Below are 42886 nucleotides of genomic sequence, written 5' to 3'. Positions count from 1 at the left end.
GGGGCGCTGGAACAGGAGGTTCTCGCAGTTCTCCACCAGCTTGTAGGAACGCTCCGGGTCAAGCCCGATCTGGTGGCCGGGGACCACCGTCGAGGCAGTGATGTCGTCCTCGGTCTGCACCTTCACCGCCGGGCTGAAGTCATGCCGCAGCCCGAACAGCCGCCACGACCCGTCGGCCTCGAAACCCACCCGCAGCATGTTCACCACGATCTTGTCGCCATCGCGCCGCAGCGCGTTGCCGAGCCGGCCGTTGATCCGTCCGACGGTGAAGTGCGAGCGCCAGTCGTCGACCCACTCGGGTTGTTAGAACCGCTTCACCACGAAGACCAGTTCGGTGATGTGTGCCGGGATCGACTCCAGCCAGGCGTTGTAGTGGTCGTGGAACTCCGGCGACGGGGTGAGCAGCTTGATCACCGAGCCGATCGAGCGGGTGTCGGCCAGGATCGGACGGTGGTCGATGCCGTTGGCCGCCGGATCGGCGAACCGCTGCGAGAAGTCGCCCTTGATGATCTGTGCCACCTCGTCGAGGTCGTGCTCGATGTCGGGGGCATAGGCATTGCCAAAGATGAAGGCATCGGTGATCGCCTTGGAGATCTCCGACTTCCCGCCGCCGGACACCGTTGACGGCTTGTGGCAGCTGGTCGCGTACGGCACGGTGCCAGCCAGGCTCCACTGGGTGCGGTCGGCGGCCTGCTGCTTCATCTCGACGCGGTAGCCGTTGGGGCTGAGATAGGCGGTGCCGGCCCGCAGCGGGACGGACGCCTGCCCGCCCGCACCGTCGTCCCAGGACACGGTGAGGGTGCGCAGCGAGTAGTACGGGTTGGCCGGCACCAGCACCACGCCCGGCTGGCGGGTGTCCAGGGCGTGCCCCTCGGGCTGCAGCTGGAACCGCTCCGGATCGCGTTCGAGCACCTCCGCCAGGGTGTACTCGTCGGCGCAGGAGGTCTCGTGGTACTCCTGCCCCAGGTTGTAGGAGGCGTACACCAAGGCCCCGCCGGAGTGCTCCTCCTCGGCGTTGCCGAACAGGTTGGCCGAATAGGAGATCTGGGACTTGACCTCCTTCTTGCAGTAGCCGAAGTAATTGTCGGCGATCACGGTGACAATGACGCCGCGCTCATCACGCGCGCAGATCTTGAACGCCTGGCCGTTGTTGTAGCACTCGTCCTCGTGCTCCCAGGCGGCGCCGTCGCGCAGTTGGCGGGGCGTGGCCTGCGAGACGTGTGGCAGGCCGAGTTCCTTCTTGGTCACCTTCGTCAGGTGCGGGGCCAGCACCACCAGGCCGGTGTGCCCGGTCCAGGTCTGCGGCGCCAGCGAGGAGTCGTTCTCCGGCAGGTAGGGGTCGCCGCCGTTGCCGAAGATGCCCTCGACGAAGTCCAGGTTCGCCACCAGCCCGCCCGGCACGATGAACCGGGTCTCAAGCCGCTTCTCCCGCACCTGACCGGGCACCTCGGGGGACACCAGCGGACGCAGCAGCAGCGACACGAAGCAGGCCGCCGGGGCCGCCTGGTTGGCGGTGTAGGGCAGCACCTTGTCGACCTCGGGTGGGCTGAAGGCCAGCTCGAGCAGCCGGGCGAAGACCGGTTTGGGCACCGCGATCTTGTCGTCGGGAATCGGCAGGCCGCCTTCGGCGATGTGGAAGACCCCGGCGGTGGTGCGGCGGTCATTGGCCGGGTTGTGCAGCACCCCCTGGGCCAGCCGGTACGAGCTCAGCAGCGGGGAGGCGTAGGTGTCGCCGTCGAACGGCAGTGACAGTTCGCGGGCCAGGCCGGGCTCGTCCAGCACGAGGGTGCGGCGCGGCAGCCGGGGGGCCAGGCCGGTGTCGGCCAGGTAGTCGTCCAGCCAGTTCTGGATCCGCTGATCGGCCGCGCACAGCCGGTCGGCCAGCCGGCGGCTGAGCTCCCGTTGCCGGGCCAGGATGGGCGCGACCAGCCTCGCTTCCTCGGTCTGGGTGAAGCCGTCCAGCAGGGGAAGGCCCACCTGGGCCAGGCGGAGGTTGATCTCGGCGCTTTGGACTAAAGCCATACCGTCATTCTCGGCAACCGGGCAACCGATCACCAGTTCGTCTCGCGCACCAGCACGAACTCCCCGTCGTCCTGCGCCCCACCGCACCTCCGACCGCGCTCACCGAGTGTTCAGCAACGCAAGAACCTCGCCCAGAACCAACCAGACGTCCACCATCCGAGACGGATGGACACAATCTGGTATCGATTTGCACTTCGGCGAAGAAATGTAATGCGCGCGTAACGAGGGGTCGGGTGAACTGTCCCCCTCATGAATTTGATGCTTCGGACGCCGAACCACCGGCACCGAACAGAGAGGACATCCATGAAGGTCACCAAGGTTGCGCGAATCGCAGCCGTCGCCGCCGCGGCAGGGCTGGTGCTCACCGCCTGCGGTCGGGCCGACACTCCCGCACCGTCCGCCTCCTCGACCGGGGGCTCCACGGCGCCGTCCGGCGGCACCGCCGCGGCGGCTCCGATCATCGTCGGCACCACCGACAAGGTGCGCACCATCGACCCGGCCGGCTCCTACGACCATGGATCGCTGACCGTCGAAATTCAGGTGTACCAGTTCCTGTACGGCTTCGTCGGGGACGGGAACGCCCCCGTGCCGGACGCGGCGGAGTCCTGTGACTTCACCGAGCCGACCGTCTTCGAGTGCAAGCTGAAGGACGGCCTGACGTTCGCCAACGGCCACGCCCTGACCTCTTCGGACGTGAAGTTCTCCTACGACCGGATCCTCACGATCAACGATCCCAACGGTCCGGCCTCGCTGCTGGGCAACCTGGACTCGATCGTCACACCGGACGACCTGACCGTCCAGTTCAAGCTGAAGAGTGCGAACGACCAGACCTTCCTGCAGGTGCTGGCCACCAGCGCCGGCCCGATCGTGGACGAGGAGGTGCTCTCCCCCGACGCGCTCACCCCGGACGCCGACATCGTGGCCGCCAACGCCTTCTCGGGCCCGTACACCATCACGTCGTACAACATGAACGACACCCTCGAGTTCGCCCCGTACGCCGACTACAAGGGCTCCCAGCCCGCGCCGTCCAATACCGGCGTGACGCTGAAGACCTTCACCGATGCCACCAACCTGAAGCTGTCGATAAGCAACGGTGACATCGACGTCGCGTACCGCTCGCTCACCCCGACCGACATCGAGTCGCTGCAGTCCGACGACAAGGTGAAGGTGTGGCAGGCCAAGGGCGGCGAGATCCGCTACATCGTGTTCAACCTGAAGACCCAGCCGGGTGACAACGACGCGCAGAAGTTCGCCGTCCGCCAGGCGGTGGCCTCGCTGGTCGACCGCGATGCTCTGGCGAAGAACGTCTACAAGGACCAGTACACCCCGCTGTGCTCCTACATTCCGGACGGCTACGTTGGCGCCAACACGGCGGTCTGCGACACCTACCCGCTCGACAAGGACGCGGCCGCGAAGTACCTCTCCGATGCCGGCGTGAAGACCCCGGTGGAGCTCAATCTGCAGTACAACCCGGATCACTACGGCTCCAGCTCCGACCAGGAGTACGGCCTGATCAAGCAGCAGCTCGAGTCCTCGGGCCTGTTCACGGTGAACCTGCAGGCGACCGAGTGGGTCACCTACTCCAAGGAGCGGGTGGCCGACGCCTACCCGGCCTACCAGCTGGGCTGGTTCCCGGACTTCCCGGATGCCGACAACTACCTGAACCCGTTCTTCAACGCGAACAACTTCCTGGCCAACCACTTTGACGCCAAGGACATTCAGGAGGCGATCAACGCCGAGGTCACCGAGACCGACGCCGCAGCGCGCCAGGCCAAGATCGAGCAGATCCAGAAGACGATGGCGGAGAAGTACCTGTCCACACTGCCGCTGCTGCAGGGCTCGCAGTGGGCGTTCTCCGGGACCAACGTCTCGGGGATCTCACTGGGAGCGTCGGAGAACCTCTCCTTCGTGTCGATCGCCAAGGCGTGACCCACTGAAGCAACGTCCGCCCCCGGATCCACCATGGACCGGGGGCGGACGTGCCCCTCCGACAACAATTGAGAGCGAGTCCATGGCATCCACGCAGAGTTCGACGAAGGCGTTGCTGAAATACCTGGGGCTCCGACTGGTACTGATCATCCCCACGGTCTGGATCCTCGTCTCGGTGGTGTTCTTCCTGCTGCGGGTCACCGGCGACCCGATCACTGCCGCCCTCGGCGGACGCCTGCCACCCGACCAGATCGAGGCCCGCAAGCAGGCAGCGGGCTACAACGACCCGATTCTGGTCCAGTACTTCCGCTTCCTCGGCGACCTGCTGCAGGGGGACTTCGGCCGCACTGCCGACAACCGCACCATCAGCTCGATTCTGATCGAATACGGCCCCGCCACCCTCGAACTGGCCTTCTGGGCGCTGATCGTCGCCTTCGCGATCGGCATCCCGCTGGGACGGCTGGCGGCCCGCTACTACAACAAGCTTCCGGACGTGCTGATCCGCTCCTTCGCGGTGCTGTTCTACGCCGCCCCGGTGTTCTTCGTCGCTCTCGTCCTGAAGCTGGTGTTCTCGGTCTGGCTGGGCTGGCTGCCGATCTCCGGCCGCGCCTCCACCCAGGTCGCCTCAGTCTTGGAGAACGGGGTCCAGACCAACACCCACATCTACATCCTCAACGCCATCCAGTACGGCGAACCGGCCTACATCCTGGACGTCCTCAAGCACGCCGTCCTGCCCGGCCTGGCGCTCGGCCTGCTCACCGCCGGGGTGTTCATCCGGCTGGTGCGGATCAACCTGCTGCAGACCCTGCGGGCCGATTTCGTGACCGCCGCCCGGGCCCGCGGCGTCCCGGAGAAGGACGTCGTCAGCAAGCACGCCTTCCGCAATGCGCTGATCCCGGTGGTGACGGTGATGGGCATGCAGATCGCCATGCTGCTGGCCGGCGCGATCCTCACCGAGACCTCCTTCGAGTGGCAGGGGCTGGGCTACTGGCTGAGTCAGTTCCTGATCGCCCGCGACTTCGTGGCGGTGCAGGGCATCGTCACCGCGATCGCGGTGATCGTGGCGGTCGCGAGTTTCCTGATCGATCTGATCAACGCACTGGTCGACCCGAGGGTGAGGTACTGACATGGCACTGCCCACTCTCGAAGCACCGGTCTCGACCGTGCCGCCGGGCCGCCGCGGCTCAGGGATCCCCGGCCTGGCGCTGATCCGCTCCACCCACGGCCTGCAGCGCGGCATGCTGCTGACCGGTATCGGCATTGTCGCGGTCTTCCTGGTCGTCGCGGTGTTCGCGCCCTGGATCGCCCCTTACGGCTTCGCCGACATCTTCGCGCCGCAGCAGCCGCTGTCGGGCGAGCACCTGCTGGGCACCACCGTCGGCGGCTTCGACGTCTTCTCCCGGATCGTCTGGGGTGCCCGGACGGCGCTGGAGGTGATCCTGCTCGCGGTGGTGCTCTCCATCGTGATCGGGGTGCCACTCGGCCTGGTGTCGGGCTACCTGGGCTCCTGGCTGGACCGCGTCCTGGTGCTGGTGATGGACGCGCTGTACGCCTTCCCGTCGCTGCTGCTGGCGATCGTGGTGTCGATCATGATCTCGAGCAGCTCGAGCGCCTTCGGCGGGATCGCGTCGGCGGCGATCTCGATCACCGTGGTGTTCGTCCCGCAGTACTTCCGGGTCACCCGCAATGCCACCATGGCAGCCAAGGCCGAGCCCTACGTCGACGCCGCCCGGGTGGCCGGGGCGAACCCCGGCCGGATCATGTTCGGGCACATCATGCCGAACGTGTCGCAGTCGATCCCGGTGCTGATGACGCTGAACGCGTCCGAGGCGATCCTCACCCTGGCCGGCCTGGGCTTCCTCGGCTTCGGTATCGAGCCGAACTCCGCTGCCGAGTGGGGCTACGACCTGAACAAGGCCCGAGCCGATGTGGCCAACGGCATCTGGTGGACCGGCGTCTTCCCCGGCCTGGCGATCGTCCTGATCGTGGTCGGGATCACGCTGATCGGCGAGTCGCTGAACGACGTGCTCAACCCGCTGCTGCGGACCCGCGGCGGCAGCACCACTGCCGACGAGCAGGAGGTGGCCGCGTTCGCCGAGCAGGAGATGGCCACCGACGACGACCCCACGTCCCCGGCGGATCACGGTGACGGTTACGCCGGGCCAGGGGACGGTTCCGTGGCCCACCCCGAGCCCCCCGAACCCGACGGCCCACCGCCCTCCAGGCAGCCCACCGACACCGAGGGGGAAGCGCGATGACCGCCCAGACCGAACCCCAGGTGCTGCTGCGGGTGGAGAACCTGCACGTGTCGTTCCGGACCGACGGCGCCCCCGTCCGCGCGGTGCAGGGAATCAGCTACGACCTCGCGCCCGGCGAGACGCTGGCGATCGTCGGCGAGTCCGGGTCGGGCAAGACCGTCGGTTCCCGGGCCATGCTCGGGCTGCTGCCGGACTCGGCCCGGGTGGAAGGGTCGGCCACCCTTGACGACACCCAACTGGTCGGGCTGCGCGGCGAGCAGATCCGGCGGGTGCGTGGCGACCGGATCGCGATGATCTTCCAGGAGCCCTCCACCGCCCTCGACCCGGTGCGGACGGTGGGCTGGCAGCTCTGTGAGGCGCTGCAGATGCACCGCAGGCTGAGCCGGAAGGCGGCCCTCGCCCGGGCGGTGGAGTTGCTCGACCTGGTCGGCATCCCCGAGCCGGAGCACCGCGTCCACTCCTATCCGCACCAACTCTCCGGCGGCCAGAAGCAGCGGGTGATGATCGCGATGGCGATCAGTTGCGACCCGGAGGTGATCATCGCCGACGAACCCACCACCGCCCTCGACGTGACGGTGCAGGCGCAGATCCTCGACCTGCTGCGCGACCTGCAGGAGAAACTCGGTACCGCGATCATCCTGATCACTCACAACATGGGCGTGGTGGCCGACCTGGCCGACCGGGTGGCAGTGATGTACCGCGGCGAGATCGTCGAGGCCGGCACTGCCCGGGACATCTTCGAGCGCCCGCACCATCCCTACACCCAGCATCTGCTGGCCTCCGTGCCGCACTTGGGGGCACCGCGGCCGGAGTCCATGGACACCCCGCTGGTGGCCGAACCGTCCCGTGACGTGGTGATGAGCGTGCGGAGCGTGGACGTCGACTTCCCGGGCCGGTTCGGCTCCGGGCCGGTGCATGCCGTGGCCGATGTCTCGCTGGACGTCCATGCCCACGAGATCGTGGCGCTGGTCGGTGAGTCCGGCTCGGGCAAGACCACGCTGGGACGCTGCACTGTCGGTCTGCAGCCGGTGACCCGGGGCGAGATCGAGGTACTGGGGACGAACATCGTGACCGCGAACGCACGGGAACTGCGCGGGTTCCGGCGCCGGGTCGGCTTCGTCTTCCAGGATCCGGCGGCCTCTCTGAATCCGCGGATGACCGTCGGGGCCTGCATCGCCGAGCCGCTGCGGATCCACGGCATCGGGACGAAGGAGGAGCACTACGAGCGCGTCCGCAGGCTGCTGGAGGCGGTCGAGCTTCCGTCCGACTACGCCCAGCGGTATCCCCACGAGCTCTCCGGTGGGCAGCGACAGCGGGTCAGTCTGGCCCGCGCCCTGGTCACCGGGCCGGAGTTCGTGGTCGCTGACGAGCCCACCTCGGCGCTGGACGTGTCGGTGCAGGCCAAGGTGCTGGAGGTGTTCGTCCGGCTGCAGCACCGGATGGGCTTCGCCTGCCTGTTCGTCACCCACGACCTGGCGGTGGTGGACATGCTGGCCGACCGGATCGCGGTGATGCAGAACGGCAAGCTGGTCGAACTCGGCGACCGCGAGCAGGTGCTGCGCAGCCCGACCCAGCAGTACACCCGTGACCTGATCGCCGCGGTCCCGGTACCGGACGCGGCCGAGCAGACCAGACGCCGGGAGTTGCGCCGCGCGCTGCGCGCCGCCGGCTGAATCGTCGCTTGGGCACTCGTGCAGGTTGGCGTGCCTGAGCGCCCCGGACGGTTACCATCAGGTCATGTCTCCCGAGGTGTTGGTTCCCGCTGTCGTGATCGCCGCCGGGCTCGTGCTGTGCTTCTTCGGCTACGTCTCGATGCGCTGGATCCTGACCATCATCGGCGGTTTCGCCGGCTGGCGCCTGGGCGGCTACGTGAGTACCTATCTCGACCTGGGGCCGGAGTTCCGGACGGTCATCTACTGGGGGGCCGCGATCCTGATCGGACTGCTGCTGGCCACCTTGGCCTTCGCCTTCTACACCACCGGCGTGCTGATCTCCGTCGGGGCGATCGGGTACAGCATCGGCGTGGCCGTCGCCCCGATGTTCGGGTTCGCCGGCACACAGGTGCTGATCTGCGGCGGTTTCAGCGCGCTCGTGCTGGCGATCGTCGCCCTGGCCAGCAGGCTGCCCAAGGTGCTGCTGGTGGTGGTCACCTCGGTGGTCGGTGCCGCCGCCGTCGTGGTCGGCCTGCTCGGCCTGCTCGGGGCGGTGGACGTCACCGCGCTCACCTGGGACACCCTGCCGTCCCTGCTCACCGTCGGGTTGCCCTGGTTCCTGCTCTTCTTCGCCGTGCTGACCGCCGGCATCCTGGCCCAGCTGAAGGGGAAGTCCAAGCCGCGGCTGGCCGCCGCCTACGCCTGACGGTGGTGACACCTGGAAGAGATGAGGTCACACGATGTACGTTCCTGGTGCGGTAGCCGGATCGGCGGTTGCTCTTGTCCTTCTTGCTGGATGCGTGTTCGACGCGGGCAAGCCGGAAGTGGTCTTCGAGAACAACCTGAGCGTTGATGTTCAGGTGCATCTGGATGGTGTGGAGCATCCAGCAGTGATTCAAGTCTCGCGGGACGGCGGGACCAACTCACTGCCGGTTCGAGACTGCCGCGGAACGGGGATTGTCGTGGAGACCACCGACGGCGACCTGGTGGGTCGGGTGGACAAGCCCGCCTGCGTTGACTGGCGCTTGACTGTCAACGAGGACGGCAGCCTGACCTACCAGGAGCGGTAGTTGCGCACCTCGGTGGGGCCGGCTTCGGGCCACAGAGCCTGGGCCCAGCCCCGTGCTGGCGCGTCCTTCCGGGCGGGGTCACCAGGGACGGGTTCTGTCGAGCCACTCCCGAGGCTCAACGCACAGCCGGTGCCCCGGAGCGAGCGATCAGGCTGGCGAGCGGATGATCGTCCGGGACGGACGGCAGCGCGCGAGCGCCGGCCAGGCCGTCGCCCTGGGCAGGGTAGGCAGCAAAGCCGGGCCAGCGGCGGCGCAGCGCCGCCACGCAGGCAGCCCGGACGTGCTCGCTGGTGAAGACGCCGCCGACCAAGCAGATCAGCGGATTGTCCGTCTCGCCGATCCGCTCGGCAGCAGTGACGCAGGAGTGCGCCAACTGTTCGCCGGCACGCTCGCAGATCGCGGCGGCCACGACGTCGCCGGGGGCGAGTTCGCCCACCACCCGGGCAAAGGAGGCCACCACCCGCACCTGGTCGGGATCGGTCTGCAACTCGATGTAGGCATCCTCGAGATCGGGGAACCGGCGCTGCACCGCTTCGGTCAGCGCGGTGGCAGGCCCGCGTCCGTCATGCGCACGGAGCACCGCGTTGAGCGCCTCACGGCCGATCCAGAAGCCGGAGCCGGCGTCGCCGATGATGTGCCCCCAGCCGTCCACCCGGGCGACATCGTGGGCGCCGACACCAAAGGTGATCACCCCCGTCCCGGCAGCGCAGACCACGCCGCGGCGGTTCCCGACCGCCCCCAGGAAGGACGTCACTGAGTCGTGGGCGAGCAACACCCGGCGCAGCCCGTGGGGTGCGCACAACCGCAGCAGTTCGTCGGGGTCGTTCTCGGCGGCGGTCAGGCCCGTGGTGCCGATCGCCAACTCGTCGGCTCCAGTACCGGTGCGCGCCACCACCTGGCTGACCACGTCAGCCAACTGCGGCAGCAGACTGACGTTGGTACGCACCCCCGGGAAGCTGAACGTCTGATCGCCGAGTGCCACCTTGATGGCGGTCTGGCCGGAGTCGATCGCGAGCACAGCCATCGCGCGTGCGTCCCTTTCTGAAGCCGGGAGAACAAGGAGCGGTGGGGGCGCCGCCGGGCGGCGCACCCACCGGTAAGAGGGAACTACGTGCTGCGAACTACTTGCCGCAGACCTCGGCGGCAGCCTTCCCCGCAGCGGTGTCGGGCGCGTACTGGGTGCAGACGTTGTCCTTGGTCACGATGACCGGGGTCAGCAGGTAGGCCGGGACGACCTTCACACCGTTGTCGTAGGACTTGGTGTCATTGACCTCGACCGGCTCGCCCTTCTGGATCTGGCCGATGTACTCCACGACCTTGGTCACGAAGGTCTTGGTGTCCTTGTCGATGGTGGAGTACTGGGTACCCTCGAAGACCAGCTTGACCGACTCGACCTCGGAGTCCTGACCGGTGATCACCGGGTTGGCCTTGCCAGCCGACTTCACAGCGGTCAGCGCAGCCCGGGCAAGCGTGTCGTTCGGGGAGAGCACGCCGTCCAGGGAGACATCGCCCTGGTAGTTCGCCGACAGGATGGCGTCCATCCGCTTCTGGGCATTCTCAGCCTTCCAGCCCGCGGTCGCGGTCTGCTGCTGGGACACCTGACCCGAGAGCACCTTCAGGGTGCCGTCGTCGATCTTCGGCTGCAGCACGCTCATGCCACCCTCGAAGAACGGCTTGGAGTTCGCGTCGTCCGGCGAACCGGAGATCAGCTCGATGTTCCACGGGGAGGCCTTGCCGGACTTCTCCAGCCCCTCCAGCAGCGCGGTGCCCTGCAGCACGCCCACCTGGAAGTTGTCGTAGGCCATGTACAGGTCGACGGCATCGGTGTTGGTCAGCAGCCGGTCGTAGGCGATCACCGGGATGCCGGCTGCCTTGGCGGCCTCCAGCTGGCTGCCCAGCTGGGAACCGTCGACGGCACCGACGACCAGGAGCTTGACGCCCTGCTCGACCATGGCCGAGATCTGGTTCTGCTGCTCGGGAGCGCCACCGTTGGCGAACTGCACGATCGGATCGAAGCCGGCAGCCTTCAACTGGTCGGTGAACAGGCCCTCGGCGAGCACCCAGTTCTCGGAGGTCTTCTGCGGCAGCGAGATGCCGATCTTGGCACCGGCGTCGAAGCCGGAACCGAGCTGGATCATGTTGTCCGGCAGGGCGGTCTCGCTGGGGGCCGGGGCCTGGCTCGCGGACGAGGCGCCGGGTTCCGGAGCTGCGCTCGTCGGTGTGCGTTCGCTGCTACTGCAGCCGCTCAGCAGCAGCCCAGCGGAGGCACCCAGAGCGATAATCGCGGTTGCGATCTTCTTCATGTGTCTACCTTCTTTGTGGTTGGTGAATCGGATAACGACAGGGGGAAATCAGCTCAGCAGTCCGGTGGTCTGGGCGAGCGCGACGAACATCGCGATCACCCCGACGAAAGCACCGATGACCAGCGCTGCGATGACACCGTTGCGAGCCTGCTTGGCATTGTTCGGCTGGGTCTTGTTCCACAGTGCCCACAACACGATGCCGACCGGGAACACCAGGAAGCCGACCAGTGCCCAGATGGCGTTGCCGGCATCGCCGGTCTGAACGGCGCTGCCCTGCAGCTCGCGTTCGACGTTCTTGGGACTCAGCCCGCGGGTGAAGGCGCCGATGATGGACGGTTTGCCCTGCGACTTGCTGTACAGGTCGAACGCGACGGCGACCAGCAGGACGAAGCCCTTGATCATCTGGGTCATGTCGGAGCCGACGCCCATCAGGTACAGGCCGTTGTTCAGCACCGCCATCACCAGACCACCGATCAGGGAGCCGGTGACAGTGCCGATGCCGCCGGAGACCGCCGCGCCGCCGATGAACACAGCAGCGATGGCGTCCAGCTCCCAGCCGACACCGTCGGAGGGGCCGGTCGAGGTCGAGCGTCCGAAGAACATGATGCCCGCTACCGCCGACAGGAAAGCCATGTTGGTCATCGCAAGGAAGTAGACCCGCTTCACGCTGACGCCGGTCAGGGCGGCCGCAGCCTTGTTGCCACCGACCGCGTACACCCCGCGGCCGATCGTGGTGCGGTTGGCGATGAAGTTGTAGATCAGCCCCAGGACGACCAGGATCAGGCCTGTCACCGGGAACGACGTGCCGGGACGCCCGCTACCGAACAACCAGGTCAGGTAGCCCAGTGCGACACCGATCACCACAAGCCGCAGGACGGTTGCCCACAGCGGGGCTGCGGTGCCGCCGGCCTTCGCCACCCGGGCGCGACGGCGGAACTCCAGCAGGACGACGATCGCGAAGGCGACCACACCGAGCAGCAGCGTGGAGTTGTTCAAACCGGTGTTGGGGCCCCACTCAGGCAGGTAGCCGCCACCGATGAAGCGAATCTCGTCCGGCGCCGGGTTCGAGGAGGCCTTGCCGACGTACTGGTAGAGACCACGGAACAGCATCATGCCGGCCAGCGTCGTGATGAAGCCGGGTACTCCGACGAAGGCCAGCCAGGAGCCCTGCCACGCACCGATCAGGATGCCGACGAACAGGCCGAACAAGACGCCTGCCCACCACGGGAAGTTCCAGAAGTTGATGGAGAGTGCGGTACAGATCCCGACCACCGCCGCGACCGAGCCGACCGACAGGTCGATCTGGCCGGTGATGATCACGAACAACATGCCGATCGCCAGAATGAGCACGTAGGAGTTGCCGTTGAGGATGTTCTGCGCGTTTGACGGCGTGAGCATCTTGCCGCCGCTGGCGATCTGGAAGAACAGCGCCAACAGGATCAGTGCGCCCAGCATGCCGTACTGGCGCAGGTTGCTCCCCAGGAGCTGTCTGACCCCGTCGGCCAGTCCTCGGGCGGAACCCTTGGCGGGCTCAGTCTGGCCCGGTTCAGTGACAGTTGCGTTCGTTGCGGTCATCGTCGTGGTTTCCTGGCTAGTTCTGGACAGTGGAGACGGGCTGGTGTGAGGTGTCGGTCATCAGACGCATCAGGGATTCCTGGGTGGCGTCCTTCGCGTCCATCTCTCCTGTGATCCGACCCTCGAAGACTGTGTAGATCCGGTCGCAGACGCCCAGCAGTTCGGGCAGTTCCGACGAGATCATGACCACACCCTTGCCCTGGTCGGCCAGCCGGTTGATCAGCCCGTAGATCTCGTACTTGGCGCCCACGTCGATACCACGGGTGGGCTCATCGAGGATCGCCAGCGACGGCTCGGTGAACATCCACTTCGCCAGCACCACCTTCTGCTGGTTCCCACCCGACAGGGTGTTCACGCCGACCCGGATCGACGAGGCCTTGATGTTCATCGCCTTGCGGTACTCCTCGGCCGCCCGCACCTCCGCGTCGGGGTCGATCACGGTCCGCTTGGAGATCCGCTTGATCCCTGCCGAGACCACTGTGTCCTTGACGGTGTCGAGCAGGTTCAGGCCGAGCACCTTGCGGTCTTCGGGGACGTAGGCGATACCGTGCGCGATCGCCGAGGACACGCTCGGGATCGTGACCTCCTCGCCGTCGATCAGGATCTGGCCGCCCTGGTAGGTGCCGTAGGTGCGGCCGAAGATCGAGCGGGCCAGCTCGGTCCGTCCAGCGCCCATCAGGCCGGCGAAGCCGACGATCTCGCCGCGGCGAACGTAGAAGTTCGAATGCTTGCAGACCAGCCGTCCGGGCACCTGGGGATGCTCGACCGTCCAGTCGCGAACCTCGAAGAACTTCTCACCGATGGTGGAGGTGTGCTCGGGGAAGCGGGACTCGAGGGCCCGGCCGACCATGCCGCGAATGATCCGGTCCTCGTCGACATCCCCCTCGCTGACGTCCAGGGACTCGATCGTCCTGCCGTCGCGGATGATGGTGATCGAGTCGGCGATCTCGGCGATCTCGTTCAGCTTGTGGGAGATCATGATCGAGGTCAGGCCGTTGGCCTTGAGCTGCCGCAGGATGTTCAGCAGGTTCTCCGAATCCTCCTCGTTCAGCGCCGAGGTGGGCTCGTCCAGGATCAGCAGCTGGACGTCCTTCGACAGTGCCTTGGCGATCTCGACCAACTGCTGCTGGCCGACGCCGAGGTTCTTGATCGGGGTCTGGGGATCGACCTCAAGGCCGACCCGCTCCAGCAGCCCGGCGGCCAGCCGCCCGGCCTTCACCCAGTCGATCACACCGTGATTGGCGACCTCGTTGCCGAGGAAGATGTTCTCGGTCACCGACAGCTCGGGGATCAGCGCGAGTTCCTGGTGGATGATCACGATGCCGACGTGCTCGGACGACCTGATGCCGTTGAACTGCATCTCCTCGCCGTTGTAGACGATCCGGCCCTCGTAGGTCCCCGCCGGGTGCACTCCGGAGAGCACCTTCATCAGCGTGGACTTGCCGGCACCGTTCTCACCGCAGATCGCGTGGATCTCGCCACGTTTGACGGTCATGGTGACGTTGTCCAGCGCGCGAACTCCCGGAAACTCCTTCGTGATACCGATCATCTCCAGGATGATCGGGCTCCTGCCATCCGCTGCGTCGTCGGCGCGCGCAACGCCCGGCTGATCGTCCATGTAGTCCTCCTGCGTCGCAGGAGCGTGACTGGGCATCGTCGCGACCCTCCCGCTCCCGTACGTAATACTGCGCAGCAGGGCAAGCCACGCTGCTCTGAGCACATTAGGTCGGCCCACCGGAGCATGTCAACGATGTCAAGCACTCGCCCAGCCTGTTGAATCCATAAAAGGCTTGTTGGCAAGGACTTTTATGAAAGGTCACGATTTGAACACGATGGAGGTCTCCGCGTATGTCTCACGATGTCATGGAAATTCTGCTACGCTCGGCCGCGATTCTGGAGGAAAGATGCCTGCTGTGCAGCCCCGGCCGACGTTGGCCGACGTGGCCCGGCTCGCCGGTGTCAGCGCGAAGACCGTCTCGCGGGTCTACGCCGACCCCGACACCGTCTCCCCCCAGACCGCGGCGAAGGTCAGGGCGGCGGCCGAGCGGTTGAACTTCCGTCCCAACCTGCTGGCCCGCGATCTGCGCCGCGGGGGCGTCAGCCAGACCGTGGCCTTCGTCACGTCCGAGTTCGTCAACCCGTTCTACATCCAGGTCGCCGCCGGCATCGAACGGGAGTGCGCCCAGCACGGCTTCACCATGGTGCTGGCCTCCAGCGACGACGCCCGGCGCGAGCAGCAGGTGATCGACACCCTGGTCGCCCAGCGCGTCGGTGCGGTGTTGTTCGTCCCCCTCGGCGACGACCACTCCTACTTGGAGGGCGAGCGCCGGCTGGGCACCGCGATCGTGGCGATCGACGCCCCGGCCCGCAACCTGCTGGCCGACTCGGTGGTGCTGGCCAACCGGGAGGGCGCCTACCTGGCCACCAAGGCCCTGCTCGACCACGGCCACCGGCGGATCGGCTATGTCTGCAACCCGGTGAACGTCTACACCCAGGCCGAACGGCTGGAGGGTTACCGGCAGGCACTGGCTGAAGCCGGCCTGCCGGCCGACGACCGCCTGGTGCGCGCCACCGACGACCCGGGGGTGCCGCTGGACAACCTGGTGGATCACCTGCTCGACAGCTCCGAACCTCCCACCGCCCTGATCGGCGGCAACAACCGTGCCACCGTGGGGGCGGTCCGGGTGACGCGCCTGCGGAAGGCCGATGTCGCGCTGATCGGTTTCGACGACTTCGAGATGGCCGACATCTTCAACATCTCGGTGATCGCCCACGACCCGGTGGCGATGGGTCACGCCGCCGCCCGCCTGGCGCTGGACCGGCTGGACGACCCGACCGGCATCACCCACCACGTGGAGTTGCCGGTGCACTACGTCCCGCGGGGTTCAGCCGAGCGTCCTCCGGCCGTCCCTGTCTGAGCGAAAGTTCCCCGCCTGCCAGGCACTCGGTCTCGCGGCGCTTCGGGGTGAGCCATTCCACGGGGAAAGTCCCTCACCTGACCCGGCTCCACCGTGGACCGATGGTCCGGGTGGTTCGACGCAGTCGTCCCTCGTCGAACCACCCGGACCGGTCACGCTCCGGCGGGCCTCACTCACCCGGCAGGACGTCGCCCGAGGGCCAGGTCTGCCGGATGAAGTCGGCGACCTCCTTGCTGTGCAGCAGTTCCTCCAGCTTGGCCACCCCGGGGTTGGTGTTGTCCGTCCGCCAGACCAGGACGTTGGCGTTCGGGTTGCCCTCGACCTTCTCCACGGCGATCGCATCATCGGTGTTGAGCCCGGCACTCAGGATGAAGTTGCCGTTGACGAAGGCCACGTCGACGGCCGGGTCATCGATCTGCTGGACGATCACCTCGGGCTGGTTCTCGATGAACTTGAAGCCGCGCGGGTTCTGTTCGGCGGTCAGACTGACCACGGTGCTGTCGTCGGTGATGCCCTTCAACTGCCCGGCCTCCTGCAGCAGCCGCAGGCCGCGGATCTGGTTGGCGGCATCGTTGGTGATGGCGATCGTGGCACCGTCCGGCACCTCGGAGAAGGAGGTGTACTTCTTCGAGAATGCGGCGTACGGCTCGATGTGGATACCTGCACCGTGCTCGAACTTGTAGCCCTTGTCGGCGATCTCACGCTCCAGGTACGGGACGTGCTGGAAGTAGTTGGCGTCGATCTCGCCCGAGGCCAGCGCCTCGTTGGGCAGCACGTAGTCGTCGAACTGGGTGATCTCCAGGTCGATCCCGGCCGCCGGTGCCAGGTTCTCCTTGACGTACTCCAGGATCCTGGAGTGCGGGACGGGGCTCGCGCCCACCTTCACCACGGTGAGCTCAGCGGCCGGGGAGGCGTCCTGGGCCCCGGCGCCCTGCTCGGGTGCGGGCGTGCTGGCCGGGTTCGCCGCGCAAGCAGTCAGCATCATCGCGGCCGCGAGGCCGACGGTGATCGCTGACAGTCGCTTGCTGAGGGTTCCCATGATGGTGCTCCTTCACAGTTGTGGGCCGTGGCCCGGATTGGTGGTGTACTGACCGGCCGGAGCCGGCCCTCCCCCGCCCGCGGCGGGGAGTTCGGGGCACCCGTAGGTGCTGGTGGGGACGGTGACCGCCGCCCTGGGATAGCCGACGGACACTCGCCCGCCGGTCAGACCGCCCCAACGGGCGGCCGGGCAGCGGCGGAGGGCTTCTGTCGGTGCCGTCTGGAGCTCAGCGGTGGTCGACGCGCCGGACAAGGCGATCCCCCGTCCACTGCACGAGCTGCACCAGCAGCACCAGGACGATCAGGATGACGACCATCACCTCGCCCTGGTAGCGCTGGTAGCCGTAGTTGTAGGCGAGCCGGCCCAGGCCGCCACCGCCGATCAGGCCGGCCATCGCCGAGTAGCCGATCAGGGTGACCACCGTGGTGGTGATACTGGCCACCAGCGAGGGCAGCGACTCGGGCAGCAGCACCTTCCAGACCGTCTGCAGCCGGGTCGAGCCCATGGCGTGGGCCGCGTCCAGCTTGCCGGGGTGCACCTCCCGCAGCCCGGTCTCGACCAGCCGGGCGAAGAACGGGATGGCGGCGATGGACAGCGACACCGAGGCCCCGATCGGGCCGATCGACGTGCCCACCAGGATCCGGGTGACCGGGATCAGGGTCAGCATCAGGATGGCGTAGGGAATCGACCGGGTGATGTTGACGATCACCGCACCGAGGACAGCGTTGACCACCCGGCTCTCGGCCAGCCCGCCCGGCTGGGTGATGAACAGCACCACCCCGAGCGGCAGGCCGACCAGGACGGTGGCCAGGCCGGAGATGCCCACCATCACCACCGTCTCGAGAAAGGCCGGCCACAGCGCATTGGTGATCGCGGGATTGCTGACCAGCGCGGCGAAGAACTCGCTCATCGAACGGTCTCCTGTCCGGACAGGGACGCGGAGGCGCCAACCTCGGTGAGGAAGCCGACCACCTGGACGGGGTCGGTCCCGGACGGGACCCGCACCCGCGCACGGTGGAAGGTGGTGCCGGCCAGGTGCTCGATGGTGCCGGCAACCACCGGGAGGTCGATCCCGAAGTGGCGTTCGGCGGCGGTCAGCTTCGGCGGCGTGTCGGGGCTGGTGGTGTAGAGCACCTCGACCAGGCTGCCGCCGGCAGTCTCGGCGGGGTCGTGCGGCGGGAGCGCGAGCAGGGCGTCGCTGAGTCGGCTGCCGAACCGTCCGACGGTCTCCACCAGCGTGCCGGACTCCAGCACCCGTCCCTGGTCGAGCAGCGACACTGCATCGCAGATCCGCTTCACGACGTGCATCTCGTGGGTGATCACCAGCACCGCCAGCCCGAGCCGCGCCTTGATCGTGCCGATCAGGTCGAGGATCTCGTTCGTGGTGGCCGGGTCGAGGGCACTGGTGGGTTCGTCGCAGAGCAGCACGTCGGGATCGGTGGCCAGCGCCCGGGCGATGCCCACCCGCTGCCGTTGCCCGCCCGAGAGTTGGGACGGGTAGGCGTCCCCGGCGTCGCCCAGGCCGACCAGTCGCAGCAGTTCGGCCGCCTTCGCCGCCCGCTCGGCCGCCGGGACCCGGGCCAGTTCGAGCGGGTAGGCGACGTTGCCGGCGATGGTACGGGAGTCGAACAGGTTGGCCTGCTGGAAGACCACCCCCAGCCGCCGGCGGGCCCGGCGCAGTTCGGCGGCATGGACGGCGGTGAGTTCCACGCCGTTGATCTCCACCGACCCCGAGGTCGGGCGGTCGAGCAGGGCGAGGCAGCGCACCAGCGTCGACTTGCCGGCGCCGGACTGTCCGATGATGCCGTGCACTGTGTCGGACGCCACGCTGAGCGTCACTCCGTCCAGCGCCCGGATCTCGCGTTTGGCCTGGTAGTAGACCTTCTTCAGGTCGGTCACCGTGATCATCAGTCACTCTCGTCAGGACGTGGCCCGACGACGTTCGCGCTGGTCAGCGCGCAGTCGGGCCGGGTGGTGGTGGGCTGTTGACGGCGCGCACCCGGCCTGCGTCGATCACGACGGACGGGCAGCGAAGAAAGGGTTTGCGGCCATCAGGGGCCGGGAACGCGCTGTCAGCTGGTCAGCAGCAGCACATTCGCATGCACATCATCGCCGTAGCTGCGCAGAGCAGACGGACGGAACGAGGTGCAGCGGTAGACACGGGAGAACTGTAACCCGCCAATCGGCCCGCGCTGAAATCGGTCCCAGATCCCGTGCCCGAGAACTGTTCTCGTCCACTCCCGACCCCCGGCACCGGCCGCTCCGGCCACACGGTGTTGTCGCAAACCCGAAGACGGAACCCCCGCCACAGCTTGTGCCCGGCACCGCCCAGAAGAGACCGGCCACGCCGCCTCCCGCTACTCCGGCCCCTCCGGCCCCTCCGGCCACAAGATGCTGCGACAATCCCGAAGACGGAATCTCCGCCACAGCTTGTCTCCGGCCCCGGCCGCTCCCAGCTGCTGCGGCCGCAGGATGTGGTTGCGATCCCGAAGACGGAATCCCCGCCACAGCTTGTGCCCTTCTGCCCGGAGGGGAGGGGCCACGCCGCCCGCGGCCGCTCCGGCCACAAAGTGCTGCCACAATCCCGAGGACGGAACCTCCATCACAGCTTGCGCCCGGCACCAGCGCTTCGACCGCACGGTGTTATCGCAAACCCGAGGACGGAATCTCCGCCACAGCTTGCGCCCGGCACCAGCCCGGACGAGACCGGCCGCCCCACCTGTGAGCCCGCGCGCGGAGCATGCGGCCGCCGCGGGATGGGGGAACAGCCGGTGTCCCAGGTTCTGACGAGGTCAGAGGGCCTCGACCAGATAGAGCGCCGAGCCCCAGTCGCCGACCAACCGCGCAGTGGTGTCCTGGCCGTCGAACAGCGGGACGAGTTGCGTCCAGGCCAGAGCCGAGCCGGTGCCCAGGTACTCCTGCTCGCGGTCGGGCACCGAACGGAACCAGTCCAGGACGGTGAGCGGCAGGCCATGGCCCGAGAGCCGTACCGGCAGCACGTGGTTCACCAGGCTGCCGAGTGACTTCAGCGGCACCTGCTGCGACAGCGCGCGCACCCGGTAGCGACGATGCGGGTCGAGGCCGGGGATCGGCAGCGGCTCGGGGGCCGATGCCGCCCGGGAGCCGACCTGGTAGTGGCCGACGATCCGTGGTTCACCGCCGGGTTCGTGCACCGACACCGTCACCTGGTTGTCCCGGACGGGGTCGTGGCGGCGCAGCCGTCCGTACTGCAACAGGCGGCGATGCTGCTTGTAGAAGGCGATCTGCTCGCGAATCTGCCGGCGCTGGGAGCGGGTGAGATCGGTGGTGTCCAGTTCGTAGCCGAGCAGGCCGAGGGCCGCCACGTTGAACCGGGTGAACAGCGGGGTGTGCCGCAGCGTCTGGGCGGAGGGGGACGCCGTCACGTGGGCACCGATGGTCGACTGTGGATAGAGGTAGGACAGTCCCAGCTGGATCTGCAGCCGTTCCACCGGATCGGTGCAGTCGGAGGCCCACACCTGCGGTGAGAAACACATCATCCCCAGGTCGAACCGGTTGCCGCCCGACGCGCAGGACTCCAGCAGGACGCCCGGCCGCGGATCGAAGATCCGCCGCAGCACCTCGTAGAGCCCGAGGATGTAGCGGTGCGGAAGCTCGCCCGCCGGCGTGACCGCCGAGAACTGGTCGGAGATGTTCCGGTTACAGTCCCACTTCACGAAGCTGATCGGCACCTGGTCCAGGAGCGCCCCGACCTGGCTGACGATGTAGTCGCGCACCTCGGGGCGGGTCAGGTCGAGGACCAGCTGGAATCGTCCCTCGCTCGGCGTCCGGCCGGGCACGGCGATCGCCCAGTCGGGGTGCTCGCGGTACAGGTCGGAGTCGCGGTTGACCATCTCCGGTTCCAGCCAGATCCCGAAACCCAGCCCCAGCCCGGTGATCTCCCGGGCCAGCCCGTCGAGCCCGTGGGGCAGCTTGCGGCGGTTGACCCAGTAGTCGCCGAGGCCGGCGTGGTCGTCCTCCCGCCTGCCGAACCAGCCGTCGTCCAGGACGAAGAGTTCGGCGCCCAGTTTCTTGCCGCTGCGCGCCATCTCGACCAGCCGGCGGTGGCTGAAGTCGAAGTAGGTGCCCTCCCAGTTGTTCACCAGGACGGGACGCTCAGCGTCCATCCACTCGCCGCGGACGATGTGCCTGCCGACGAACGCGTGCAGGTTGGCCGACAGCCCGTTGAACCCCTTGTCACTCCAGGAAAGGACGGCCTCGGGAGTCTCGAACCTGCCGCCTGGTTCGAGCGTCCACTCGAAGCCGAGCGGGTTGATCCCCGAGGACACCCGCACCAGGTCGCGCTGGCTGAGTTCGACGGCTGTGTAGTGGTTCCCGGAGTAGATCAGGTTGAAGCCGTAGACCTCGCCGTGGTCCTCGCCGACGCCGCGGCGGGCGAGCAGCACCCCCGGGTTGTGCCGGTTGGAGCTGAATCCGGTGGTCGAGGAGTTGACGTAGATGCCCGGTGCCAGCGGACGGACATGCTTGTGCGCCTCGGCGATCCAGGCGCCATCGAAGGTGACCAGGTCGAAGCCCCGGTCAGGCAGGTCAACGAGCTGGCTCATCAGCCGGCGCAGCCGCAGTGGCGTGGCGCTGTGGTTGGTCAGTACGGCCCGGCGGGTGACGGTGTCGGCGTCGGAGAAGATCGTGTAGTAGAGAGTCAACGCCACCTCGGCGTCGGCAAGATCGACCTGCAGGGTCTGGCAGGGCCGGTCGGCGGCCAGTGCGGACGGCAGCCCGTCCTGCGGCGGCACGACACCGTCATGCAGGGTATGGCCGGCGTAGCGGAAGTCGGTGACGAAGCTGCCGTCCGGCATGGTGGTCTCGACTCCGGGCAGGCGGTAGTCGCCCTTGCCCAGTCCGGCATACTCCCGTGGCAGGCGGTCGAGGTTGTAGCCGGGATCGTCCCGGTGATACTTCACCCCGTCCCCGTCCGCCGGCTGCTTGACCGCGAGCGTCTCGACAGACTCGTCCGGGCGGTCACCCAGATCGACCGACGCCCCGAACCAGACATGCTCCAGGTGGCCGTACCGGGTCACCCGGAAGAGGTAGCTGATCCCGGCACCTTTCAGGTGGAAGACCGGTCCGCCGCGGGCCGGGAGGTCCGCGGACGTGGGCGAAGCCCCCAGCCCCGCCGCGTTGGCGGGCCGCGACTCCGGGCCGGTTTCCTCGGCCTCCACGACGTCGATCAGCGCCATTGCACCTCCTGCGTCTCCAACCTAGCCACCTGGTGGGCCGAAGCCAGGGCAGTCCGGCCGGCGACCGGCCGACGGGCGGGCGATCCGGCCGTGGAGGTTCCTGCCCGGCGGACACCACCGAGGGCCAATGTGCTTGTCACGGGCGGGATGTCGGGCCCACGGAAGGGCGGCTCGTGCCGGCGGCGCTGACGGCACGAGCCTGAATCATCGTAAGCAGGGACGGTCCCGGACGTGTCCACTTTGTGGAAGATCGCAGAAAACCTGCACAAAGCCCCGCCCGGATGTCCGTTTCAGGAACCGCGATGCCAGGGAACTGTGGTCCCCCCTCCTCAGGCCGAGGACGGCCCGGCCGGTCCTGCTGGTAGTGCCAGGGAACGGTGGTTCCGCCCTACTCAGACTGTGGGTGCATCGTCGCCGGAGACACCGGGGCGAGGTGCCCACCGGGCGACGCACGGCAAGCCCCCTGGGGGATGAGGAGGCCTGCCCTAGTCGCTCTCGAGGGCGCTGGCCAACAGGCGGAGCGCGAGATTCAGGGTGCGCACCGCCGACTCGGTGAGCCGGGCCGGATTGGGCCCGCCCAGCCCGAGCCCCTCGGGCGAGATGACCTTCATCATGTCCGCGGTCAGCAACGGGTCGACGTCGAACTCCAGCACCAGCACCGGCAGGGCGAGGGCGCCGCCGTCCGGGACCGGCTGCGGTGGACCGGCCACCATGCCGAACCCGAGAACGGAGCCGTCCGGGTCGACCAGCACCAGTTCGTCGCGGATCGCCAACTCGTCCGGCTCGTGGTCCATCCCCAGCCCGACCGTGGGACGGGGATGGTTGGCGATGACCTCGGCCAGCGCCAGCGCCGTCTGCGGGTCCAGGGCGACCGCCCAGATCGACCCCGAGCCCTCGGCCTGCCGGATCTGCCGGATCACCTGATGCAGGTCGAGGTGGTTGGCCTCCCGCCAGGACTTCAGTGAACGGGTGGCACCGGCCCTGGCCTGGGCGCTGGCCCCCGCCCGGTCGAGGTGCCAGGCCAGGGCGTCGTCGGCGTAGTCGATCACGGCGATCGGCCGCGCGGTGCGGATCGCGGTCAGCGCGTCCCGCAACTTCCAGCCCTGCGCGAGCATCACCGCCAGCAGCGCGGACGGGCCTCGGTTCACACCCATGTGGCAGTGCACCAGCACCTTGGCGTCCGGGTCGGCCAGCGCGTCACTGACCCAGCTGTTGAGCTCCTCGAACCAGTCCGGCGGAATGGTCTGGCCGGCGTCCTCGACGCCATGGTTGAGGTAGCGGATCTGGGGAGCCCAGACGGCCACCAGCGCCTCGTCGCTCCACTCGTCGCGCAGGTCGGCGATGTGGGTGATTCCGGCGGCGACCAGCTCCTGCAACTGCCGCCGGGCCAGGGAGAACTCCGGTGCCAGGTCGCCGCCGACCGCAAGCCGGTCGGTCACGAACTGCGCGTTCGCCACCTCGAGGACGGGAAGCTGGGTGGACATGGCTCCAATCTCCCACGATCCCGGCCGTCGCCCAAGCTCGCCAGCGGGAAGGGTCCGGCGTCCCAGGTGGGACAGGTGTGGGACAGGGGACGGTTCCGGTGTCCCACTCGATTCTGTGGGACAGGGGACGGTTCCGGCGTCCCACTCGATTCTGCGGGACAGGGGACGGTTCCGGCGTCCCGCGCGATCCGGAACGCGCCGCGGGGTGCCGATGCCGGCACCCCGCGGTCGAGGGTGCATACCCGGAAAGAGCCACAACGCAGAGTGGGCGCGACATCACGTCGCGCCCACTCAAGCTGCACTACGCGGTTCGTCGTCCCCCGACTACCCCCGCGCCGCCCCCTCAGACGATATGCAGGTAATACCCCGCAACCGAGTGTAGGGACGGCATCGTCGGTGCGCAGTCCCCCGTACGGGGACATTTCGGGGCCAGTTCCGGTGCTGGTGGCCCTGGTCAAGGCCGTCCCGGGCCGCGGGTTCTCCGGAATTCCCGGCCCGGCTGCAACCAGATCCGGCCGCTCCGGCTAGACAGGGGCATGAAGACCTCACCCGGAAGGCCGCCGAACCGGCTGACCACGGATCCAGGCCCGCCGTCGGGCTGGACGCCCGGTGCCGTCCGGCAGTCCAGCACGGCCAGCCAGTGCCATCCGGCCTGTACCGACAACGACGACGGCAACGACCAGCCCCCCGTCCGAACGCCGTCCGGTCTTCGCACCGGAACGCGAGCGAAGTTCGACCAAATCGCTGACTGCCGCCCCGGAGCGGGCTTGGATGAAGCCATGGAGCACGCCGACGACTCCACCGGGTCACCCTCCGCGGACGACCTTGGCACCCCGGACGGGTTCAGCCGCTGGGTGGAGCCGCACTGGCAGGCGATGGCCCGGCTGGCCGCACGCTACTCCCCTGACGCCGACGACATCCTCGCCGACGCGCTCGCCGTCGCCTGGCGCAAACGTGCCCAGTTCGACCCGGCCCGGGGGACCGCCCGGAACTGGCTGCTGGCGATCACCGCCGACCAGCGCTCCAAGGCCTGGCGCCGGGCCGGACGGATGCTCTCGCGTCCGTGGGCCGATCCGGAGGCAGGACGCACCCCGGCCGAGCTCGCCCGCACCGCTACCGAGGCGCCCGGCCTCGAGGTCCGGCTCGATCTGCGCCGGGCCATCGACCGGCTGCCTGCCAAACAGGCGCTGGCGATCGATCTGCACTACTACCTCGGGCTCGGAGTCTCCGACATGGCAGTCGTCATGCACTGCCCGGAGGGCACCGTGAAATCGCATCTGTCCCGCGCCCGGGGACGACTCCGCACCCAGTTGGGGGATGACTACCGATGAACGATCGTGACGAACTGCTCCGCGAGGACGGACAGGCCTGGCAGCCGGCCGCCGTCGCCGCCCCGGATGTCGACGCCGCCCTCGCCCGGGCCGCCACCCGGCGCTCCAGGCTGGCCTCCGCCGCTACCTTGATCGTGGTGGTCGGGCTCGCCACCGGCGGCGTGCTGGTTGCCGACCAGTTCAGCCCCGGGACTCCGGCCACGCCCGCCCCGCTGGCAACGGGCCCCAGCGCGCCCGACGTCCCGAAGCCGACTCCCTCTGCCGCCCCGGCCGGCCTGGCAGAGCTGACCGACGCCGTCCACCACAACGCCACCCAGTTCGGCGTCCCGGCCACGGCGAGCGCCGTGTCGACCACCTGGGTGAAGGCACAGGAGTTCCTGCCGGCCTCCGGCGACCAGCCGACTGCTGGCGACACTGCCGTCTGGCTGGTGGAGGTCACCGGGGAGTTCAGCTGCGACACCTGCCAGACCACACAGCAGGGGCCCGAACGCAGCGTCAGCACACTGACGATGGCGCTGACCGCGGATGGACTCCACCAGATCTGGTACGAGCTGGGCGATGTCACCCGTCCGCTGCCGGAGCTCGGAACCGTCCTCACCCTCGATCCTGACGGCAGCACCGGGAACCTCTCCTTCACCCGGGCGGTCCACGACCAGGGCACCCGGTTCGGCATCCCGGTGACCGGCGAGGCCGTGCTGACCACCTGGCAGAAGGCGCAGGAGTTCCTGGGGTTCACGGTCGACCAGGCACCCGGGCAACCAGCCGGGGACGGCGAGGTCTGGGTCGTGCAACTGCACGGCGCGTTCTCCTGTGACGACTGCCAGACCGGGCAGACCGGCCCCGAGCAGAGCGTCAGCACGCTCATCCTGGTGCTCGACGCGGCGACCTTCGAGCTCCACGACGCCGAGCCAGGGAACACCCCCCGCCGGCTCGACCAACTCGGGATCGTCCAGGCGGTGGATCTGGAACTGGTCGGCTGATCACTGGTTCAGCCGACGGGTGAGCACCGACTGCGGCTGGTGACAGGTGCGGCGCGCACCCACCCGGCCACGACCGTCTAGACGCCGACGGCCCTCCCCGCCCCGGCTCAGCGGGGATCAAGCATGGTGAGGGCGAGCTTCGACGGCTCGTGCGCCCAGACCGAGTGCGGCACCCGGGTGTCGAGGTGCATCAGGCCGCCGGGGAGGAGCTCCTCGGTACGGCCGTCGGCGGTGATCGACAGCCGTCCCGACAGCACCTGCAGCAGGACCGGCATCGCGGCAGTGTGCTCGGTGAGTTCCTGGCCGGCATCGAAACCGAACAGCACCACCCGCACCCCCGGCGCCCGGAAGGCGGTGCGGGAGACGGTCGCCTCGGTCTGAACCTCGATCAGCCCGGCAAGGTCGGGGATGGCGGTGAAGGGGACATCGGTCATGCTGGCTCCTTGGCTGTGGAATCGGTGGGAAGTGCGGGACGGCGGGCGACCAGGGTGACGGCCACCAGGGCCTGCCGGTGACGGCGGAAGACGGTGCGCATGGTGAGCACGCGCCGGCGGGCCGCCGGGTTGCGCACCAGGTTGCCGGCGATCCGCAGCACGCCGCGGACGCCCTCGTCAGCCAGGTTGCGGCGGAGGTCGAGCAGGGCCATCGGAGCGGTGGCGGTGAACTCGACCTCAAGGCCGTGGCCGGCGAGCGCCGCCCGCCACTCGGCCATGGTGAGCGGCCGGGCATTGACCTTGATCGCCCGGGCGAGATCCTGGCGAATCGCCGTCTTGGCGTGGTCGTCGAGTTCGTCTGGCTGCAGGCCGAGCTCGTGGATCGCGTAGTAGCCGCCCGGGCGCAACACCCGGACTGCCTCGTCGATGATCGCTGTCTTGCCACGGTCGGTCTGCATGGTGAGCAGGGCCTCGCCGATCACGGCGTCCGCGCTCGCCGCCGGCAGTCCGGTATGGGCGGCGTCGCCGTCGACCACCCGTCCGGCCTCGCCGATCGCCCGCCGCACCAGCGCGGCGGCCTCGGGACTCTCGTCCACGGCGGTGTAGCTGCGTGGACTGCTGGCGAGGATCTCCCGGGCAGTCAGGCCCAGGCCGGGCGCGAGTTCGACCACGTCCAGGCCGGCGAGCGGGACAGCGTCGAGCATCTGAAGGGTCAGCTCGCGACCACCCGGACGCAGCACACGCTTGCCCAGGCGGGCCAGCAGCCAGTGGCCGGGAACATCCTCGATCGGTCGGGCGGCCATTGGCAACTGGCTGGTGTCGAGGTCTGCTGCGTCCTCGCGGTTGTTTTTCACAACATGCATTGTACTTATTTCTGGCCCGCACGGTTAGGCTGATCAAACAGACGGCAACCGCCGTCCCGCACCCTCACCGAAGGACACGACATGAGCGTCACCAGTACCGCACACACCAGCTGGTCGGGCAGCCTCTTCGAGGGTTCCGGCACCGTCGGTTTCGACAGTTCCGGCATCGGCAGTTTCGACGTGAACTGGAAGGCCCGCTCCGAGGGCTCCTCTTCGGTCACCACGCCCGAGGAGCTGATCGCGGCAGCACACTCCTCCTGCTACTCGATGGCGTTCTCCAACGCGCTCGCCCAGAACGGCACGCCGCCGACCAGCCTCACCACCACGGCGAAGGTGAGCTTCGTCCCCGGCACCGGCATCACCGGCAGCCACCTCGAGGTCGAGGCCGTGGTGCCCGGCCTGGACGCCGAGACCTTCGCCCAGCTCGCGGAGGGCGCCAAGACCGGCTGCCCGGTGAGCCAGGCCCTCGCCGGCATCGAGATCACGCTGGACGCCCGGCTGGCCTGAGCCGGTCGGCGCCCGAACCGGTGGGGACGGTTCTGCTGTCCCCACCCGGGAGGTCGACGTGAGTCGCGCTGCCGGCCGGGAGCTCGGCCGGCAGCGCGTGGAATCCTCCGCCACAGGCCGCGGGACGCGGGACGGAAGGTGACTCCTGGTTCGACGGGTCCATCAAACCAGGCCCTGCGAACCACCGCAGCCGCATCGCTCAGCGGCGATTCCGGCTTGCCCGGCCGGTTTTGCTATGCTCGGCGGCAGAGCCTGAACGGCTCCCGGACGATGGTCAAGTACCCGGCGCGCGACAAGACTTGCCAGGGGAGATCCCACATGTCCTGGTTCATTCTCATCCTCTCCGGTGCCCTCGAGGCGGTCTGGGCGACCGCTCTGGGGAGGTCGGAGGGGTTCAGCAAGCTCGTCCCGTCCATCGTCTTCGGCGTCGGTGTCGTGGCCAGCATGATCGGGCTCGCCATCGCCATGCGGGACATCCCGACCGGCACCGCCTACGCGGTGTGGGTGGGGATTGGCGCGGCCCTGACCGTGATCGTCGCCATGGTGACCGGCAGCGAGCCGGTCTCGGTGGTGAAACTGCTGCTGATCGCCGGCCTGGTGGGCTGCGTGATCGGGCTGAAGCTGGTCGGCGAGGGCCACTGAGCCGTCGCCCGACCAGAGAAACCACCCAGGTGGGTCAGTTGGGAATAGTGCCCATGGGCGCACCGCGACCACGGCGGCATGCTGAACCGCATGCCTGGTGACTACGAGACTGCCCTGGACGCTGCCCACGCTCTTGCGCTCGCGTGGCTGCAGACGATGCCGACGCGCCCGATCGCCCCGGTGCTCACGATCGACCAGGTGAAGGATCGGCTCGGCCGCGACCTGGCGGCCGGTGGGGCCCCCGCCGGGACGGTCGTCGCACAGCTGGCGGACGCCGTCGAGCCGGGGCTGATCGCCATGCAGTCACCGCGGTTCTACGGGTTCGTGACCGGCGGCACCTACCCCGCTGCACTCGGTGCGGACTGGCTGGTGTCGGCCTGGGACCAGAACGCCAGCTTCCGCAGCACCACCCCCGGCGTGGTGGCAGTCGAGGAACTCGCCGGCGACTGGCTGTGTGAGCTGCTCGGCCTGCCGCCCGGTGCGGCGGTGGGGTTCACCACCGGGGCGACCTCGGCGAACCTCGCCTGCCTGCTCTCCGCCCGGAATGCGGTGCTGCGGGCGGAGGGTTGGGACGTCGAGCAGGACGGGTTGCAGGGCGCGCCTCGGCTCCGTCTGCTGGCCGGCGCCAGCGTCCATGGCTCGCTGGTCGCCGCCGGACGGATGGCAGGGCTCGGTCTGCCCCGGCTGGTGGAGGTCGACGACCAGGGCCGAATCGACCCGGACGCGCTGGCCATGGTCCTGGCCGGGGAGGAGGGCCCGGCGATCGTCGCCCTGCAGGCCGGAGACGTCCACTCCGGCGCCTTCGATGATTTCACCCGCTCGATCGCCGCCGCCCATGCGGCCGGCGCGTGGGTGCACGTCGACGGCGCCTTCGGGCTGTGGGCTGCGGCGAGCCCGTCGCTGCGGCACCTGGTCGCCGGCCATGAGGCGGCCGACTCCTGGGCCACCGACGCCCACAAGACCCTCAATGTGCCCTACGACAGCGGGGTTGCGATCGTCCGCGACCCGGCGGCCATGACCGCTGCCCTCGGCCAGCGGGCGGCGTACCTGCCTGAGGGCAACGCTGTCCCCGAGCCGCAGGACCGCACCGTCGAACTCTCTCGCCGGGCCCGCGGCGTGCCGATCCATGCCGCGCTACGCGCGCTCGGCCGGGACGGGGTCGCCGCGCTGCTGGACGGCCTGGTGATGGCCGCCCGCGCCCTCGCCGACGGATTCGACGCCATCCCGGGACTCGAGGTGCTCAACGACGTCGCGTTCACCCAGGTCTGCCTTGCCGGCCCGGACGACACGCGCACGGCGGCGCTGGGCGACTGGCTGCGCGCCGAGGGGACGACCTGGCCGTCCTCGTCCCACTGGCGCGGACGCGCCGTCGTCCGGTTCTCGGTCAGCAACTACGGCACCGACGACCAGGCCGTCCGGCAGACCCTGGACGCGGTACGCCGCGGTGCGCAGGCCGTGGGCATCGGGTAGGCCGGATCGCGGACGTCTGGCGAAGCGTTCCGAGCGGTCCCTGCGGCTCGCCGGGCAAGCCCACAGTCCGTTGCCGGTGCGTATCAGGGGGTCAGCCCCTGGGCGAGGACGGCATCCAGGCCGGCCCGGTCGCCGGCGATGGCGAGGGCGGGATCGTCGGAGTCGGCGCGGCCCCAGACCAGCAGGGCGAGGGTTTTCGCCGGGCCCGAGACTGTCACCGCTGGGGCAGCCGGATCGGCTCCGGCGAGTTCCCCGGCGTCGGCCGCGGCGGTGCGGAACCGGACACGGACGGCCGGCGGCGCGATCCGTCCCAGCCTGAGCTGGCGCGGGTGCATCACGGTGACCACCTCATCCACGCAGTCCAGCCAGCCCTCGTCGCCCGGGTCGTAGCCGAGGCCGGCGGCCGTGCGGAGATCCCAGGTGTGGATGAGGGTCTCCAGGGCTTGCCGGCGGTGCCAGAACCCGACCGTGCCAGTGCGCGGCGCTCCTTCGGGCAGGTCCTGGTCGGTGAGCGTCCAGGCCGGGGCGTCGGGGTCCAGCCGGGCAAGGGTGTCGCGCAGGACGGCTGCACACTGGCCGTAGAGCTTGGCGAGCTGCCGCGGCGAATCAGTATCGACGTCACCCAGGGGCAGTTCCTCGCCACCGCTGGCCTTGGCTGCGGCCCAGAGGTGGATCTCCGCGAGGTGGAGCACCAGGTCGGCCACCGTCCAGTCGCCGCAGGAACGCACCGGCGCCGACGGGTCGGCCAGCGCGATGGACGCCAGGAAGTCGTCCTGGTAGGCGTGCAAGGCGGCGAGGTGGTCTCGGGACATGCCGGCATGCTAAGCCGCACCTGACCAGACCAGCTAGCTTGCAATACAAGCTAGCTGGTTATACCGTGATCAAATGACGTCGGAGAATGAGGCCTGGGCCTCACAACTGCGCAAGGGAGTGCTGGAACTGGCCGTGCTGGGGCTGCTCGCCCAGCAGCCGAGGTACGGCTCCCAACTCGTGGACGACCTGGCCGCCCACCCGGCGCTGGCGATCAGCGCCGGCACCGTGTACCCGCTGCTCGCCCGACTGGCCCGCAGCGACCTGGTCCGCACCACCTGGCAGGAGTCGCCGTCCGGTCCGCCGCGCAAGTACTACGCGCTGAGCGACGCCGGACGCGCGCAACTGCATGCCATGACGGTCGCCTTCGACTCGGTGGCCACCGCCCTGCGGTCCGTGCTGGAAGGAGCATGATGATCACTTCTCTCACCGACCTCGGCCCGCAGGCCCGGGCCGTGGCCGAACGTTATCTCCAGACCGAGTCGTCCAGGTTGCCCGCCGACCTGCGCAGCGCGGTGATCGACGAACTCACCGCCCACCTGTGCGAGCGCCTCTCGCCCGATGCCACCGCCGCCGACGTCGAACGCCTGGTCGCCGACGCTGGCCCGGTCGGCGGACGGACCGACCAGGCCTGGTACGACCGGCTGGTGGCCGGCTTCCGGCTGCGTGGCGCCGACGAGCGAATCGCCGCCACCTGGTGGGATCCCGCCAACCCCCGCCTGCTGCTGCCGCGGGCGATCGGCCTGGGCTGGGACATCAACTTCGGGGCGATCGCCGTCCGACTGGGGCTGATCGAGCCGGACGCGGAGGCGATCCCGTTCAGTTCCACCTCCGAGGCGGCCTTCCGCACGGCGCTCGCGCTACCCGCCGGCCTTGCGGCGGCCACCGTCCTGCACTACCTGGTGCGTGGCCGGTCGCTGCCGGATCCGCTGCCCTCGCACTGGACCTGGGACGGCACCCCCGACCGCTGGACGCCCAAGCGCCGGGCCGCCGCCGTCGACCTCGCCACTACCCTCGGCCCGGCCGCTGTGGCAGCCTGGGCAGCAACCTCGCGCCGCTCGAAACCCGGACGCGCCGGCGCCCTCGCCGAGGCAACCCTGCTCGCGGCCGTCGGTGCCAGCACGACAGTGGCCCGCAGCCTCGGCGCCCGGCGCCGGGGCTGGCTGCAACCGGCCATGCTGCTGTGCAGCCTGGGCGCAGCAGCGGCAGTCCTGCTGTGGCTGGCACGGGCCGGACGCGACGAGGAGATCGCGCGCGACCTGGGCTCCGGCACGTCGTCGGCCCCACCCGGCCGGACATCGCCACACCCTGACGACACCGACGGACGCCCGGGCGTCTGAGGACGAAGCCGAATGACCGGCCGCCTCCCGCACCTGGAACCGGTGGCAGCGGCCCTCAGGATGCTCGCCGGCAGGCCTGCGCCGCGATCCGCGGGAGGCGCCGGCTTACTCGTTGTCTCCGCCGGTGGACAGGGCGGCCTTCGGGCTGCGGGTGCCGTCGCCGGCGTCCGGCCAGACCCATTCGGCGATCTCGGGGATGTCAATGCCCCACTGATAGGCATAGGCCTTGGCCTCGATCCGGCGATCCACCATGTCCTGGCGAAGCATCGCGTAGCGCGACCGCAGACTCTCCACCCGGTCGATCACGTCGATCACCAGGCGGTACCGGTCGATGTCGTTGCGCATGCACATGTCGAACGGCGTCGTCGTGGAGCCCTTCTCCTTGAAGCCGCGCACATGCAGGTTCACGTGGTTCGTGCGCCGGTAGGTCAGCCGGTGCACCAGCCACGGATAGCCGTGGAAGGCGAAGATGATGGGCTTGTCGGCGGTGAAGATCGTGTCGAAGTCACGGCTGGACAGGCCATGCGGGTGCTCGGCCTCGTCCTGCAACCGCATCAGGTCCACGACGTTGACAACGCGCACCTTCAACTCCGGAATCTGGTGGCGCAGCAGGTCGGCCGCAGCCAGCACCTCCAGCGTCGGGACGTCCCCGGCGCAGGCCAGCACGACGTCCGGCTCGCTGCCCGCGACCTCCGTCCCGGCCCAGTCCCAGATCCCCACCCCCCGCGTGCAGTGGGCGATCGCCTCTTCCATGGAGAGGAACACCGGCTCAGGCTGCTTGCCGGCCACCACCACGTTGACGTACTGCTTGCTGCGCAAGCAGTGGTCGAAGGTGGACAGCAAGGTGTTCGCATCCGGCGGCAGGTAGACCCGGGTCACCTCCGGCGACTTGTTCATCACCACGTCGAGGAAGCCCGGGTCCTGGTGGCTGAAGCCGTTGTGATCCTGCCGCCACACGTGCGAGCTGAGCAGGTAGTTCAGGGACGCGACCGGACGCCGCCAGCCGATCTCGTTCGTGGCCTCCATCCATTTCGCATGCTGGTTGAACATCGAGTCGACAACGTGGATGAACGCCTCGTACGAACTCATCACGCCGTGGCGCCCGGTGAGCAGGTAGCCCTCGAGCCAGCCCTGGCACTGGTGTTCGCTGAGCACCTCCATGACCTGGCCCTGTTTGCGCATCGGATCGGGCTGGTCGGTCGGGAGGTACTCCCCCAGCCACTGTTTGGGCGTCGCCTCGTACACCGCCTGGAGGCGGTTGGACGCCGTCTCGTCCGGCCCGAACACCCGGAAGTTGTGCGGGTTCAGCCGCGCCACCTCGGCCAGGTACTCCCCGAGCCGCTTGGTCGATTCCACCACCGGGCCGCCGTGCCCGTCCGGGTCCGGCTGGATCGCGAAGTCGCGGAAGTCCGGCAGCAGCAGGTCCTTCAGCAGCAGACCACCGTTGGCCACCGGGTTCGCCGACATCCGGTGGTCGCCGGACGGGCGCAGCGCGTCGAACCGGGCCGCGAACGCGCCGTCGTGGTCGAACAACTCCTCGGCGCGATAGCTCGCCAGCCAGTCCGCCAGCACCGCGAGGTGTTCAGCGGAATCGCGCGCGTTGGCCAGGGGCACCTGGTGGCTGCGCCAGTGGTCCTCGGTCTGTTTGCCGTCGACCTGTCTGGGTCCGGTCCAGCCCTTCGGCGTCCGGAACACGATCATCGGCCAGCGCGGACGTTCGACCGCCTCGGCGTCGACAGCCTCAGCCGCCGCCTTGATGGCGACGATCTTGTCCAGGGCGTCGTCGAGCAGTCGGGCGAACCGCCGGTGTACGTCGAGGTGGTCATCGTCCGGGCGCGCCACGAAGACCATCGGGTCGTAGCCGTAGCCGCGCATCAGGTCGGCCAACTCATCGTCGGGGATGCGCGCCAGGACGGTCGGGTTGGCGATCTTGTAGCCGTTGAGGTGCAGGACGGGCAGCACGACCCCGTCCGTCTTCGGGTTGACGAATTTGTTGCCATGCCAGCCGGTGGCCGCCGGCCCGGTCTCCGCCTCACCGTCGCCGACCACGGCAAACGTGAGCTGGGTGGGCGAGTTGAACACCGATCCGTAGGCGTGGGACAGCGAGTAGCCGAGTTCGCCGCCCTCGTTGATCGAGCCGGGGCACTCCGGCGAGACATGGGAGGGAATGCCGCCCGGGAACGAGAACTGCTTGAACAACCGCCCCAGACCCGCCTCATCCTGGGTGATGCTCGGATAGATCTCGGTGTAGGTACCGTCCAGGTAGGCGTTGGCCACCAGACCAGGCCCGCCGTGACCGGGACCCGCGACGTAGATCGCGTTGAGGTCGCGCTCGACGATGGCCCGGTTGAGGTGTGCGTAGAGGAAGTTCAGACCCGGCGTGGTGCCCCAGTGCCCGAGCAGTCGCCGCTTCACGTCGTCCCGCTCGAGCGGCCGGCGCAGGAGTGGATTGCCGAGCAGATAGATCTGGCCCACCGAGAGGTAATTGGCCGCACGCCACCAGCCCTCGATGAGTTCGGCGGTCTGGTCGCTGATCGTCTCCGGGGCGCCCGCGGGCCGGGCCCGCCAGGCCGTGGTGTCGGTGCTGTTCGCTGACATGTCGCTCCTGTCGTTGTCGCGGTCTCTCCGCCATTCTTTCCCACGGCCACCGGGAGCGACACTGCTGGTATGGGGCCCTGATACGGCAGAACGGTGAATTTCCGGTGTTGCTGACCGGTTCGCGGATCGTCTGTTGGTGACTGGTCCGCGGATCGTCACCGCCGGGGAGCGGTGGGGGTGGTGCGTGGGGGTGGCCCTGCGTGCAGCCGGCGATGATGCCGTCCCTCGGCGATTCCGCCCCCGGGGTGAGACGATCCTGGCGCCCGCTGGTCCCTGGCGGCCGTGGCGCGTCGAGGCGGCGTCTGGCGCTGGAATCGGTCTCGCACCCGGGCCTTGGGCCCGGCAGAACTCCCGGGCGATGCGCAGCAGGCCACCTGCGGGATGGGCAGACACGCTCTAGGCTTCCCAGACAGGGGCGACCTCGTCCCGCATCTGCTCCGTGCAGGTCCCCTGCCGCACCGTCACCTGGAGGACAGCGATGATTGCCGCCGCTTTCGCCGGCACCACCGGGGAGTAGCCATGTCGCTCTCCGACCAGTCCCCTGACAACGGCACCCCCTCGCCGTTCTCGGCTCGCACCCTTGCCGTCATGGCGATCTTCATCGCGCTGAGTGCCGTCGGGTCGCTGATCAAGATCCCCAGCCCGCTCGGCACCGTGGCGCTCGACTCGGCGCCCGGCTTCTTCTCGGCGGTCGCCTTCGGGCCCTGGGTGGGCTTCATCGTGATCGCCATCGGCCACGTCCTGACATCAGCGATCGTGGGCTTCCCGTTCACGCTGCCGGTGCACCTCCTGATCGCACTCGGGATGGGGCTGTGCGCGCTCGTCTTCCGCTGGCTGGGGCGCAGGACACTGGCGGGTCTGGTGATCGCCGTGGTAGTCACCACCCTGCTGAACAGTTTCGGGCTCGCGCTGGTCGTGCTGCCGATCGGCGGCTGGGCGATGTATGTCGCCAGCCTGCCGTCCCTGCTGGTCGGTGCCGCGGCCAACCTGGTGATCGCCGCAGTGGCGTACTACGCGGTACGCGACAGCAAGCTGCTGAACTGATCCGGTGGAGCGCTCACTCGAGGTGGTCGGCGTCAGCTACCGCTATCCGCGGGCCGACGCCGACGTCCTCCACGACGTGGACGCGAGCTTTCCCCGTGGCAGTTTCACCGTCGTGATGGGCCGCGCCGGCAGCGGCAAGTCGACCCTGCTGATGACCCTCAACGGCGTGATCCCGCAGTTGAAGGAGGGCACCCTGACCGGCCGGGTGCTGCTGGACGGTGCCGACCTGGCGGGCTTCCGCGTCCAGACGATCACCCGCTACGTGGGCCTGGTGCTGCAGGATCCGGAGAGCCAACTGCTGGGCCGCACCGTCGCCGAGGACGTGGCCTTCGGCCCACGCAGCCACCTGGTGCCACGCGAGCAGATCCGGCAACGGGTCGGCGTCTGCCTCGAAACAGTCGCCCTCGGCGGTTTCGAGGACCGCGAGACCGCCCGGCTCTCCGGCGGGCAGAAGCAGCGGCTGGCGATCGCGGGTGTCCTGGCCCTGCAGCCGCAGGTGCTCTGCCTGGACGAGCCGACCTCCGAACTCGACCCGCAGGGGCGGGCCGAGCTGTACACCACGGTGGACGCGCTGCGCGACTCCGGCGAGGTCACGGTGATCGCTGCCGAACATGCCAGCAGCGATGTCGTCCACCGCGCCGACCAGCTGCTGGTCCTGGTCGACGGCCAGGTGGGTTGGCAGGGACGGCCGGCGGACTTCTTCCGCGATCCCGACCTGGCCGTCCGGCACCTGGTCAAACCGCTGCCGGTGGCCGTCCTCGGCACCGAGCTGGTCGCCGCCGGGTTGATCGGACGCGAGCAGGTCCCGCTCGCTGTCGCTGAGGCCGAGGCCCTGGTGCGCCGGCTTGCCGGCCGGCGCCTGTTGCCCCCACCCGTGGCGCCTGCCACCAGCCGGCCACTGTCGGCACCCGGTGCCCGGGCCGTCGCTGGTCGAGCCCAGCGGGGTCCGGCCGATCGAGCGGTCGGCCAGGGGGCGCCCCCGCCCGGCGTCCCCTCCGCGTCGACCGACCCCGGCCACCCGACCCTCGGCGCGCTACCCACCGGCGACCCGGTGATCGAGCTGCGGAACCTGGTCCACACCTACCCGGGAGGCCGCCGTGGCCTGGCCGGGGTGGATCTCACCGTCAACCGCGGCGACTATGTCGCGCTGGTCGGCCGCAACGGGGCGGGCAAGAGCACCCTGGCCAAGCATCTCAATCGGATCCTCGAACCCACCTCGGGGACGGTGATCATCGACGGTGTGGACGCCGGCCGGCTGCAGCCCTGGGAACTCGCCCGGCAGGTCGGCTACGTCTTCCAGAACCCCGACCACCAGATCTTCAACACCAGCGTCGCCGGGGAGGTCCGCTACGGCCTGCGGCTCGCCGGACTGCCACCGTCCGAGGTCGAGCAGCGGATCGCCGAGGTGCTCGCCCTGACCGGGCTGGACGCCGTCCGCGACGAGCACCCGTTCTCGCTCGGCAAGGGGGAACGGCAGCGGATCGCCGTCGCTTCGATTCTCGCCCTGCGGCCGGGAATCCTGGTGGTGGACGAACCGACTACCGGTCAGGACTGGGCGGGCATCCAGACGATGATGGGGCTGATCGATCAGCTGAACACCGAGGGCACCACGATCGTCATGGTCACCCACGACATCGACGTGGTCGCCCACCATGCCCGGCGGGTCGTGGTGATGAACGACGGCCAGGTGCTCGCTGACGGTCCGACCGCCGAGGTGCTGGCCCGCACCGACCTGCTGGCCGAAGCGGCGGTCGCGACCACCCAGACGGTCGAGCTGTGCCGCCGGCTCTGGCCGGGCTCTCCCGTCCTGCTGGACGAGGCCGCCCTTGGTCGCTACCTGGCCAAGACCCTCGCCGGAGGTGTGCGATGAGGCTCGAGCGGCTCGACGTGCGGGTGAAGATCGCGGGCTTCACGATCATCCTGGTGGCCTTGTTCGTAATAGCCAATCCGGCGGCCAATCTGGTGCTGCTGGCCGTTCTGCTGCTGGCTCTGGCACTTGCCGGGACCCCGCTGGGCGGATTGTGGACGGCTCTCCAGCCGCTGCTGCTGGTGATGGCGCTGATCGTCGTCGTGACGATGTTCACTCCGAGCCCGTTCACCACCGGCGGGGACACCCGCGTGCTGTTCAGCGTCTGGGGACTGGACGCCACCTGGGCCGGGCTGCTGCTGGGACTCAACCTGGTCGCACGTCTGGTGCTGATGGTGGTGGCCAGCTACGCGTTCACGGTCAGCACCTCGATCGATGACCTGCTGGTGGTGCTGGCTCGGGTGCACGCACCGGTCTGGCTGTCGATCCTGGTGACCACCGCGCTGGCGTTCATCCCGACCATGGTGGCCAGGAAGGACCAGATCGTCGAGGCGCAGCGTGCCCGTGGCGCCCGAGTGAAGAACTCCGGGCCGATCGGTCAGCTGGTCGCCTTCGTGCCGATCATGGTGCCGCTGATCACGAACTCGATCCTGCTGGCTGACAACCTCGCGGTGGCCATGACCAGTCGCGGCTATGGTGCCCACCCCACGATGACGATGATGCGTGACCTCAGGTTCCGGCCCTCCGATCTGGTGGTGCTGGCGGTGCTGGCGGCGGCGCTCGCCGCGATCTGCTGGTTGCGTTACGGCCTGGGATACGGGGTGGTGTAGATGGACGGGGTACTGGACCGCAGCCCCGACGGTGGGAGGCAGGAGGAAGCGTGAGCGAGTTCGAGCAAGCGGTTCAGCCGGAGATCGCGGCGGCTGACGCGACGCGGTCGGGCGCCCGCCGGGTCCGCGACCTGCTGGTGCTGGGCGACCTGGTGGTCGCCACCGACTCGAGCGGCGGCATCGGCCCCAAACCTGCCGACACTGTCGCCGCCGACGCCCGGACGGTCGGCCATTTTGCCCTGCGGGTGCCGTTGCTGGAGGTGCTGTGCTGCGGCGCGCTCCCGGTCGCCGTGATCGATGACCTGTGCGTGGAGCTGGAGCCCACCGGTCGGCCGATGATCGCCGAGATCCACCGACTGGCGGTCGAGGCCGGGGTGCCGCCCGAGGCGATCACCGGGAGCACAGAGGAGAACGTTGCTACCCGGGCCACCGGCATCGGTGTGACAGTGCTGGGCCGGCTCGGTCCGGACGGGCTGCACAGTGGCGGTTCGTGGCCAGGCGACGTGGTGCTGTGCGCGGGCGTGCCGCTGTCGGCGCCGCGGGACGAGCTGTGGATCGGCCACCCCGGCCAGGTGCCGGTGGCGGCCGTGCGCACAGCGATGGCGTCCGGGTTGGTGCACGACGCGCTACCGGTCGGCTCCCGGGGCCTGGCCTGGGAGCTGCCCCAGCTGGCCGAGCCAGCAGGGCTGTCGGTGGCCTGGCGGGAGCCGGAAGAGGTCTGCCGCACCGACTCCGGAGGACCCGCCAGTTGTGTGCTGTTCAGCTGTGCATCCGGCGCCGTCCCCCGGCTGCGCGAGCTGCTGGGGCCGGTCCCCGTGCACGAGGTCGCTGACCTGATCGGGTGACAGCCACCACCAGGACGGCGTCCCAACCACCGGCCGAACTCGTCGTGCCGGGCAGGACGCCCGGCGGCCCGGGGCCGGGCCTCGCGCCGCGTTCCTGGAGCCAGACCTGATGATCGCCCCTCGAGTCCGTGAGCCTGCCGGAGCCCGCGGCCGGCTCCCCGGCCGCAGGCTTCGACGGGCTCAGCCGGCGGTGATCAGGCGGACTGCACGAGTTCGAGTGAGGTGCCGTCCGGGTCGCGCAGGTAGGCCACCCGTCCGCCCTGCCACGGCCCGTTGGGGACGGTCTGCGGCGGCGAGTTGAAGACCACCTTGTCCTTCAGGCGTTCGTAGGTGGCATCGACGTCGCCGATGTTGAGCGCGATGTGCATCGCGCCGGCGTCCCGGTTGGGGCGGTTGTTGACCTTCTCGCCCTCGGGCTGCTGGTACTCCAACAGCTCCAGAACGATGTCGTCCATCGGCAGGAAGGCGACCCGGGCGACCGCATCCTGTTCGCCGACCATCTGGCTGAGCCACTCGCCGCCGATGGTGAAGATCCAGCCCTCCGGCGGCTCTCCCAGGCCCATCAGGCCGCTGTAGAACTCGATCGACCGCTCCAGGTTGGCGACGGTCAGGCCGACGTGGTTCAGAACACCCATGCTGATTTCCTCTCTCGGTGGACGGCTGCGACGACGGTGGGCAACGCTGGCGGCACCGCCCACGGGTGGTGGACGATGCGGAGCCTTGGTGCTGGTCATCCGGTCGAAGCTGGCAGACAACTGCCGGTTTTGAGGCTAGCCGGTCGGGATGGCACACGGTTGCCGAACTCATGCCCCGCACAGAGGATTCCGGGCCAGTCCGATCGTGGATGGCGTACGCGAGGTGCCTGCCGGCCTCACCCCGGCTGGCCCGACCCGGGGAATGTCGCCGCCGATCGGCAGGTTGGAGCCGGTATGACAACCATCGGTTTCATCGGGGCCGGGCACATCGGCTCCACTCTTGCCAGAGCCTTCGTCGACCACGGCCACGACGTCGTGCTGAGCAACTCTCGTGGCCCGCAGACTCTCTCCGACCTCGTGGCCGAACTGGGCCCCCACGCCCGGGCCGCGACGCCGTCCGAGGCTGCCGAAGCCGCCGACATCGCCGTCGTCACGATCCCGCTGAAGGCGATCGACTCCGTCCCGGTCGAGCCGCTGGCAGGCAAGATCGTGATCGACACCAACAACTACTACCCGCAACGCGACGGGCAGATCCCGGCCCTCGACGACGAGTCAACCACCACGTCGGAGCTGCTGCAGGCACACCTACCGACCTCGAAGGTGGTGAAGGCGTTCAACCACATCATGTTCCGGCACATCCTCGAACACGCCAGCCCTGCGGGGACGGCCAACCGCCGAGCGCTCGCCGCGGTGTCGAACGACGCCCAAGCCGCGGCCACCGTCGCCGGGCTGATCGACGAACTCGGGTTCGATCCGGTGGTGGTCACGCCGCTGTCGCAGGGTTGGCGAATCCAGCGCGACACCCCGGGCTATGTCACCCCGCGGACCGCAGCCGAACTGCGCACCGACCTGGCCAACGCGAAGCGCTACCGGGACATGTAGCCCCCCGGACCCGGCGCCGAGCGCCTCGATGGCGACCCGGTCGTGGCCCACGGCCCCCCGCGGTGCCGGCGCCGAGCCCGTCAGACCCGCCGCGCGCACGCCCTGGGTCGTCCTGCTGTCGCGTGACCGCACATTGCGCTCCGTAGGTCACGTTGTGCGTGTTCTGACAGGCGCAACGTGTGGACGTCTGGCTTGATGCGGACGGTTCCGACGGACCACCTGTTCCAGCCGGGATTCGCCAGGGTGTGGACGATCCGGTCATTTCCATAGATAGTCTATATAGTTTAGCTATGAGTATTGCTCGGGCCATCCCCGACGAACTGACCAGCAGGTTCCTGTCCCAGGCCTCATGGTTCGTGCGGACGGTGAACCGGCGGGCGGGCATGCGGCACTCCCTGGTCGCGATGCGCGTGCTGTCCAACCTTCAGCACGAGGGCGACCTCAGGGTGGGCGAACTGGCCGCGCGCGAGGCTGTCAGCCAGCCAACGATGACGGTCACCGTCAACCGGCTGGAGCAGGACGGCCTCGTCACCCGGCATCCGGACCCCTCCGACGCGCGCGCCTCCGTTGTGCGGCTGACCGCCTCCGGCCTGGCCGAACTGCAGAGCTTCCGCAGCCGTGCCGCGGCCGTGGTGCGTCCAGTGCTGGCCGACCTCGACGGGGCCGACCTCGCCACCCTGACTCGCGCCGCCGAGCTCTTCGAACTGCTCTCCGACCGGCTGGCGCAGCACTGAGCCGGCACCACCGCCAACCACCCGAAGGGAACCACGACACGATGACAGCCACTCACGCGCGCGAGCAGCACCAGACCGAGAGGCCACCGTCCATCCTGCGGCAGCCGGTAGCGGTCTGGGCAATCGCGTTCGCCTGCGCGGTCTCGTTCATGGGCATCGGACTGGTGGACCCGATCCTGCCGGCGATCAGCGCCGAACTGGACGCCACCCCGTCCCAGACCATGCTGCTGTTCACCAGCTACCTGCTGATCACCGCCGTGGCGATGTTCTTCAGCGGCTTCATCTCCAGCCGGCTCGGCGCCCGCCGCACCCTGCTGATCGGGCTGGCGCTGGTCGTCACCTTCGCCGCGCTGGCCGGCGCCTCCGGCACCGTCGACCAGATCATCGGCTTCCGCGGCGGCTGGGGCCTCGGCAACGCCCTGTTCATCTCGACCGCGCTCGCCGCCATCGTCGGGGCCGCCAGCGGCGGCAGCCGGCAGGCGGTCATCCTGTACGAGTCGGCGCTGGGCGTCGGCATGGCTGTCGGCCCGCTGCTGGGCGGCGTCCTCGGCGAGCTGTCCTGGCGCGGCCCCTTCTTCGGCACCGCGGCCCTGATGGCAATCGGCTTCATCGCGATCGCGGTGATGCTGCGACCGCCGACAACCAGGCCCGAGCCGGTCTCGATCACTGCCGGGCTCACCGCCCTGCGCGACCCGTCTCTGCGTACCCTCGCGCTCACCGCACTGTTCTACAACTACGGCTTCTTCACCCTGCTGGCCTACAGCCCCTACCCGCTGGAGAGCGCCGCGGCAGCGATCGGACTGGACTTCGGGGCCCATGAACTGGGCCTGGTCTTCTTCGGCTGGGGCGTCGCCCTGGCGCTCAGCTCGGTGCTGCTGGCACCTGTCCTCACCCGGCGGTTCGGTCTGCGTCCAGTGCTGTTCGCGATGCTCGGCCTGCTGGCCGTCACCCTGGCGGGCATGGGGATCGGCGTGCACTCGGTGACCGTCCTGGTTGCGCTGGTGGTCACGGCCGGGCTCTTCCTCGGTGTCCTGAACACCGCGCTCACCGAGACCGTCATGGTCGCCACCCAGTTGCCGCACGGGGTGGCCTCCGCGACCTACTCCGGCGTCCGCTTCCTGGGTGGTGCGATCGCCCCGGCGGTGTCTGGCTCGATCGCGGCGGCCCTGGGTGCCTCTGGCCCGTACTGGTTCGGCGCCGCCTCGCTGCTGGTGTCGATCCTCGTCCTGACCCTGGGCGGCCACACCCTGGCCCACGTCGGACGGCGTCCGCACGTCACCGCGCAGGACGAGGCCGAGGCGATCACCGTCGGCGACGAGGTCTGAGCCCGAGGACCACCTGCTGCGTTGCCCGGAAGGAGGCGAGCTGCCCTCCGTCCGGGCAACGCGGCCGTTGACAGGTTTCGCGACGGTGACAGCGCCCCAACCTCAGCTGGCAATAGGGTCGTACTGTGCGTGACGCGAAGCTGCCCGCGGGAGTCGTGATCGAGACCCGTCCGGACCTCGACCCGGGCGCCCGCTACGACGGCCGGGCGGCCGGCTACGACTGGCTGATCGGACGGGAGCTCTACAACCGCATCGCCTGGTCGACCTCGCCGCGCGATTACGA

The 42886-nt window shown here is 69.0% G+C and carries 35 protein-coding genes, 1 pseudogene and 1 riboswitch; of the genes and pseudogenes, 21 read left to right on the top strand and 15 right to left on the bottom strand.

What is annotated here, in order from left to right:
- Nucleotides 1–2022, bottom strand: a pseudogene (locus VB080_RS09065) (hypothetical protein); the annotation flags it as partial.
- Nucleotides 2023–2325: 303 nt separating this feature from the next.
- On the opposite strand from VB080_RS09065, the gene VB080_RS09060 reads away from it, so the two are divergent.
- From VB080_RS09060 to VB080_RS09035, 6 genes are all read left to right on the top strand, one after another.
- On the top strand, nucleotides 2326–3951 hold the full coding sequence (locus VB080_RS09060) for an ABC transporter substrate-binding protein (RefSeq protein ID WP_323418120.1): 1626 nt from the start codon (nucleotides 2326–2328) through the stop codon (nucleotides 3949–3951).
- Between the two features lie 82 nt (nucleotides 3952–4033).
- A complete protein-coding gene (locus VB080_RS09055) occupies nucleotides 4034–5077 on the top strand; it encodes an ABC transporter permease (RefSeq protein WP_323418119.1) in 1044 nt (347 codons plus the stop codon).
- 1 nt (nucleotide 5078) lies between these two features.
- On the top strand, nucleotides 5079–6209 hold the full coding sequence (locus VB080_RS09050; protein WP_323418118.1) for an ABC transporter permease: 1131 nt from the start codon (nucleotides 5079–5081) through the stop codon (nucleotides 6207–6209).
- A complete protein-coding gene (locus VB080_RS09045) occupies nucleotides 6206–7882 on the top strand; it encodes an ABC transporter ATP-binding protein (RefSeq protein ID WP_323418117.1) in 1677 nt (558 codons plus the stop codon). Before VB080_RS09050 ends, VB080_RS09045 begins: the two co-directional genes overlap by 4 nt.
- Nucleotides 7883–7946: 64 nt before the next feature.
- A complete protein-coding gene (locus tag VB080_RS09040) occupies nucleotides 7947–8567 on the top strand; it encodes a DUF4203 domain-containing protein (RefSeq protein ID WP_323418116.1) in 621 nt (206 codons plus the stop codon).
- Between the two features lie 34 nt (nucleotides 8568–8601).
- Nucleotides 8602–8931, top strand: a complete 330-nt coding sequence (locus VB080_RS09035) for a hypothetical protein (protein WP_323418115.1) — start codon at nucleotides 8602–8604, stop codon at nucleotides 8929–8931.
- Between the two features lie 115 nt (nucleotides 8932–9046).
- Here VB080_RS09035 and VB080_RS09030 read toward each other — a convergent pair whose 3' ends face one another.
- From VB080_RS09030 to mmsA, 4 genes are all read right to left on the bottom strand, one after another.
- On the bottom strand, nucleotides 9047–9955 hold the full coding sequence (locus VB080_RS09030) for an N-acetylglucosamine kinase (RefSeq protein ID WP_323418114.1): 909 nt from the start codon (nucleotides 9953–9955) through the stop codon (nucleotides 9047–9049).
- A 97-nt stretch (nucleotides 9956–10052) separates the two neighbouring features.
- Complete coding sequence (locus VB080_RS09025) at nucleotides 10053–11234, bottom strand: sugar-binding protein (RefSeq protein WP_323418113.1); 1182 nt, start codon at nucleotides 11232–11234, stop codon at nucleotides 10053–10055.
- Between the two features lie 48 nt (nucleotides 11235–11282).
- On the bottom strand, nucleotides 11283–12809 hold the full coding sequence (locus tag VB080_RS09020; RefSeq protein WP_323418112.1) for an ABC transporter permease subunit: 1527 nt from the start codon (nucleotides 12807–12809) through the stop codon (nucleotides 11283–11285).
- 16 nt (nucleotides 12810–12825) lie between these two features.
- A complete protein-coding gene (mmsA, locus tag VB080_RS09015) occupies nucleotides 12826–14427 on the bottom strand; it encodes a multiple monosaccharide ABC transporter ATP-binding protein (protein ID WP_323418111.1) in 1602 nt (533 codons plus the stop codon).
- 286 nt (nucleotides 14428–14713) lie between these two features.
- On the opposite strand from mmsA, the gene VB080_RS09010 reads away from it, so the two are divergent.
- The gene (locus tag VB080_RS09010; protein ID WP_323418110.1) at nucleotides 14714–15727 is read left to right on the top strand and encodes a LacI family DNA-binding transcriptional regulator; all 1014 of its coding nucleotides are present in this window, start codon (nucleotides 14714–14716) and stop codon (nucleotides 15725–15727) included.
- A 169-nt stretch (nucleotides 15728–15896) separates the two neighbouring features.
- Here the strand turns inward: VB080_RS09010 and VB080_RS09005 are convergent, their stop codons facing one another.
- From VB080_RS09005 to VB080_RS08985, 5 genes are all read right to left on the bottom strand, one after another.
- On the bottom strand, nucleotides 15897–16766 hold the full coding sequence (locus VB080_RS09005) for a MetQ/NlpA family ABC transporter substrate-binding protein (protein ID WP_323418109.1): 870 nt from the start codon (nucleotides 16764–16766) through the stop codon (nucleotides 15897–15899).
- 226 nt (nucleotides 16767–16992) lie between these two features.
- A complete protein-coding gene (locus VB080_RS09000; RefSeq protein ID WP_323418108.1) occupies nucleotides 16993–17676 on the bottom strand; it encodes a methionine ABC transporter permease in 684 nt (227 codons plus the stop codon).
- The gene (locus VB080_RS08995; RefSeq protein WP_323418107.1) at nucleotides 17673–18674 is read right to left on the bottom strand and encodes a methionine ABC transporter ATP-binding protein; all 1002 of its coding nucleotides are present in this window, start codon (nucleotides 18672–18674) and stop codon (nucleotides 17673–17675) included. Before VB080_RS08995 ends, VB080_RS09000 begins: the two co-directional genes overlap by 4 nt.
- Nucleotides 18675–19558: 884 nt before the next feature.
- Nucleotides 19559–21982, bottom strand: coding sequence for an alpha-galactosidase (locus tag VB080_RS08990; protein ID WP_323418106.1), 2424 nt, complete (start codon nucleotides 21980–21982; stop codon nucleotides 19559–19561).
- Between the two features lie 485 nt (nucleotides 21983–22467).
- Complete coding sequence (locus VB080_RS08985) at nucleotides 22468–23466, bottom strand: dual specificity protein phosphatase (protein ID WP_323418105.1); 999 nt, start codon at nucleotides 23464–23466, stop codon at nucleotides 22468–22470.
- 767 nt (nucleotides 23467–24233) lie between these two features.
- Here VB080_RS08985 and VB080_RS08980 point away from each other — a divergent pair.
- Nucleotides 24234–24797, top strand: a complete 564-nt coding sequence (locus tag VB080_RS08980) for an RNA polymerase sigma factor (RefSeq protein WP_323418104.1) — start codon at nucleotides 24234–24236, stop codon at nucleotides 24795–24797.
- On the top strand, nucleotides 24794–25777 hold the full coding sequence (locus VB080_RS08975; RefSeq protein ID WP_323418103.1) for a hypothetical protein: 984 nt from the start codon (nucleotides 24794–24796) through the stop codon (nucleotides 25775–25777). The genes VB080_RS08980 and VB080_RS08975 overlap by 4 nt, the downstream gene beginning before the upstream one ends.
- Nucleotides 25778–25884: 107 nt before the next feature.
- Here VB080_RS08975 and VB080_RS08970 read toward each other — a convergent pair whose 3' ends face one another.
- A complete protein-coding gene (locus tag VB080_RS08970; protein ID WP_323418102.1) occupies nucleotides 25885–26211 on the bottom strand; it encodes a cupin domain-containing protein in 327 nt (108 codons plus the stop codon).
- On the bottom strand, nucleotides 26208–27065 hold the full coding sequence (locus VB080_RS08965; RefSeq protein ID WP_323418101.1) for a class I SAM-dependent methyltransferase: 858 nt from the start codon (nucleotides 27063–27065) through the stop codon (nucleotides 26208–26210). The genes VB080_RS08970 and VB080_RS08965 overlap by 4 nt, the downstream gene beginning before the upstream one ends.
- A gap of 90 nt (nucleotides 27066–27155) precedes the next feature.
- Between VB080_RS08965 and VB080_RS08960 the strand changes: the two genes are divergently transcribed.
- The 3 genes from VB080_RS08960 to VB080_RS08950 all read left to right on the top strand — a co-directional run bounded on the left by VB080_RS08960 (nucleotide 27156) and on the right by VB080_RS08950 (nucleotide 29693).
- Complete coding sequence (locus VB080_RS08960; RefSeq protein WP_323418100.1) at nucleotides 27156–27581, top strand: OsmC family peroxiredoxin; 426 nt, start codon at nucleotides 27156–27158, stop codon at nucleotides 27579–27581.
- Between the two features lie 245 nt (nucleotides 27582–27826).
- A riboswitch (guanidine-III (ykkC-III) riboswitch) is annotated at nucleotides 27827–27888 on the top strand.
- 11 nt (nucleotides 27889–27899) lie between these two features.
- The gene (locus VB080_RS08955; protein ID WP_323418099.1) at nucleotides 27900–28223 is read left to right on the top strand and encodes a multidrug efflux SMR transporter; all 324 of its coding nucleotides are present in this window, start codon (nucleotides 27900–27902) and stop codon (nucleotides 28221–28223) included.
- Nucleotides 28224–28313: 90 nt separating this feature from the next.
- Nucleotides 28314–29693 (top strand): pyridoxal phosphate-dependent decarboxylase family protein, encoded by a 1380-nt coding sequence (locus VB080_RS08950; RefSeq protein ID WP_323418098.1) that lies wholly within the window; start codon nucleotides 28314–28316, stop codon nucleotides 29691–29693.
- Between the two features lie 83 nt (nucleotides 29694–29776).
- Here the strand turns inward: VB080_RS08950 and VB080_RS08945 are convergent, their stop codons facing one another.
- Nucleotides 29777–30505, bottom strand: a complete 729-nt coding sequence (locus VB080_RS08945) for a maleylpyruvate isomerase family mycothiol-dependent enzyme (RefSeq protein WP_323418097.1) — start codon at nucleotides 30503–30505, stop codon at nucleotides 29777–29779.
- 73 nt (nucleotides 30506–30578) lie between these two features.
- Here VB080_RS08945 and VB080_RS08940 point away from each other — a divergent pair, with 73 nt between their 5' ends.
- Nucleotides 30579–30917 (top strand): PadR family transcriptional regulator, encoded by a 339-nt coding sequence (locus VB080_RS08940; RefSeq protein WP_323418096.1) that lies wholly within the window; start codon nucleotides 30579–30581, stop codon nucleotides 30915–30917.
- Nucleotides 30917–31843 carry a DUF1648 domain-containing protein gene (locus VB080_RS08935; RefSeq protein ID WP_323418095.1) on the top strand — a complete coding sequence of 309 codons (927 nt, stop codon included), beginning with the start codon at nucleotides 30917–30919 and terminating at the stop codon, nucleotides 31841–31843. The genes VB080_RS08940 and VB080_RS08935 overlap by 1 nt, the downstream gene beginning before the upstream one ends.
- Before the next feature lie 105 nt (nucleotides 31844–31948).
- Here the strand turns inward: VB080_RS08935 and VB080_RS08930 are convergent, their stop codons facing one another.
- Complete coding sequence (locus tag VB080_RS08930; RefSeq protein ID WP_323418094.1) at nucleotides 31949–34441, bottom strand: phosphoketolase family protein; 2493 nt, start codon at nucleotides 34439–34441, stop codon at nucleotides 31949–31951.
- 519 nt (nucleotides 34442–34960) lie between these two features.
- Here VB080_RS08930 and VB080_RS08925 point away from each other — a divergent pair.
- The 4 genes from VB080_RS08925 to VB080_RS08910 are packed head-to-tail and all read left to right on the top strand — an operon-like array spanning nucleotide 34961 to nucleotide 38967.
- Nucleotides 34961–35485 (top strand): ECF transporter S component, encoded by a 525-nt coding sequence (locus VB080_RS08925; protein WP_323418093.1) that lies wholly within the window; start codon nucleotides 34961–34963, stop codon nucleotides 35483–35485.
- Between the two features lie 4 nt (nucleotides 35486–35489).
- A complete protein-coding gene (locus tag VB080_RS08920; protein ID WP_323418092.1) occupies nucleotides 35490–37355 on the top strand; it encodes an ABC transporter ATP-binding protein in 1866 nt (621 codons plus the stop codon).
- Nucleotides 37352–38122 carry an energy-coupling factor transporter transmembrane component T gene (locus VB080_RS08915; RefSeq protein WP_323418091.1) on the top strand — a complete coding sequence of 257 codons (771 nt, stop codon included), beginning with the start codon at nucleotides 37352–37354 and terminating at the stop codon, nucleotides 38120–38122. Before VB080_RS08920 ends, VB080_RS08915 begins: the two co-directional genes overlap by 4 nt.
- Nucleotides 38123–38172: 50 nt before the next feature.
- On the top strand, nucleotides 38173–38967 hold the full coding sequence (locus VB080_RS08910; protein ID WP_323418090.1) for an AIR synthase related protein: 795 nt from the start codon (nucleotides 38173–38175) through the stop codon (nucleotides 38965–38967).
- A gap of 194 nt (nucleotides 38968–39161) precedes the next feature.
- Here VB080_RS08910 and VB080_RS08905 read toward each other — a convergent pair whose 3' ends face one another.
- Nucleotides 39162–39602 carry a VOC family protein gene (locus tag VB080_RS08905; RefSeq protein WP_323418089.1) on the bottom strand — a complete coding sequence of 147 codons (441 nt, stop codon included), beginning with the start codon at nucleotides 39600–39602 and terminating at the stop codon, nucleotides 39162–39164.
- A 294-nt stretch (nucleotides 39603–39896) separates the two neighbouring features.
- Here VB080_RS08905 and VB080_RS08900 point away from each other — a divergent pair, with 294 nt between their 5' ends.
- From VB080_RS08900 to VB080_RS08890, 3 genes are all read left to right on the top strand, one after another.
- Entirely contained in the window at nucleotides 39897–40544 is a 648-nt protein-coding gene (locus VB080_RS08900; RefSeq protein ID WP_323418088.1) for an NADPH-dependent F420 reductase, read from the top strand.
- Nucleotides 40545–40834: 290 nt separating this feature from the next.
- On the top strand, nucleotides 40835–41278 hold the full coding sequence (locus tag VB080_RS08895) for a MarR family winged helix-turn-helix transcriptional regulator (protein ID WP_323418087.1): 444 nt from the start codon (nucleotides 40835–40837) through the stop codon (nucleotides 41276–41278).
- Between the two features lie 92 nt (nucleotides 41279–41370).
- Complete coding sequence (locus VB080_RS08890; protein ID WP_416339628.1) at nucleotides 41371–42603, top strand: MFS transporter; 1233 nt, start codon at nucleotides 41371–41373, stop codon at nucleotides 42601–42603.
- The last annotated feature ends 283 nt before the right edge of the window (nucleotides 42604–42886 follow it).

This window comes from Propionicimonas sp., from assembly GCF_034927565.1.
Classification (GTDB): domain Bacteria; phylum Actinomycetota; class Actinomycetes; order Propionibacteriales; family Propionibacteriaceae; genus Propionicimonas.
This window is presented reverse-complemented; position numbering and strand designations above follow the sequence as displayed.

Coding starts and splice junctions, on each gene's coding strand:
- VB080_RS08930 (WP_323418094.1), bottom strand. CDS start 34,441: ATGTCAGCGAACAGCACCGACACCACGGCCTGGCGGGCCCGGCCCGCG.
- VB080_RS09045 (WP_323418117.1), top strand. CDS start 6,206: ATGACCGCCCAGACCGAACCCCAGGTGCTGCTGCGGGTGGAGAACCTG.
- VB080_RS09030 (WP_323418114.1), bottom strand. CDS start 9,955: ATGGCTGTGCTCGCGATCGACTCCGGCCAGACCGCCATCAAGGTGGCA.
- mmsA (WP_323418111.1), bottom strand. CDS start 14,427: ATGGACGATCAGCCGGGCGTTGCGCGCGCCGACGACGCAGCGGATGGC.
- VB080_RS08905 (WP_323418089.1), bottom strand. CDS start 39,602: ATGGGTGTTCTGAACCACGTCGGCCTGACCGTCGCCAACCTGGAGCGG.
- VB080_RS08935 (WP_323418095.1), top strand. CDS start 30,917: ATGATCACTTCTCTCACCGACCTCGGCCCGCAGGCCCGGGCCGTGGCC.
- VB080_RS08975 (WP_323418103.1), top strand. CDS start 24,794: ATGAACGATCGTGACGAACTGCTCCGCGAGGACGGACAGGCCTGGCAG.
- VB080_RS09000 (WP_323418108.1), bottom strand. CDS start 17,676: ATGAGCGAGTTCTTCGCCGCGCTGGTCAGCAATCCCGCGATCACCAAT.
- VB080_RS08895 (WP_323418087.1), top strand. CDS start 40,835: ATGAGTATTGCTCGGGCCATCCCCGACGAACTGACCAGCAGGTTCCTG.
- VB080_RS08995 (WP_323418107.1), bottom strand. CDS start 18,674: ATGATCACGGTGACCGACCTGAAGAAGGTCTACTACCAGGCCAAACGC.
- VB080_RS08960 (WP_323418100.1), top strand. CDS start 27,156: ATGAGCGTCACCAGTACCGCACACACCAGCTGGTCGGGCAGCCTCTTC.
- VB080_RS09035 (WP_323418115.1), top strand. CDS start 8,602: ATGTACGTTCCTGGTGCGGTAGCCGGATCGGCGGTTGCTCTTGTCCTT.
- VB080_RS09060 (WP_323418120.1), top strand. CDS start 2,326: ATGAAGGTCACCAAGGTTGCGCGAATCGCAGCCGTCGCCGCCGCGGCA.
- VB080_RS08955 (WP_323418099.1), top strand. CDS start 27,900: ATGTCCTGGTTCATTCTCATCCTCTCCGGTGCCCTCGAGGCGGTCTGG.
- VB080_RS08900 (WP_323418088.1), top strand. CDS start 39,897: ATGACAACCATCGGTTTCATCGGGGCCGGGCACATCGGCTCCACTCTT.
- VB080_RS08940 (WP_323418096.1), top strand. CDS start 30,579: ATGACGTCGGAGAATGAGGCCTGGGCCTCACAACTGCGCAAGGGAGTG.
- VB080_RS08925 (WP_323418093.1), top strand. CDS start 34,961: ATGTCGCTCTCCGACCAGTCCCCTGACAACGGCACCCCCTCGCCGTTC.
- VB080_RS08985 (WP_323418105.1), bottom strand. CDS start 23,466: ATGTCCACCCAGCTTCCCGTCCTCGAGGTGGCGAACGCGCAGTTCGTG.
- VB080_RS09005 (WP_323418109.1), bottom strand. CDS start 16,766: ATGGGAACCCTCAGCAAGCGACTGTCAGCGATCACCGTCGGCCTCGCG.
- VB080_RS09025 (WP_323418113.1), bottom strand. CDS start 11,234: ATGAAGAAGATCGCAACCGCGATTATCGCTCTGGGTGCCTCCGCTGGG.
- VB080_RS09040 (WP_323418116.1), top strand. CDS start 7,947: ATGTCTCCCGAGGTGTTGGTTCCCGCTGTCGTGATCGCCGCCGGGCTC.
- VB080_RS08990 (WP_323418106.1), bottom strand. CDS start 21,982: ATGGCGCTGATCGACGTCGTGGAGGCCGAGGAAACCGGCCCGGAGTCG.
- VB080_RS08915 (WP_323418091.1), top strand. CDS start 37,352: ATGAGGCTCGAGCGGCTCGACGTGCGGGTGAAGATCGCGGGCTTCACG.
- VB080_RS08970 (WP_323418102.1), bottom strand. CDS start 26,211: ATGACCGATGTCCCCTTCACCGCCATCCCCGACCTTGCCGGGCTGATC.
- VB080_RS09010 (WP_323418110.1), top strand. CDS start 14,714: ATGCCTGCTGTGCAGCCCCGGCCGACGTTGGCCGACGTGGCCCGGCTC.
- VB080_RS09050 (WP_323418118.1), top strand. CDS start 5,079: ATGGCACTGCCCACTCTCGAAGCACCGGTCTCGACCGTGCCGCCGGGC.
- VB080_RS09055 (WP_323418119.1), top strand. CDS start 4,034: ATGGCATCCACGCAGAGTTCGACGAAGGCGTTGCTGAAATACCTGGGG.
- VB080_RS08950 (WP_323418098.1), top strand. CDS start 28,314: ATGCCTGGTGACTACGAGACTGCCCTGGACGCTGCCCACGCTCTTGCG.
- VB080_RS08945 (WP_323418097.1), bottom strand. CDS start 30,505: ATGTCCCGAGACCACCTCGCCGCCTTGCACGCCTACCAGGACGACTTC.
- VB080_RS09020 (WP_323418112.1), bottom strand. CDS start 12,809: ATGACCGCAACGAACGCAACTGTCACTGAACCGGGCCAGACTGAGCCC.